This window comes from Paenibacillus sp. Root444D2 (assembly GCF_001426375.1).
Lineage (GTDB): Bacteria > Bacillota > Bacilli > Paenibacillales > NBRC-103111 > Paenibacillus_E.
In genome coordinates, this window is record NZ_LMEO01000021.1 from 1 (window position 1) to 57,671 (window position 57,671).

Below are 57,671 nucleotides of genomic sequence, written 5' to 3' on the forward strand. Positions count from 1 at the left end.
AGGGGACCCACGCGTTCCCATCTCGAACACGACCGTTAAGCCCTCCAGCGTCGATGGTACTTGAACCGCAGGGTTCTGGGAGAGTAGAACGTTGCCAAGCACACGAAAAAACCTTACAAGGAGAAATCCTAGTAAGGTTTTTTTCTATTTGTACCGATCGAGTAAGGCTAGAATAACTAAATCTCATTTGTCTAGCAAACTCCGGAATAGGAGTCCCTAAAGGCTTCTATTCCATTGCTTTTTGGCAAAATTAAGCAAATAGCATACGCTAAAGGCTTCTATTTTCAAAGAAATAGCGGGATTCAAACGGTTATCAACAAAATAGAAGCTCCTAAAGACCGCTATTCCACTATCGATCACTTTTTACAACAAATAAGAGCCCCTATAAGCTCTTATTCCATTTCAAGAACACTACTGCATGTAGCAAGACGTGTCCTTACCTGTGATCTTAATCAATCCAGCTTTGCGGTAAGGGCGAAATCGGAAAAGCATCCACAGCCGCGGCATGAGCATCCAAACATGAAAAATCGTAAGATGGATTAACCATTTGTCAGGTATCCAAGGGTAAAGAAGTGTAATCATAGCAAGGCCAATCCAAAATAAAGTCAGCTGTATTCTGGATACCAGTCGTATGGAGGCATTTCCCTCTGGTAAGAATCCACACCAAAAGAGCCCCCAACGGTAAGACCAGCCCCTCATAGCCATTCCAATTGTGAACTGAAAATAGATCCGGATGAGCAAAGAGTGAAAGATAAGAAGAAGCGGATAGCTGACTAAGAGCGGCAGCCAGTTTGTAGGGTCAAATTTGTAAAAAACCGCTAGTACCAGCAGCATAAAATAAACAATTATTTTATACAAGGAATGATATATTCGCTTCATTAGAGTATAGCTGTAAATGGTAGATTGTTTGGAAAGATTTGCTTCCTGTTTAGTAGACATGCTGATGACCTCCGTAAGGCGGTTAACCTGATATAAGTCTATATCGGCACATGACTTCCAAAATATGAGTGTTTAGCTAGTTTAGGAGAATTGCGATTCGGATATACTAATAGTAAAAGATCGTGGGGTGATCATATGGAGGAGAACCGAATAGGGGTATGTATGATTTGCGAGCAGCAGCGGGTTGGCGGAATTCATATTATTATGGCCTTTATCTGCGATGAGTGCAGCAGTGAAATGGTCAAAACGAATGTAAATGATCAGAAATATCCATTTTTCGTGAGGCAGATGAAGAAAGCTTTCTATATAGGCAATTCAAAACAATACATGAATTAATGGGAGAAGCTTCTTATGGAAGCTTTTTTTGTTTTTTTAGCGTCAATCCACTACTATAAGGGTATAAAATAGAAAGCTCAAGGAGCTCAAGGAGTCATGTCAACATGAGCAGCCAACATTCAAAACAGGCACGTGCGCCGCTTTTTGAAGCAATGGTCGCCCATCACGATAAGAACCCTGCAAGTTTTCATGTACCTGGTCATAAATCCGGACAAGGCTTGCTAGATGAAGGGACAGGCTTCCTTAAGACGGTGATGTCTGTCGATTTTACAGAAATTACAGGTCTAGATGATTTACATAATGCAGAGGGTGTTATTCGTGAGGCCGAGCAGCTAGCGGCAGATTGCTTTGGCGCAGAGGAAACGTATTTTCTGATTGGTGGGAGTACGGTTGGTAATTTGGCCATGATTTCAGCTGTATGTGAGAAAGATGATATCATCCTTGTGCAGAGGAATGTACATAAGTCGGTCATTCATGGGCTTATGCTGGCCGGTGCCAAGGCGGTGTTCATAGCTCCTGCTATACATCCGGAAACAGGTGTGGCCACAAGTCTATATATCGAAGATGTAAAGCAAGCGCTTGTGTTGTATCCAGAGGCTAAGGGGATTTTTCTAACAAACCCGAATTATTACGGCATAGGTGTTAATCTCAAGCCTTTCGCTGAATTGATGCATGAACATGGGAAGCTGCTGCTGGTGGATGAAGCGCACGGTGCGCACTATGGATTTCATCATGAGATGCCAGCTTCCGCTTTATCGCAAGGGGCTGATGCTGTGGTACAATCCACACACAAGATGCTTACTGCAATGACCATGGGGGCTATGCTGCACGTCCAAGGACCTCGGATAGACCGAAGGGCTATTCAACGGCTGCTTGCTATGCTGCAGAGCTCAAGTCCCTCTTATCCAATTATGGCGTCACTAGATTTGGCGAGAAAGCGAATGCATACGGAAGGCAGAGACTGGCTAGAACAGGGACTTGTTGTTGTAAAAGAGTTCAGGTCGCTGCTTGATGAACTTACCGCATTCGGTTATCACCCACGAGAGTTTTCGGGAAATCAGAGTCAAGAGGTTCAAACTGAAGATCCATTTAAAATAGCGATCTATGATGGGACGAATACGATTTCTGGAACCGAACTCAAAGAAAGGTTGGAAGCCCAAGGCTGCTTTGTCGAAATGACGGATGGGCGTCAAGTGCTTCTTGTATTCACACCAGCTTCCACCAGAGCGGATATGTTAAGAGTTGTCCAAGCGTTAACTAACATTTGTTTAGACGTTCCTATACAAAAGAAGGAACTTCAAGCGCCAATCTCGAATATACTTAAATTACCCTACTATACTCCAATCTCTTCTCCTGTTGCCTTTGATATGAGAGATATCTCCAAAGCATCACGAGACAGCGCGTTTAGTCAGGTAAGTGTTCAGGGAGCGGTCGGGAAGCGTTCTGCGGATATGGTAATCCCTTATCCACCGGGAATTCCCTATTTATACCCTGGCGAAATCATTTCGGCTTCTGTGGCCGAAGCCTTATTGCAATTGGCCGCAAACGGAATCAAGTTTCAAGGAACCGAATTTGGGCAGACACAAAAGCTAAAGATATACACATAAACCATTCTATGATCTGGTAAAGCAGCATGCAGGAGGAAGCGTGAACGGAATATTTATAACGTTTGAAGGGCCGGACGGCGCTGGGAAAACAACACAGCTGAAGAAATTGGCTGAGGAGCTTAAGAAACAAGGACATGACGTCCTCGTTACGAGAGAACCGGGCGGAACGGCAATCAGTGATCAAATCCGCAGTATTATTCTTGACCCTGTGAACAAGGAGATGGTGGATCAAGCGGAAGTTTTGCTTTACGCATCATCCAGAGCACAGCATGTGCATCAGTTAATTCTTCCGGCACTCGCAGCTGGCCGAATAGTGCTATGTGATCGCTTCATTGATGCAAGTGTTGCTTATCAAGCTTACGGGCTTGGCGTAGATGTAGATATGGTAAAAGCCATCTCGCGTTATGCCAGTTCAGGACTGCAAGCAACCCGGACATACATCTTAGATGTGCCAGTGGAAGTAAGCTTGGCAAGACTTCACCATAGAGCATCGGGCACGGGCGTGAATGCCCAACAGTTGGATCGCATTGAACAGAAAAACGTAGATTATCACAGCCGGGTACGGGAAGGTTTTCATCAGATTGCAGCTGATCATCCTGAACGGGTGCGAGTTGTTAATGCAAACCGTAGCGAAGATGAGATTGCAAAAGATATACGGACGGATTGTAATCAATTGCTGGAGGAACATATTTCCTGTTAAAGCAGAAAATCCATTCTTAGTTTATAATAAAAGGGAGGAATCACCCATGAAACTAGTCGTTGCCGTTGTACAAGATAAGGACAGTAACCGTCTCTCTAATGCTTTAATAAAAGAAGGGTTTCGCGCCACGAAGCTGGCAAGTACCGGTGGATTTTTACGTGCGGGAAACACGACTTTTATGATTGGTACGGAAGATGAGAGGGTGCAAGAGGTCATGCAGGTTATTCGCACCAATTGCAAAATTCGGGAACAGCTTGTTACACCGGTTTCTCCAATGGGAGGAACGACGGATTCCTATATTCCATTCCCTGTGGAAGTTCAAGTGGGTGGAGCCGCGGTTTTCGTATTGCCGGTAGAGCGCTTCGAGCATTACTAATCAGACATATACAAGGATGGATGCGTCTTGAAAATTAATCCGGGGTGGCAGCCCATCGGTAAGAACGTCAAAGTGAATGAGAACGTCCCGCCGCCACAGATGGCCCCCCGGAATTTCTCTGACATTATGCAGCAGCAGGATGAGAAATTTACGCAGGAGCAATTATCCAAGATGGTGCAGCAAATTACGCTGCAGGGCGATCGTCTGTCGCGGGCAATGACGGTGAGAGAGCTTCTGCAGTACAAACTGCTGATTAAACAGTTTCTAGAAGAAACCGCTCGCCGTGGTGTCAATTTAAGAGATACGAAGGGCTGGGATCGCCGCGGCCGTTCGAAGCGATATAAGCTTTTGGAAGAAATCGATCTAGAACTGCTTTCATTAGCAGATGAATTGCTGGAAAATGAGCAGGGTCGAATTGAAATTTTGCATAAAATCGGAGAAATCCGAGGGATGCTGATTAACTTGCTATTTTAAAATAAAAGAAAATAGTTGTTTAACGCTATATGATGTTAATATTTCTGGGTAAACACACTCGTCCTGGAAGGACAGTGTAACCGTTTATCCTCGGGATGGAGCGTATTTCTAATGTCCTTTCAAGCCATACCGGGGCAAGCAGCGGCTAAGCAGCTTCTGCAGAACGGGCTGCGGCAAGACAAGCTGTCTCATGCGTATATATTTAGTGGGCCTGTAGGAACTGGACGCTCGGAGATGGCCATAGCTTTGGCTAAAGCTATCTACTGCCAGCACGGGACAGAAGAGGCATGCGGTGAATGTTTGGAATGTCGTAAGGTTGAGCATCGTAATCATCCGGATCTACACATCGTTATACCAGATGGAGCTTCGATTAAGATCGAGCAGATTCGTGAGCTGCAAAAGGAGTTTGCTTACCGCGCTACAGCCTCCGGAGCCAAAATTTATATCCTGTATCATGCAGATAAAATGACGGTACAGGCTGCTAATAGTTTGTTGAAGTTTCTAGAAGAGCCGACCTCTCGTGTGGTCGCGATTCTCATAACTGAGAATGGCAATGCGCTGCTGCCGACGATTCAATCGCGGGCGCAGTGGATTAATTTCACGCCAATGCCGCGTGAGCAAATGGTCTTGACGCTTTTGCAAGAGGGTCATGCCGCATCGCTTGTTCAGCCCGCCGCACATTTAACGGCAGGATTACAAGCGGCTAGGGATTTAATAGCTGCGAATTGGTTTGCAGAAATGAGAACCGTAGTGTTACAATTAGCTAAGGAGACGCTCACACGTTTCCCTACTTCCATGATTACGGTACAGCAACGGATTGTGAAAACGGAGCTAGCGGATCATATGTCGAGTCTTTTCGACTTGTTGATTCTCTGGTTTAAAGATATGGTGCAGTTGCGCCTGGAGCGCAGAGATAAGCTTGTTTATAATGATCAGCTGGACTGGATGAGCTCCCTCGCGTTCAGCCGGGATGTCTCAGTATGGGTGCGTATGATGGAGCAAGCCGTAGATTTACAAAAACGACTGCGTTTCAACGCCAATTCTCAGCTGGTTATAGAGAAAATGCTCGTGGAGATGCAGGGGGTGTAAGATGTATTCGGTAGTTGGCGTCCGCTTTAAGAAGGCGGGTAAAATATATTATTTTGATCCGATTGATTTGCCAATTGAGAAAGAAAGTGCCGTTATTGTTGAAACCGCTCGCGGAGTGGAATACGGCAAAGTTGTCGTTGGAAAGAAGACTGTCAAAGAAAATGACGTCGTTCTTCCTCTCAAAAAAGTGATTCGCATTGCGGATGACTCGGATGCTGATTTGGTTGAAGAAAATAAGAAAGCGGCCAAAGATGCGTTTCAAACATGCCACGAGAAAATTAAAGACCATAGTCTTAAGATGAAGCTCGTGGACGTAGAGTATACCTTTGATCGCAATAAAATTATTTTTTATTTTACGGCAGAAGGGCGCGTTGATTTCCGGGAGCTCGTGAAGGATTTGGCGAGTATTTTCCGGACCAGAATCGAGCTGCGTCAAATTGGTGTACGGGATGAAGCGAAGATGCTTGGAGGTATAGGTCCGTGTGGGCGAATTCTATGCTGTTCCTCGTTCTTAGGTGATTTCGAACCCGTATCCATTAAGATGGCGAAAGACCAGAACTTATCGCTTAACCCAACCAAGATTTCGGGATTATGCGGACGGTTAATGTGTTGTTTGAAATATGAACATGATAACTACGAGAGCGCGAAGGATTCACTGCCAACCGTAGGTAGACAAGTAATCACTTCTTTTGGTAATGGTAAGGTACTCGGATTGAATATCAAAGAACGTACAGCAAAGGTTCAATTGTTTGACCTTGGAAAAGCACTTGATTTACCTTTCGATGATGTAGTTGAACAAGAATAGAGGCAAAGTATCCAAGGAGGCGCTGGCCAGTAAGCATGCAGGCACTAGAGGTGAAAGCGTGGATAAACAAGATATTTTTGGACAAATAGATGGGATCGAAGAACGAATGGGTGCCACTTATGCCGAGTTGGGTGCCTTAAAGAAACAAATTATTAACCTCATCGAAGAAAATAAGAGATTAAGCATAGAAAATCAGCAGCTCCGCAAACTGATCAGACAAGAGGAAACCATTGTCGAGCAGCCAGTTGGAGAGGCGGAGGAACCTCTTCCGTTACCTGGAGCAGGTTATGATAATTTGACTCGCTTGTATAATGAAGGTTTTCATATATGCAATGTATATTATGGACACCTTCGGACCGAGGGAGATTGTTTGTTTTGCTTATCCTTTTTAAATAAATAAGTGATTTTGACCGTAGGGGTGTATGCCTTACGGTTTTTTTCCATAATGTGCAGACTAGAGAGGAAATGACGGAGAATACGTATGAAGCAAGTACAGTTAAGACCTACCGAACGAATTGATGATTTATTGACGTATGATTTGAAAATTATACAGAGTGATGAAGTGTTCAGCTTTTCGCTAGATGCCGTCCTGTTAGGTCGGTTCTGCAGTGTGGCTCCCAAGGGGCGCATGATTGATTTATGTACGGGCAATGGGGTCATCCCTTTGCTCTTAACAACGCGGACACGAGCTGAGATTTGGGGCGTTGAAATTCAAGAACGGCTCGCGGATATGGCAGTTCGTAATAGCGAGATTAATGGATTGGAAGACCGGCTGCATATGCTTCAGGGAGATCTGAAAACCATTCACGAAACCTTAGGACATGGCCAATTTGATGTCGTTACGGTGAATCCTCCCTATCTGCCTGTGCCTAATGGTGAGCAGAACGCCAATGAGCATTTTGCTGCGGCTCGTCATGAAATATATTGCAACTTAGAAGATGTCATTGCGGCAAGCGCAAAGCTGGTGAAGGCTGGCGGTAAAGTAGCGATGGTCCACAGGGCTACTCGTTTAATTGATATCTGCTGCTTAATGAGGCAGTATCGACTTGAACCGAAGCGCATTCGCTATGTGCACGCACGTGCTGGTGAAGAGGCGATGATGGTGTTGGTCGAGGGAATGAAGGATGGAAAGCCAGAAATCCGTACTTTACCGCCGCTTATTGTTTATGACGACAATCAAGAGTACTGTAGAGAGCTGAAAGAAATTTACTACGGGGGCAGAAGCTCCTTAGAGTTTTCGTAAGAAAACTGACTTCGTAAGCATAATCATAAAAAAGTGAAGAGGGACATAACAGTGAGCTTGAATGTGCAAAAGAGCTATCGTGAGGATGGAAGCGGCGTAGGCACGCTGTACCTGGTTGCCACACCGATAGGCAACCTAGAAGATATGACCTTCCGTGCAATTCGCACCCTGAAGGAAGTGAGCATGATTGCCGCTGAGGACACGCGGCAAACGCGCAAGCTGCTGACGCACTTCGAGGTCGCTACGCGACTCGTCAGCTATCACGAACACAACAAGCAAGCAAGCGGACCCGAACTCGTCCGCTTGCTGCTTGAAGGGCAGAGCATCGCGCTGGTCAGCGATGCAGGGCTGCCGGCCATCTCCGATCCAGGTTACGACCTGGTGAGGATGGCCGTAGAGCAGAGCGTGCCGGTGGTGCCTATCCCCGGCGCGAATGCGGCTCTGTCGGCGCTGATTGCATCAGGCTTGCCGACAGAGCGTTTCTGCTTCGTCGGTTTTCTCCCCAGGGAGAAAAAGGATCAGACGAAGGTGCTTGAAGGGCTGCAGCATACGCAGGATACGCTGCTGTTCTATGAATCGCCGCACCGTGTAGAGAAAACACTTACCCGCATGGCGGAAGTGTGGGGGGCGGAGCGTCGGGTGTGTCTCGCCCGCGAGCTGACGAAGCGGTACGAAGAGTTCCTGCGGGGCACCATCGCAGAGTGCCTCGCGCATTTAGAGCAGTACCCGCCGCAGGGCGAGTACTGCGTGATCGCCGAAGGCACATCGGAGAAGGCAGCCCGCGAAGCAGCCGATGGCTGGTGGGAGGCGATGACACTGGGCGAGCATGTTGAGCACTACGAGCAAAGCGGGAGCGATCGCAAGGATGCACTGAAGTTGGTCGCGAGCGACCGCGGACTTTCCAAGCGTGATGTGTACAATGCACTACTCGAGCGCTAAAGCGCGCGGGAAGTGCGGCGTTCCCGCCGCACTCGCCGCTATATCGTTCTCCCGGACAAAAAAAGATCTCTAATCCGTGGCCGAAGCCAACAAATTAGAGATTAGAGGAGATATGAAAAAGGTTAGAATTACCAATAGGATAAGTGCTACTTCTATTATATACTACTTTTCTTATTTTGTCACAGGTGTTGGCATTTCTGCTAAACAAATATGACAAACAATTTTTCCTTTGAAGTAGGATACGTTTTCAGCGTTTCCACAGAAGATACAAGCAGGCTCATATTTCTTCAACATGATGCGCTCGCCGTCTACATAAATCTCCAAAGCGTCTTTCTCACCAATTCCCAGCGTGCGGCGCAACTCGATTGGAATAACAACGCGACCCAATTCGTCAACTTTTCTTACAATTCCCGTAGATTTCATCATATATATAAACCCCTTTCGATTTTATCAAAAATTTATCAATATCGTCATGTTTCGACATATCTTCTTGCCTAATGATACCAACGATTCCCAAAATAGTCAACCATATTTTCGTCTATTTGAGGTTATAATTCAAAAAAATTTTTAATATTGTTTCTGTTTAAAATATGATAAAAACCAAGTAGAATAAGGGAATGTAAGCCATATATTACGTGTGACCTCCTTAAAAAGCTCAAAATTAAGAAGATAAAGGGTCTCCAAGTAAGACAGAGAAATTGGAATAAGTATTTCGACATAATGCGACAATTGTGTCGAAGTGACAAAGAGAATTGTCGAAATTATTTAAATTTGCTAAAGAGAGGTTGTGAATGAATGAAGGAAGAGAAGGTTTTTAAAGATCCGGTTCATAAATATATTTACGTGCAGGATAATACGATTTGGGATTTAATTAATACGCGAGAGTTTCAGAGACTGCGCCGCATAAGGCAGTTAGGAACTTCTTATTTAACTTTTCATGGTGCTGAGCATAGTAGATTCTCTCATTCACTAGGTGTCTATGAAATCACTCGGAAAATTATTTCACAATTCGAACGCAATCACTATGAGGATTGGCCTCAAGAGGAACGTCTGCTCTGCCTTTGTGCGGCCTTGCTCCATGATCTGGGTCACGGACCCTTCTCGCACTCCATTGAAAAAGCTTTCGGAACGAGACATGAAGACTGGTCATGCAGAATTGTCCTTGGAGATACGGAAGTGAATAAAATCCTCAGTCGAGTGTCACCCGATTTTCCGAAAAAAGTGGCAGGGGTTATTTGTAAATCGTATAGTGAAGAAATTGTGGTTAGCCTTGTATCCAGCCAGTTGGATGCAGATCGCATGGACTATTTACTGCGCGACGCCTATTTCACTGGTGTAAATTATGGCACGTTTGATCTGGAGCGGATTCTTCGTGTTATTAGGCCCTATAAGGGGCATATTGTTGTTAAAGAAAGCGGAATGCATGCCGTAGAAGACTATTTAATGTCTCGCTATCAAATGTATTGGCAGGTGTATTTCCATCCCGTGACACGTAGTGCGGAAATTTTGCTGCACAAAGTTTTTGCGCGGGCTAAACATTTATACGAAGAAAATTATACGTTTGGTTTTATGGTTGAGCCTATTTTGCATCTGATTCAGAATAAAATTACGCTGGAAGATTATTTACTATTGGATGAGTCTGTTATGCAGACGATGCTAACTTTCTGGAGTAATGAGAAAGATCCTATTTTAGGTGATATGTGTAAACGGTTTTTGGATCGTAAGTTGTACAAATACAGCACCTTTGATGAATCTAATCAACGTCAGATTAAGCTGATGGAAAAAGTGATGGCCGAGGTCGGATTCGATCCTACCTATTACATGGAAATTGACTTTCCATCGAATCAATCCTATGACGTGTATAGACCGGGGGAAACGGACGATAACTTGCCGATTTTTCTGCTGGATCATAAGGAGACCTTAACGGAGATTACGCATCGATCTGAGATTGTTCAGTCCATCAGTGGATTCCAAATGGGTAAGCATCATGTGTATTATCCGGAGGAGCTGTTGGAACGGTTGAACGCAACCAATTATCCTGATTTATGGGCACTGCTTGGCGAGCAAGATTAACTAGAAAAATAAGTGAAGCAGAATATTACAACTTAAGGGAGAACGAAGATGCTAACGGATTCACACACACATTTAAATGCTGAACAATTTAATGAAGATCAAGATGAAGTGATTGGGCGAGCGCTGGACGCCGGAGTGACAAGAATAGTGAATGTAGGCTTCAACCGGGAGACCATACCCAGTTCGATTGCCCTCGCTGAGAGGTACGATTTCATTTATTCTACCGTAGGTTGGCATCCTGTTGATGCAATTGATATGATGCCTGGCGACTTAGAATGGATTGAAGAGCTGTGCAAGCATGAGAAAGTTGTTGCCATCGGAGAAATTGGACTAGATTACTATTGGGATAAGTCACCGAAGGATGTACAGCAGCGGGTATTCCGGGAGCAAATTCGTCTAGCGCGTAAATTAGGGATGCCCATTGTCGTACATAATCGAGATGCCCATCATGATATTTTGCACATTTTAAAAGAAGAGAAGGCCGAGGAAGTGGGGGGAATCATGCACTGCTTCTCTGGAAGCTGGGAGACAGCGAAGCAGTGTCTGGATATGAATTTTCATATTTCTTTTGGAGGTCCAGTTACATTTAAGAACGCTAGGCAATCGAAGGAAGTACTGGCGCAAGTTCCGCTAGATCGTATATTAATTGAGACCGATGCTCCTTACTTGACCCCCCATCCTTTCCGCGGCAAGCGAAATGAAACCGGTTATGTTCGCTTGGTAGCTGAGATGGCCGCGGAAATTCGAGGTATGACTTTGGAAGAGATTGCGGAAATAACAACAAACAATGCCATTCGATTGCTAGGTCTCAAGTAAGGCATTTTTCTCGAACCTACGGCGAAGTACAATACCGCAGCTGAAAGAAATGAAGATGAGACTGATGAGTGGAACGAGCAGATAGATGGGTGAAGAGCGAATCATAAGAGGAATCGTCAAGATACATAGCTCAAGCAACAAGACTGACCAAATGATAATGGCCAATGAGCCGGCCTTCGAATTCTGATTGAGTGGGTACATCTCGAGCCAGAACGTATAGCGGTGGGCGCGTTCGAGCGACGATAACTGAACAAGGGAAATCACAAGTGAAATCATGAAGATTAAACTCCTTGCAGTACCGCTGCTTGAAACGGCTATAGCGAGCACCCCTAACAAGGTGATACGCAGTACGATAGCGAACAGCTCCGTACGCTGCAATGTCTTCATATATAGATATAAATAGGAAGCATCTTGTCTAAAAGGTATGAACCGTGTAAGCCCGCTGATCCAACTTCGGCGGGCTATTCGCGTTCCCATTTGAGGCACATCCACGAACCAGCTGAAAAAGGCATAAAGCCGAGCTTGCTGCTGACTTTCCTTGGTGATCAAGTAGTCCCAGCCGATGACGTATTTAGATACGAAATGAACAGCTGCTAACCATACGAAAATGAGAAGCAGCGCCGCGCCGCTTGCCCATAAAATGCTGGTTAGAAATTGCAGCGATATGAGAGCAGTTGTTGCAATCCAGCGAAAGCTAACCGAAGCTAATCTGGCACGCTCGTGAGCAAATCGGCTCTCCTGCCAGCTAGCTAATAAATTAGCTAGCTTTAATAGAAGAAGTAGTGCAAGCATTAATAAGAAATGCTGCTCTGAAGCGCCCAGACAGTGATGATAAAGCGGCCATAAAATAACCCAAGCAATAAATGTCCAAAAAGCTTGCAATGTCAAACTGTACATGAATCCGCTTCGGAAATAAGCGCCCATTTGATGTTCGATCCGTAACAAAAACATGCGGTCTGCTTTCCTTACCAATGTACGAATGGGGCTTGAAGATAGAATCGGAACGAGCAGCAGAAGCACGATCCACAGATAAGGATAATCTGTCGGAAGACGCTGTAGTATTTTTGCATAATAATAGGAAGAAATGATGACAAGAAACAACACGAGACCGATGAAATTACTACGCGCTGCGTATTGCCAATAGCCCATGGATTCCTTCATATAATGTTCGAATCTTTGCTGCCATAAGGTATGGGTGTTGATGTCCATATTTCTCATAACGAATCCCCTTGTACGAGCTTATAGAAAATGTCGTCTAGTGACGCTCCCGGAAGTTCGGTTTGCCCGCGTAATTCGACTAAATCACCCTGCGCAACCATGCGACCTCGATGAAGGACAACGTAGTTATCGCAATATTTTTCAATGGTTGACAAAATATGCGATGAGATGAGGAATGATGCTCCTTTATGTTTCATTTTGACCATTAATTCTAATAAGGAACGGATCGCTAAAGGGTCAAGGCCGAGAAAGGGTTCATCGATAATATATAACGAGGGTTCGATCAGAAATGCGTTCATAATCATGACTTTCTGTTTCATTCCTTTGGATAAATGGCTGGCGAAGCTGTTCAGCTTGTCCTTCATTTGAAACTGCTCCAAAAGGGAGCTAGATCGAGCCAAATAGTCGTCCTTCGACAAACCGTAGGCCATAGCGGTTAGCTCAAGGTGTTCTCGGATCGTAAGCTCTTCGTAGAGCTCAGGACTTTCGGGTACATAAGCGTAAGTTGCGCGATAGGACAAAGGATTTTCAGCTAAAGTGAGTCCGTTGATTCGAATCGATCCTTTTTGCGGTTGAAGAAGGCCGAGAATGTTTTTGATTGTCGTACTTTTACCCGCACCATTAAGTCCGATGAGTCCCATCATTTCACCTTGACGGATAGAAAAGGTTAGGTCATGAAGAACAGGTTTTTTTGGTAAATATCCCCCGTATAAAGAGTCAACTTGTAGAATGGAGCCCATCTCATTGCCTCCCTGATTAGCAAATTATTGGTATTTATGAATCACTTTCCTATACGATCATTATAAACAAATTTGTAATTTAAGCCTAGTTTAGGGGTGGAAAGTTGAAAAGAGTTAGTATACGTACGTGAAAGTGAGATATAAGTAGATATAAAGCTGTTTTATTGTTCATTTAAGCGAATTTTAGTTGATTTAGCCCTTTTTAGTAGGTGTTAATCCCTTTACAGGTTAAGATTAACAGCGTAATATACTTTTCATAATAACTTAATAACCAATTTGCCATTTTTCCATTCGCTGAGTTCCATTTATGGGAACGGGGGAACCACTGTAAGCTGAAGAAGCATGCTTCTTGAGTGAACAGAGTGAGTAACAGGGGTGAATCTTTGAGTATATTTCGTATGCTCTTAGTAGGGCGACTCTCACGTCCGAATCCGTCAGCTAACCTCGTAAGCGTAAGAGAGGTAACGATTGTCGTGCGTGCTATTTGTGTATTTTATTATACCAACTAAGCCAGCGAGAAGAGTCCTCTTCTTGCTGGCTTTTTGTCTTCATAAAGGGCTATACACATTTCGGACGACTAAAAATTGCCCGGAATTCATATGAATGTTGAATAGGCAAACTGGTGTGGGACGACCAGAAGGCAGCGGTATAGCACCGTACTGCTGATGGCGAACACGTTAAGTTAAACTAAAAAACCTTAGTCGCGTCAAATCTAATCATGCTGTAACCTGGCGGCGAGGCTTTGAAGGAGGACCGAAGAAGTGGGCAGTATCTCTATTAGCGAGACCCATGTAAAACGATCATCCAGCATGTCCTTCGCATTGCGATGGAAGCATGAAAACTTGCGTTTGATTTTAAGTCTAGCCATAATTTCAATCGCAATGACTTTCATGTTTTTGGTGTTGTTGTACGGTACGGCTACCAAGAGCGTATCCGTGGTTGTGAATGGACAAGAAACTGTTGTGCAAACGAAGCAATGGGTCCTGCAACGCCTACTGGATGAACAAGCCATAAAGATTGGTGAACACGATGAAATTTCTACTGCACCAACGACAACAATCAAGGGTGGAGACAAAATTGTCATCGAACATGCCTCACCGATTCAATTGACTGCTGATGGAAAGACCACCACTGTTTACACAACTGCAAGAACGGTAGAAAGTGCATTGCAACGTTTACATATTGCACTTGGGGAGCACGATCGTTTATCTCCCGAACCGACAGCCGCTCTGAGCTCAGGCGATGAAATCAAAATCGTCCGTGTGAAAAAAGAGACGGAGGAAGTAACTGAGCCGATTGCGTTCGATACGGAAAAGAAGAGCGACGCATCGCTGCTCAAAGGCAAAGAGCAAGTCGTCCAAGAAGGTAAAGAGGGCGTACTCTTGAAGAAGAAAGAAAAGACTTTCGAAGATGGTGTTTTAGTCGCGGAAGCAGTTGTGGGTGAAGAAGTACAAACAGAAAGTATTAATAAAGTCGTGTCCGTGGGCACGAAAAACCCTGTTGTTGTTCTCTCGTCTTCATCACCTAGTGTGGATGAGGTTTCGAAGAATGGTGTAACATTTGGGTACAAACAAATCCTGAAGAATGTGAAGTTGACTGCCTATTCGGCAGACGTGGCATCTACAGGTAAATCCGAAGGAACTCCTGGTTTCGGTAAAACCTATACAGGAACTACCGTGACAGAAGGCAGAACAATAGCTGTTGATCCTAAAGTTATCCCCCTAGGATGGTGGGTTTACATCGAGGGCATTGGCTTCCGCCGGGCTGAAGACATTGGCAGCGGTGTGAAAGGTCAAATGATTGATGTCTTCTTTGAAGATCATGGTTATGCCAATAAATTCGGAACGAAGCAAGGGTACACCGTGTATGTGGTAGGACCGAAAAAGCCATCTGAAAATTAACGTGTAAACGTCAGTTTCAGCGGGAAGAATGTCATATATACGTTGCCAAGTAACAACTTGGGCGAAAGAAGAGGGGACCCCTCTTCTTTTTCTGCGTTGAATATGAAAGTATAAGCTCTATACTTTAGCTCAACCTTGACAAACGCGCTCGTCCCAGAAGGACGACGGAGTCGTTTATCCTTGGTACTGGGAAGGGAACTGCTTATGATCAAAGAAGTAATTGTCGTCGAAGGCAAGGACGATACAGCTGCTATTCGCCGAGCGGTAGAGGCGGATACGATTGAAACAGGCGGCTCTGCAATTGGACAAGCCGTACTAAAGCGTATTGCACTTGCGCAGCAGCGAAGAGGCGTTATTATATTCACGGATCCGGACCACGCAGGTGAACGGATTCGGAAGATTGTAGCAGCCAAGGTGCCTGGCTGCAAGCATGCCTTCATTACGCAGGAGCAGGCCGAGTACAAGGGGGATATCGGCGTCGAGAATGCGACGCCTGAAACGATCCGTCAGGCCCTACAGAGCCTTCGCACGGAATATGATGGTGCGGTTTCACAGCTGACCATGGAGGATCTCATGGCCGCAGGTTTGATTGTTCATGCTGAGGCAGCTTCTCGCCGGCTGATAGTGGGTAAAGCATTAGGAATTGGCTATTGCAACGGCAAGCAATTTTATAAGCGCTGTGCAATGTTTCAAATCTCGCGTGAGGAATTTGAGGCGGCTTTGGAACATTTGGAAGTTGATAAGTAAAGAGTTGAAAACAATGCTCAAGTATTCACTTGTCACCACGTATTAGGGTTTACAAAGGCGTTGATTAGAAAACGATAAATATCGTAGAGTCGTTTAGCAACTTTATGAACGTAGATGGACTTTAGTAGTTGCCATTGTTGTATTTTCTACAACTATTCACACGTACAAAGGCTATTTTCAACTTGAAGTTGTAATTTGTACAACATTTTGAACCCATTTGGTGCGATATGGCCTGTATAGGACCAAATTGTTGTACATGATACAACAACAAAGGGAGAAAGGCGAGATTAAGGCAACAATTGTTGCACTTTCTACAACATCATTCAACCGCCAATATGGATTTATTTGTCCAGCAACCTCAATTGAGCATAGATGACGAATGATCCCGATTTAAGAATGTAGAGCGAGTGAATTGACAGTCTCCTTCCTGCAACATTATCCAACTGAAAGTATGTATTTATCAGTAAACTCTCATGAGATTATATGACTATGCATACCGAACTTCCAGTAAGATTCCATTGTAGAAATAAATTTCATGAGATTTGGCGCAGGGTTTGAAGGCGCATATGAAAGATAATGAATATGAAATTCAGAACCTATAGATAATGAGGTCTATATCATGAATATACCCAACAATGAAGTGATTGTAACAGCAGATGACGTAGCTACACCGAGTAAAACGAAACAAATTATTAAGAGAAATGGTCTGGTGCTCAAAAAGAGCTTGGGTCAAAACTTTTTGATTGACCAAAATATCCTAAGCAAGATTGTCATGGCTGCTGAGCTCGGGCCAAACAAGGCTGCGCTTGAGATCGGCCCCGGCATTGGGGCGCTCACGCAGCAGCTGGCCAAGCTCGCTGGCCGTGTCTTGGCCGTCGAGATCGATCAGCGTCTGCTGCCCATTCTGGCCGAGACGCTGGAGCCCTATCCCCACGCTACAGTCGTCCATGGGGACATTTTGAAGACCGACCTGCCGGAATTGTTCCGGCAGCACTTCGAGGGCATGGACGGCGTCAGTGTCGTCGCCAACCTGCCCTACTACATCACGACACCGATCATCATGAAGCTTCTCGAAGAGAAGCTTCCCTTGGAGAACATCGTCGTGATGATTCAAAAAGAGGTGGCCGACCGCATGGCGGCTCGCCCGGGCACCAAAGATTACGGCAGCCTCAGCATTGCCGTGCAGTTCCACTGCGAGCCGGAGCTTGTCACAATCGTGCCGCGCACCGTCTTCGTGCCGCAGCCGAACGTCGACTCCGCCGTGATCCGGCTGCGTGTGCGCAAAACCCCGCCGGTCGAGGTGGCGGACGTGGACTTCTTCTTCGCCGTTGTTCAGGCGTCCTTCGTCCAGCGGCGCAAAACCCTTTACAACAACCTAGCAGCGCGGTTCTTCACCAAAGAAAATAAGCCTGAGCTGGAAGCTCTGCTGCTCGGCATTAACATAGAGCCTTCGCGTCGCGGCGAAACGCTCAGTATGGAAGAATTCGCGCGCTTGTCGTCGGCTCTTCTCGCGCACGGCTGCAAATAACCCGCACCAAATGCCTAGTCCCGCCATAGGATACCCCTAGGAGGGGATTGTGCTATGAGGCAAGGAGACTTTGTTACCCGTAAATCCTATGGCGGCGACGTCATGTTTAAGATTGAGCGCATAGAGCAGCTGAAGGCTATCCTGCGCGGTGTGGATTATAGGCTGCTCGCGGATGCGCCTTTAGTGGATTTGACCATTTCAAATCCGACGGATGTCATGGATCATCCGCGATCGAGTTCACCCGAATTTCGGGAGTCGCTCCGGCGTCTGGCGGTATCCCAGTTGCAGCTGCAAGAGAAAAACCAACTCTCAATAAACCATAAACAAAATACCGATAAAAGCTACTTCGAAGTGCCTGGCAAAGTGCTGCACCTTGATGGTGATCCTACTTACTTACGTAAAAGTATGCAAATCTATGGGGAATTGCGTGTGCCTGCCGAGGGGTTTTATATTCCTGAAGCACAAATGGCGGATGCTCTTCACAGGCTGCTTCCACAAATTAAGCCGGACATTGTTGTTATTACCGGTCATGACGGAATACTTAAGCAGCGCAAGGGTGGAGGTCCAAGCAACCTTTCCAGCTATAAGAATTCACAAAACTTCGTAAACGCTGTACAGATCGCCAGACAGTATGAGCGTAATCGGGACTCCATGATTATTGTGGCTGGTGCTTGTCAGTCTCATTTTGAGGCCTTACTGAGGGCTGGAGCTAATTTTGCGAGTTCTCCTGCTCGTATCCTCATTCATGCCTTAGATCCGCTTTGTATCGCGGCTAAACTGTCATATACTTCCGTGAAGGAAACCATTTCCATGCTTGATATCGTTGACTTGACGGTGACAGGCTTAGAAGGATTAGGTGGGGTTGAGACGAGAGGCAGCTATCGCATGGGGGTTCCGGGTATTCAACATACGGAAGATCATGCTTAAATATTCCTATGATACATGTAAAAAACAACATGGACCGACAAAACATAGGGTATACAATATCAACACTTACCTGTCATTCGACTCCTTGGAGAGGGCTGACTGGGTAAGTGTTCTTTTTTTAGTGGAAAAGTGTGAATAATTTGCGAACTTTGGAGACAACCTGTAAGAGGGAGATTTCGAAAATTCAGCAAAAATGCCGTTGACAACAGGAATGTGGTGCTGATATAATATTTGACCTCGTTTGACATGCCTGTCTGAATGGGTTATAATTAACTAGGAAAGAGGTGGTAGTTGACAATGGCAAAAAATGCGCTGTTGGAGATCAAACGCAGTTTGGAGCCCCACGTTGGGCAGAAGATCATGTTAAGAGCGAATGGTGGCCGTCGAAAGACTGTCGAGCGTTCTGGTGTTTTAGAAGAAACCTACCCTTCTGTGTTTATTGTGAAATTAGATCAAGAATCCCACGCCTTTAAACGAGTGTCGTACAGCTACGCCGATATCCTTACTGAATCCGTTGAAGTTACCGTGTGTAATGACGATGGACAGGTTCGTATCACCTACATCCAACATTAGCTTAATGCATTCCTATATGAGCAGACCCAGAGGGTCTGTTTTTGCATTTGAATGGACCTTATCGGGTTGGGCATACTATAGCAAAACTCCAAGGAGGTTCCAATTATGAGTCGCAGAAGAGGGATCATGTCCGAAAGCTTTAAATATGAATTAGCCAAAGATCTAGGGTTTTATGATGTGGTGCAGCGTGAGGGTTGGGAGGGCATCCGAACGAAGGATGCAGGGAACATGGTGAAGCGTGCGATCCAAATTGCTCAGGAACAGCTGGTGAAACAGTATAACCCTGCGGCTTCTACCGTCAACCAGACGCAATCAGCGAACAGTCAGCAAAGTAACATTCAACCTAACTATAGTCAGCCTACCTTCAATCAAACTAACTACAGTCAAACTAACTACAGTCAAACTTCTTCCAATCCGTCTAACTACAATCCGTCGAATTATAATCAGTCCAACTATCAATCTGTATCTTCCCAACAACCCTATTCGCAGCCTCAATCAAGCTTTAATCAGAACGTATACAGTGGAACGCAGCAAACGCAATCTTCCTATACACCTGCTGCCTACACACCGAATACGACCAATGTAAATACCTATAGATCTTCTAATCCAATACAACCTAATGCAGCGGTTTTCAATCAAATAATTACTGGATCGCAGGAAGAAACGCAAGCGGGACAGCGTCCCTTCTACAGCTAAAGCGAATGCTTTAGCTTTTTTTTTGCGCTTTTGTTATAATATTTTAACGGCAAACGAGCAAAAGAAGGTGATCTGATGAAGATTTTTGAAAAAGCACCGGCTAAAATCAATTTATCCCTTGATGTTTTACATAAAAGATCGGACGGTTACCATGAAGTTGAGATGGTCATGACAATGGTAGATCTAGCAGATCGGATCGAAATGCAGGAGCTTTCGCGGGACACCATCATCATTTCCAGTCAGGCGGGTTATATTCCGCTCGATGAGAAGAATTTAGCCTTTCAGGCGGCACGCCTTATTAAAGATCGATACGACGTCAAACAGGGTGTGTACATCCACTTGGACAAGCAGATCCCCGTAGCAGCGGGTCTAGCAGGGGGCAGCAGCGATGCGGCAGCTACACTTAGAGGTTTGAATCGGCTCTGGAACTTAAACATCCCTATGGAAGAGCTGCAGGTGCTTGGAGCGGAGCTTGGCTCGGATGTACCCTTTTGTGTAACGGGAGGGACGGCTGTCGCTAGAGGACGCGGAGAGAAGCTGGAAGCGATCGTCTCGCCGCCTCAGTGCTGGGTCGTACTTGCGAAGCCGCCTATCAATGTGTCCACATCGGAGATTTACGGGAAGCTGAATGCTCGGGAGATTAAGCATCATCCTTCGACGGAAGGTGTGCTAAACGCGATTCGGGAGAAGCGATTCGATCAGCTTTGCGGAAGCCTCGGCAATGTTCTTGAGGAAGTGACGCTGGACCTTTATCCTGAGGTGAGACATCTCAAAGAATGCATGCAGAGGCTTGGTGCGGATGGTGTGTTGATGTCGGGCAGCGGGCCGACGGTATTCGGTCTCGTATCCAAGGAAGCGAAGGTGCCCCGCATTTATAACGGACTGCGTGGATTTTGTAAGGACGTTTACGCAGTGCGGATGTTGACGTAGATGAAGTAGGACGGTTGCAGGGCCCGCGAAGGGCTCTTTTTCATTGAATAGAGGGTGAACTTAGATTTTAGCCACTCCATAAAACGTGTCAGATTGATGTTAAGTTGATGTTAATATAATTTTCATGAGAAGCTTGAATAAATACGTATAAAAATGGTATATTTTCATTATAATATTCGGATTTTTGGGGGTAGTGCGATGAAAAAGTTGAAAAGGAGCGCTAGGCTGGTGGAAATGACGCAATATTTGTTATTCCGCCCCCATTCGTTAATCCCTTTAACGACTTTTGCCGAGCGTTACAACTCTGCTAAATCCTCCATTAGTGAAGATTTAGCGATCATCAAGGAAGTATTTGAAGAAGAAGGACTAGGCGAGCTGAATACGCTTGCTGGGGCTGCTGGAGGTGTGAAGTTTTCACCAAAAGTGCCTAAGGAAGTATCACTGAAATTTATACAGAACCTTTGTTTACAACTGCAGCAGCCAGAGCGGATTCTTCCAGGCGGTTATTTGTATATGTCAGATATTATGGGGCAGCCCCAATATTTGAATGAAATTGGCAAGACGTTTGCATCCGCTTTCGCTGGTCGTGATATTGATGTAATTATGACCGTAGAAACGAAAGGCATTCCACTCGCTTATGCGACGGCAACTTATATGAATCTGCCTGTTGTGATTGTCCGCAGGGACAGTCGTGTGACGGAAGGGTCAGCGGTTAGCATCAACTATGTTTCAGGTTCCAACAAGCGGATCCAGACGATGTCACTCGCTAGGCGTGCTTTGAAAGAAGAGTCAAAGGTGCTTATCATTGATGATTTCATGCATGTTGGAGGTACCATCCACGGTATGATGGATTTGTTAGCGGAATTCAAAGCCTCGGTTCAAGGGGTTGGTGTATTCATGGAGTCTTGTGAGGTTGAAGAGCATTTGGTCGATCACTACGTATCGCTTGCTCGTTTATACGGCGTAGATTCCAAGACGAAACAAATCACGGTAGAGCCAGGCAACTATTTTGACAGTAAAAAAGGAGATTCGTAAAACGATGGAACTTATTTCAACAACAGCAGCACCTGCTGCTATCGGACCTTACTCGCAAGCGGTAAAGCTTGGTAACCTCCTCTTTACTTCCGGACAAATTCCACTTGGCTTGGATGGACAGATTGTACAGGGTGGAATCAAGGAACAGGCCCATCAAGTGTTCGCGAATTTGAAGGGTGTGCTTGAAGCAGCAGGTTCATCATTTGATCAAGTTGTGAAAGCGACGGTTTTTTTGAAGGATATGAATCAGTTTGCAGAGCTGAATGAAATTTATGGTTCGTACTTTGGTGACCACAAACCGGCTAGATCCACTGTCGAAGTGGCCAGATTACCCCGTGATGTTTTTGTCGAAATCGAGTTAATTGCTGTGATTTCTGTCGAAATTTAACAGTAACATTAAGATTGTATAAAATTATCGAAAATTTCAAAAAAAGAAGAAGGAATTTGCACGACGATGTGGAATATTACACCCAAGTCTCAGAGATGGAAAAAGGTGGTGAACACAAGTGCAAATTACAGATGTAAGACTCCGCCGGGTCAACTCCGAGGGGAGGATGAAGGCGATTGCTTCCATTACCATTGATAACGAGTTCGTCGTTCATGACATACGTGTCATCGACGGTAATAATGGGATGTTCGTGGCTATGCCAAGCAAACGAACACCGGATGGTGAATTCCGTGATATCGCTCATCCGATTTCTTCCACAACACGTGAGAAAATTCAAGCGGCAGTACTAGCTGAATACGATCGCGCGGCTGTAGAAGAAGAGGTAATTGAAGAAGGCGCATAATTCAGATTATTGAGAGAGCCCTTGGGCTCTCTTTTCTTTTGGGTGGTATTGATGCTATATTTGGTTGAAGAACTCATCAATTATACATATAGTAGTGTGTAACTATTTATATTAAAGGGGTTGAATGTTAGTTGAAACTCATGGGGATCGTACTGGCCGCAGGACAAGGTAAACGCATGAAATCGAAGCTATACAAGGTGCTTCATCCGGTTGTAGGTAAGCCAATGGTGGAACACGTTGTGGACACGCTGCAGCATATAGAAGTAACAAAAACACTCGTCATTGTTGGATTCGGGGCCGAAGCCGTGAAGGGACATCTGGGAGATCGAGTGGAGTACGCTTTACAGGAGCAGCAGTTGGGAACGGGTCATGCTGTTCTTCAAGCGAAAGATGCTCTTGGCGAAGAGGAAGGGATGACTGTTGTCATTTGCGGCGATACACCGTTGATTTCGGAAGCCACCTTGATGAGCACCATTGAGCTGCATGAGCTGTCTGGAGCGTCTGCGACAATTCTTACAGCCAAACTCGATGAGCCGCATGGTTATGGACGCATTATTCGCGGTGAAGACGGCCGAGTAGCACGGATTGTCGAGCAGAAGGACTGCAGCAGCGAGGAAGCAGCAGTTCAGGAGATCAACACAGGCACTTATATTTTCGATAATCGGAAACTGTTCAAGGCCTTAGCGTCGGTTACGAACAATAATACGCAAAATGAATACTATCTGACTGATGTCATTGGGATTATGACAGGCGGAGGAGAAGTTGTTCAAGGCTATTGCATGGAGGACAGCGCAGAATCGATCGGTGTGAACGATCGTGTGGCACTTGCTGAGGCCGAGCGGTTATTCAAAGCGCGTATTAACCGTGAGCACATGCTGAACGGGGTTACGATTGTAGATCCATTGAATACGTATATTGAGAAAGATGTTACCATCGGCATGGATACGGTACTGCTGCCGGGTACTATTTTACGGGGTCGTACGGTTATTGGGGAACAATGTACAATTGGACCGCAAACGGAAATTATCGACTCGACGATTAGGGATGAGGTTACGATTAAACAATCCGTCCTTCAGGATGCCTATGTGGATAATGAGGCCAGTGTGGGGCCGTTTGCTTATTTGAGACCTGGCGCTAATATTGGGAAGCAAGTGAAAATTGGCGACTTTGTTGAGATTAAGAACGCGACACTGGGTGAGGGATCGAAAGTTTCTCATTTAAGCTATGTAGGGGATGCTGTTGTTGGCACGAATGTAAACATCGGCTGCGGCGCCATTACCGTGAACTACGACGGATTCAATAAGAGTTTAACGGAAATTGGCGATGATGCCTTTGTGGGCAGTAATGTGAATTTGATTGCTCCTGTGAAAATCGGCAAGGGCGCATATGTTGTTGCAGGTTCAACAATTACACATTCCGTAGATGATGGGGATCTAGCAATTGCTCGCGAGAGACAATCGAACAAGTCTGGCTATGCTGATAAAATTAGAGCGCGGGCTAAAGCGAAGAAGGAAAATAAACAAAACAAAGAGTAATTCACAACATAGGAACGGTAAATCTCACTTTGTGAGGATGAAATTGGATGGAACTTCTTGAGGTTGGGTAGGCTATGAACTAGCTGTTATCCACTTGGCACTGCTTATTCAAGCGAGGTGCTGAGCAAAACCCTTAGGAGGTTCTTTTTCTTATGGCATTTTCATTAAAAGCGGAATCCCGCAAAGAAACAACGAAATCAGATATTAAACAACTGCGTATCCAAGGTAGAATACCTGCAGTTGTATATGGCCAAAAGGTGGGCTCTGCGGTCATTACGGTTGATCAAAAAGAATTACTAGCGCTGTTACGCCAAAATCCTCATGCTATTATTGATTTGGATATGCCAGACGGAAGTGGCAAGCAACCCGTGATGATCCACGAGATCCAGCGTGACAAACTTAAACGAGAGCGGCTGCTACATATCGATTTTCATCAAATTAATATGGATGAGCCTGTTAAAACGATTGTTAGCTTGGAATTCATTGGTGAGGCTGAAGGGGCCAAAGAAGGCGGCATTGTTCAAATTCAGATGCATGAGCTGGAGATTCGATGCTTGCCCAATCAGATCCCAAGTTCGATCAAGGTGGACATTTCGAACATCGGACTCGGAGATAACTTATTAGTAAACCAACTCACTATCCCTGCGGGGATTGAAGTGAAGTCTGAGTCTAACGATTTAATTCTCACGATTCTTGCGCCTCAGAAAGAGACTGCTGTAGAAGAGCCAGCAAATAATGAAGAGAAGGTTGGACAAGCGGAAACATCGAACGAGGCTGCGACTGAAGGCCAGCCGGTATAGATCAAACGAACGAGAAGGAACCCTCACATCTATGTAGAGGGTGTCCTTTATTACTGTGTTGTAAGCGCTTAATATCCGGGCCGCGAAAGAAAAACGTGAGTATTTCGGTTGTAGAATGTATTATTTACTTTGATAAAATACAAGGTGTAGATTTCAATGAAGCCTATATCCTTATGTACATTTTGATAGTATACTTGGACGGGAATACAGGATTCAGCATGATCTTGAAAATGAAGATCGGTTGTAAGCTGTTGACCATTTAAATACATATGACTGATTCACCCACAGCTTTAAATTTGATGGTTCGTTTTCATATAGGTAAACAATAACCTCTAGATGATGGTTCCGCAAAGGATTTTTTAGTTTAACTTTAGGAGGATTTAGAAGAAAATGAAATGTTTTATTGGACTAGGTAATCCGGGAAAACAATATGAGATGAATCGACACAATGTTGGTTTCATGGCCATTGACCGTTTTGCTGCCAAATGGGGTATTACTTCTTTTCAAAATAAAAGTAAGGGTCTTCTAGGCGAAGGTGTGGTCAATGGAACGAAGGTATATTTACTTAAACCGATGACTTATATGAATCTTTCGGGCGAATCCATGCGAGCGTTCTTGGACTTTTATAAAGCAAAACTGGAAGACGTTATGATTGTTTATGATGATATGGATACATCATTCGGTCAAATTCGACTCCGTTATCAAGGCAGCCCTGGTGGTCATAATGGAATTAAATCTATTATTCAGCATGCTGGTACGCAAAGCTTCAACCGAATTCGAGTGGGTGTGAACAGGCCAGCGCCCGGCTATAATATTGCCGATTATGTCTTATCTAACTTTTCCAAAGACGAGATGAAATCGATAGATGAGGTACTGGACCTCACTTGCGAAGCCATGCTGTTCAGTCTGAGTGAGTCATTCGAAAAGACGATGGCGAAGTTCAATAAATAAGTGAAGTCATCTGCTTCAGACTCATTGTATGCAAGTTCGCTATTCGAAAATGACAATGGCACATTCGGCTAATTTCTCTGAAGAATGGTCATACTAGGATGTAATCGAATAGTCGAAGGAGGCATACATATATGATTAAGTATATTTGCAGACATTGTCATACCTTTGTTGGGGAAATTAATCAGGAATCGATCACGGAGCAGCAGTTAGGCTTCCATTTCTTGACCCCCGATGAGCGTAGAGATATAATATCGTATAACACGAATGGAGATGTTACGGTAAGGGTCGTTTGTGACTACTGTCGTGAGGCGCTAGATGCAAACCCAGAACTGTCCCTGCTGGCAAGTCCGTTGCAGTAAAATTGATGAAGATAAAGAGTTAATAGCCGAGGCAAGTGTGCCGAGGCTTCTTTTTGTGAGGGGAGTGTACTTGTTTGCAAGCTTTAATTCAAGCTTTTTCTACGGATAGCGACTTTCAAACGATCGTGACAGGCCTCAGGTCCGAAATGAAAGAGCAGCTCGTTGCCGGACTCACCGGTTCCTCTAGGCAGGTAATGATTGCCACTCTTGCGCGAGAGTTAGCGCGCCCGCTGTTCATTGTTACTCACAATATGTTCGCCGCTCAGAAAATAGCGGAGGATTTACTAGAATGTCTATCACCAGATGAAGTGCTGCTCTACCCATCTCAAGAACTTCTGACGACAGAAGAGGCGGCTTCAAGCCCTGAGATGCTAGCGCAGCGTATTGACGTTCTCACCAAGTTAGCTGGCGGTTTCCGTGGAGTTGTGATTGCGCCTTTTGCTGGGGTGCGTCGATTGCTTCCGCTCAAGCAAGTATTCGAGGAATCCCGCGTTACGATCAACGTAGGGGATACCGTGCAATTGGATGAGCTCCTAGGCGCTTTATCCAGTCTGGGTTACGAGCGCGTGGAGCGGGTTGAGACCAAAGGTGAAATGAGCGTACGCGGCGGAATTCTGGATTTATTTCCGCTAACGTCGGAGAACGCCATTCGGATTGAGCTGTTCGATGTCGAAGTTGATTCTATTCGTACTTTTGATGTAAGTGACCAGCGTTCAATTGATAAATTAAACGCGATAACGATTCCCCCTTGCCGCGAGATTCAAGCGGATAGAAAGCGGTTACAATCGGCCGCGCAGCATGCTTATGAGCTGCTTCAAGCGCAGCTGGAGAAAATGACGGACCGATCAGCCAAAGACAAACTGCTCGAAGGCATCGGACATGATATTGAACTGCTTCGTGAAGGGCAGACGTTCCCTGGTATTTATAAATATATTTCGCTTTTATATACGGAAAGACAGACCCTCATGGACTACATGCCTAAGGATACTGTGCTTATCATCGACGAACCTGCCCGATTGCTGGAGACAGCAAAGCAGCTAGAACGTGACGAAGCAGAGTGGATGATGCATGCGCTGACAGAGGGGAAGAGCTTGCCGGCTTTTGTGCTGTCCAAATCGTATGAAACTCTGCTGCATCGCAGACCTTTCCCGACATTATATGTATCGCTATTCCTGCGCCAAGTGGCTGGGATTCAACCGCAAAATATCGTTAACTTCGTTTGCCGCGTCATGCAAAACTTCCATGGACAAATGAATCTCCTCAAAGCGGAGATGGAACGCTGGAAGAAAAATGGAAGCAATGTCATTTTACTGGCAAACGGGGAGGACCGTGCTGAACGTGTTCGGCGGGTGCTTCAGGACTACCAAATTGATGTCCCCGAAATTGTAGATGGGAATCTGCAGACAGGGTTTGAAATGCCCTCGATCCATTTGGTCGTCATCACGGAAGGCGAGATCTTCACACAGAAACAGCGTAAAGCACGTAAGGTCGAGAAGAAGCTGGAGAACGCTGAGCGTATCAAAAGCTATCAAGAGCTTAAGGTTGGCGATTATGTTGTTCACGTGAATCATGGGATCGGGAAGTATGTTGGGATCGGCACCTTGGAAGTTGGCGGTATCCACAAGGATTACCTCCACATCATGTATGCTGGCGGCGACAAGCTGTCCGTACCGATTGACCAGATTGATTTGATCCAGAAATATGTAGGTTCCGAAGAGAAGGAACCGAAGGTTTATAAGCTCGGAGGCGCTGACTGGGCTAGAGTGAAGAGCAAGGCGCGGGCATCCGTTAAGGATATTGCCGATGAGCTGATCAAGCTCTATGCAGAGCGCCAAGCGGCAACTGGCTACGGATTTAGTAAAGACAGCTCCTATCAAAACGAATTTGAAGCGATGTTCCCTTACGATGAAACGCGGGATCAGCTCCGCGCGATCGAAGAAATTAAGGGAGACATGGAGAAAGCGCGTCCGATGGATCGTTTGCTTTGCGGCGACGTGGGCTATGGGAAGACGGAAGTTGCGGTACGCGCGGCCTTCAAGGCAGCGATTGACGGCAAGCAAGTTGCTGTATTGGTGCCGACGACGATTTTGGCACAGCAGCATTACGAAACATTCCGTGAACGGTTCTCAGGCTATCCTTTTAACGTAAAAGTACTAAGTCGTTTCCGCTCCAAGAAGGAGCAGACCGAAGTTATGAAAGGCGTCAAGAAAGGGACGGTTGACGTCGTTATTGGTACTCACCGGCTATTGTCGCAGGATGTGCAGTTCAAAGATCTTGGTTTGCTGATCGTCGATGAGGAGCAGCGTTTTGGCGTGTCCCACAAAGAAAAGCTGAAACGTCTCAAGACGAATGTGGACGTGCTAACCCTGACGGCAACACCGATTCCGAGAACTTTACACATGTCCATGTTAGGTGTTCGTGATTTATCGGTCATCGAGACTCCGCCGGAAAATCGTTTCCCTGTCCAGACTTATGTGGTCGAGTACGGACCAACGTTGGTTCGAGAGGCGATTGAGCGGGAATTAGCGCGTGAAGGTCAAGTGTATTATTTATATAACCGTGTACAAGGTATTACCCAAATCGCTGATCAGATCTCCATGATGATTCCGGATGCCCGCGTTACTGTGGCACATGGACAAATGGGCGAGCAGGAGCTGGAGAAGACGATCCTTGATTTCCTCGATGGGGAATACGATGTGCTGGTAAGCACCAGTATTATCGAGACGGGTGTCGATATTCCGAATGTCAACACACTGATTGTTCACGATGCGGATAAAATGGGGCTGTCCCAGCTCTATCAGCTGCGTGGACGAGTAGGACGTTCTAATCGCGTAGCGTATGCTTATTTCACGTATCAGCGTGATAAAGTGCTTACGGAAGTGGCGGAGAAACGCCTTCAAGCGATTAAAGAGTTTACAGAACTTGGATCAGGCTTTAAAATTGCGATGAGGGATTTATCTATTCGTGGTGCTGGTAATTTGCTTGGCGCAGAGCAGCATGGTTTCATTGCATCTGTCGGATTTGATTTATACTCCCAAATGCTAGCAGAAGAAATTGCAAAGCTGAAACTAGAAATAGATGGGGAAGCGGTCATTCCGGAACCGGAGTGGAATACTTCCATCGATATACAATTGGATGCGTACCTACCATCCGACTACATCTACGACAGCATGCAAAAAATCGAAATCTACAAAAAAGTGGCCGCCATTCGAACGTTGGAAGAAGCCGCGGATCTGCATGATGAGCTTGTTGATCGTTTCGGCGATCTGCCGCAGGCCGTGTTCAACTTACTGTCAGTGGCTCGTTTGAAAGCATACGGTTCGGAGTACCGGATAGAAACGATCAGCCAAAAAGGGGATGATTACCTAATCAAGGTGCATATTGACCAGAATGGCAGGCTGGAAGGACAAAAGCTAATCGCATTGTCCAAAGGCTTTGATGGTCGAATCAAGTTGAACGCGGACCCGCAGCTTCATATCGTTATTCGATGTAAAGGCATGAAACCAGAAGCTTCCATCGAATTGGTGGAGAAGTTTCTGGTACAATATAAGGATGTTCTGAAAACGAAAGGGGAATTACAGGATGTTGCCAAATGATACTAGTAAACAACGACGTTTTTCGAAAAAATGGATTTTAAGCATGGTAGCATTGCTCCTTGCATTTTCAGTGCTAAGTGCATGTGGAAGTAAAAAGGAAGGTGCAGCAACAGCTTCACCTTCACCTGCCTCTACTGCAGCGGCTACAGGTAACCCGAGTGACGTGATTGCTACGTATAAAGAGGGCGGTAAAATTACACGCGGCGAGTTTAACTCTTTCATCAGTGTGAACAAAATGTTCTCACCGCAGCTGGCGCAATTCATGACAGACCCTGCTTTTCAACAAGATATGTTGAAGCAAATGGTTACTTTCCGTGTTCTGTCTGCCAAAGCGGATGATAAAGTGAAAGCTGATGCTGACAAACAAGTGACGGAGCAAATGAAAGCCATCACGGATTACTTCGGTAAGCAAGAAGGCGGAATGGACAAGCAGTTAAAAGACAATGGTATCGAGCTTAAGGATATCGAGTCATTAATGAAAATGAGCTTCTACACCATGGGCAGCATGGAGAGTAAAATAACAGATCAAGCTGTTCAGGATTCCTACAAAGAACAAGCAGCTACTCATGCCTTTGATATTGCAACAGTTAGCCATATTCTGATCTCTTTGAAGGATGCAGCTACACAAAAAGATTTGCGTACCAAAGATGAAGCTTTGGCAAGAGCCAAAGAGGTAAAAGGGAAACTGGATAAAGGCGGCGATTTTGCAGCACTTGCGAAAGAATATTCCGACGATCCAGGCTCCAAAGAGGCTGGCGGTACGTATAAAGATGCGGACATCAATCAATGGGTGCCTGAATTCAAACAAGCAGCTAGTACGCTTCCTTTGAACACGATCAGTGATCCTGTTGAATCCTCTTTCGGTTACCACGTCATGAAAGTAGAGTCCAGAAGCACAAAGCCACTGGATGATACGCTCAAAACACAAATCAAATCTCAGCTTGCGGAGAAATCCCTATCTGAATTTGCGGAGAAAGAATATCCGAACTTGATTCAAACCAACAATCTGCCGAAACCGGAAGCGAGCCCGGCTCCAGCTGCAAGTCCGGCAGCAAGTCCGGCTGCAAGCCCAGCGGCAAGTCCAGCTGCAAAGTAAGAACTTACCAGGATGTCCGATAACGGGCATCCTGTTTTTATTTGTTATTTTTGGACATGATAAGCGCAGCAGGATGCAAAGCTAAATAAAGTAAATTCCGTAGTAAAAGCGTCTGCATAGAAGAATGGGAAGTGAAGAATACTATGGATAGAATTCGAGTTCCCACCAAATCCCGATCTAGCATACAAGATTTCATGCTCCTGTCGTATCTAATTACTGAGCGGAAAGTGAGGCATCTAGAGGTATGAAAGCAACTGGAATTGTCCGTCGGATAGATGATTTAGGGAGAGTTGTTATTCCCAAGGAAATACGACGCACACTACGCATTCGCGAAGGTGACCCTTTGGAAATTTTCGTGGATCGAGATGGTGAAGTGATTCTTAAGAAGTATTCACCGATTGGTGAACTTGGTGATTTTGCCAAGGAGTATGCGGAATCGTTATTTGAAAGTACGAATCATGTCGCCCTGATCTCAGATCGAGATAACATTATTGCGATGGCTGGGGGGTCCAAAAAAGACTATTTCGAAAAGTCGGTTGGATCGATCGTTGAATCCTGTATGGAAAATCGCAAAGCGATTCTGGAAAGCGGAAGTGGTCAATTTGAGCTTATCAAAGATACAAATGAAACATTTTCTTCTTTCGTAGCCGCTCCGATTGTAGCCGGTGGCGACCCTATTGGGTGTGTCATTTTGCTCTCCAAAGATGAGAATGTGAAAATGGGGAATATGGAAGTTAAGATGGTAGAGACAGCGGCTGGATTTTTGGCAAAGCAGATGGAGCAATGAAAGAAAAATAAGACATAAAGGCTTCCTTACCGAGATGCCCCCGCATCTGTAAGTGAAGCTTTTTTTGTCTGCTATGACTGATTTCGTTATAATATGTCTATATGCGTGAAGTCAAGGTAGAGGAGAAGTAAGATGGGGGACACCGACAAGGGGCATCAAGGTTATAAAGAGGGGCTCCAGAGGAATGTCGGTAAACAAGGTGCCAAGCTGTTAAGAGGTGCCGCTCTACTTGGGGCTGCCGCTATTCTCTCTAAACTATTGGGAACTCTGCAGAAGATTCCGCTTCAAAATGTATCCGGTGATACGGCTTTTGGTATTTATAATGCGGTTTATCCGCTATATATTCTAATTTTGTTCGCGGCTACAGCCGGATTTCCGGTAGCTGTATCCAAGTTCGTAGCCGAACGAGCTATGGATGGTGATCATCAAGGGGCTAGACGTATTGTCCGTGTCTCAACAGCCATATTGTTGGGCTCCGGTTTTGTAGTGTTTGTTCTGTTGTACTTCGGAGCTAATGAGATTGCCAGTTGGATCGGTATTAGCCAGACAGAAAGGGCGATCCGAAGCGTATCCTTCGCACTGCTGCTATCCCCGATGCTCGCTGTCCTGCGCGGTTATTTCCAAGGGTATCAGAATATGGTGCCGACGGCTGTTTCACAAGTGATTGAACAGCTAATAAGGGTGATTACCATGGTTGCGCTGCTGCTCTATATGGTGGCATTAGCTTATGACGAGGAATGGATTGCTGCTGGGGCTACATTTGGCTCCGTGACAGGTGCTGCTGCTGGGTTGATCGTGATGTATGTTTATTGGCGGAAGGCGATGAGACAGGAGCGGGGATGGGAACGGGAGCAGGAGCAGGAGCAGGGAGTGAATGAAGAGGACTGGAGGCAGTCTGAGGATATAGAGGGACAGAGGCAGGATGTAATAAGTGAAGGTGACGGGCTGCTGTCGAAAGAACGGAATTGGCAGGAGTCAGATAATGGAAAGCGATTAGAGGACGGACTGTATCCTGACATGAACAGGCAATGGCCAAATGATGGAAAGCGAAAGGGAGGCATGATGCCGTCAAAGGAACTCTCCTCCTGGGAGTGGGCGAAACGCATTACGGCGTATGCGATTCCTGTTTGTTTGGGGGCTATCGTGGTTCCTTTGCTCACGCTTGTCGACACGTTTACCATGCCGCGACTTCTTGAGGCTGCGCAAGGAAGCGAGGGGGAGGCTATGCGGCAGTTCGGGCTGTATAACCGGGGGCTTCCTCTCGTTCAGCTCGTTGTCATGATCGCTTCCTCTATGTCCGCAGTACTTGTTCCAGCTCTTGCAGAAGCCAAGGCAAGAAGGCAGAACGAACTCATCCGCTTTAGGGCTGAGATGGCGATAAGGCTCTCTTGGCTTATTGGGCTTGGAGCCTCATTCGGCCTTGCCTTTGCAGCAGTGCCGATTAACGTGATGCTTTACAAAAGTAATGAGGCCAGCTGGACGATGGCTGTGCTGGCCTTCACGGCCTTGTTTAGTACGTTGAACGCTGTCTCAGCCAGCGTTCTCCAGGGTGCCGGCGCGATCCGCACGCCGGTGAAGGCCCTGCTCGTTGCCATCGTGCTGAAAGCACTCGGCAACGTGGTTTTGATGCCCCGCTGGGGCATCGACGGCGCCGCGCTGAGCGCGGTGATCGCCTATGCCGCTGCGGCGGGGCTGAATCTGGTGCAGCTGCGCCGCTGCACCGGGGCGCGCTTCGCGCTGCGGCCGTACGCCGTCAGTCCCACGCTTGCCGTGGGGCTGATGGGCGGCTGCCTCGCAGCGCTGCAGCTGCTGGCCATGCCCGCTGCGGCGGCATGGCACGTGCCTGAGCGATTGAGCGCTAGCGCAATCGCCTTGGTGTGTGTAGTCGGCGGCGCAGCCGTCTACGCGCTCGCGCTGCTGCGCAGCGGCAGCATCAGCCGCGAGGAGCTGCGGCTGATGCCGGAGCTGGACCGGAAGCTGGCGCCGGTCCTGGAGAAGCTATGGCCGGCGAAGGCATCCGCCGCCCCCCGCGACCGAGGCTAGAGATTGCCAATGGCCATGAGTGATTGCCAATCTTTTTCTATATTGAGGTGTCTTAAATCGAAAATCCATCGTCATATATGCTCACTTGAGGTTGCTGGATGAATTGAAGAATGAATTCATTCTCAGTTGAAGATGTTGTAGAAATTGCAACAATATCTGCCTAGATCCCGCCTCTTTCCCTCCGATGTTGCATAATGTACAACAATTTAGGACCTATACAGGCTATTTCGCAACAAATGGGTCCGAAATGTTGTACAAACTACAACTTGAACATGCCCAATGGCCTTTGGGAGTGGGAATTGTTGCAGAAAATACAACATTGGTAACCACGGATGCTCATTTACATGTACTAGCATGACTTTATAACCGAAAACTGGAGTTCACAACTTTGACTGACATGTAGAAGCCCCAGCAAACGGTTTAAGTGTCCTCATGCTTCCTCCCTGCAAATGTTCAAATAGTTTTTTCATACATATCGCAGTTAACCAACAATCAGGAGGTGTTTCCTAATGTCAACAACCAACCCGCAAATAACCGTCCTCGGACTCGGAACGGGAGACGAAGACCAGCTCACACTAGGTGTCTGGAAAAAGCTGCAGCTGGCCGCCAAGGAGCAAGCGGTGCTTTACCTGCGAACGAAAGATCATCCGATGGTTCAGATGCTGGATACGAATCAGATTCCTTACCAAACGTTCGACGAGAATTACTTAGCGCACCAAAGATTCGAACAAGTGTACGAATCGATCGCAGAGGCGCTCATTCAGTCAGCCAAGACGCAAGCTTTCGAGGTTATTTATGCAGTGCCAGGCCATCCGATGGTGGCGGAATACACGGTGCAGCTTCTGAAACAACGCTGTCCGTCCGAGGGCATCTCGCTCCAAATTATCGGTGGGGAGAGCTTTCTGGATCAAGCGTTTCTACGTTTCGGTTTTGATCCGATTGATGGATTTCAATTGCTTGACGCGACCAGCCTGAGCCGTTATACTCTTAATCCGCAGCTTCATACGGTTATTGGGCAAGTGTATGATAGTCTTACGGCATCAGATCTTAAGATTAGCCTCATGGATGCTTATTCGGATGATTACCGTGTTGTCGTTGGTCATTCCTTGGGTGTGGCAGGTGAGGAACAGGTTATCGAGGTCCCCCTGCATGAGCTCGATCATGTAAAGGGGTACGGCAATCTTTCCCTTGTCTGGGTGCCGAAGAGTGAAAAGGATGAAGATTATTACCGCACTTTTGGCCGATTGCATGAAATTGTTCAAATCCTGCGCAGCCCAGAAGGCTGCCCATGGGATCGTGAGCAGACGCATGCCAGCCTGCGCAAAAATCTCATCGAAGAAGCGTACGAGGTTCTTGAAACAATTGACGAGGACGATCCCGAGCACATGTGTGAGGAACTCGGCGATCTCCTTTTACAAGTGATGCTGCATGCGCAGATGGAAGAGGAAATTGGCACGTTCACCGTTTATGATGTCATCGCTACGTTGAATGAGAAACTCATCCGCCGTCACCCTCATGTATTCGGTGAGAACAAGGCTGAGGATGCCGACGAAGCTCTTGTGAACTGGAATGCCATGAAGGCGGAGGAGAAGCGTAAGAAGGGCATTGATGTCACGAAGCAATCTGTACTTGACGGGGTGCCGCGCGAGCTGCCAGGCCTCATGAAGGCGCTGAAGCTTCAGAAGAAGGCAGCGACAGTTGGTTTTGACTGGTCAGAGCTAGAAGATGTCCTGAATAAGGTGGAAGAAGAGCTAACCGAGCTTCGCGAAGCCATCGCTGATTCATCCGAAGCAGGGGCTCAAGATCGGCTCGAGGAGCTGGGCGACGTCCTTTTCTCCATCGTCAATGTCGCTAGATTCCTGAAGGTTGATCCGGAAGAGGCGATCGCACAGACGAACCGCAAATTCGTCCAAAGATTTTCATATATCGAAGATCAACTACGTTTAAGAGGGCTTTCTTTTGAACAAACTGAATTATCAGAGATGGAAAGTTTATGGCAGGAAGCAAAAAAAGTTGCAAAACTTCGGCAGGGATAGAAGGATTTTGCCGAAAAAAGCAGAATACTAAATTTGGTGTAAGGTTGAATATGGAAATATAAGATAGGGATCTTTGAACAAAGTTCAAAGTCTCTCAGCTTTGCAAAATGGCTACATAGTAGAAGACTAGATCTTCAAACATTTTTGGGAGGTAAAGAAACCACATGAACAAAACAGATTTGATCAACAACATTGCAGAAAAAAGCGGACTTACTAAGAAAGACGTTGAAGTTGTACTTAACGGATTCCTTGGTGAAGTAACGGACGCTCTTTCATCCGGAGATAAAGTTCAATTAATCGGTTTCGGAACTTTCGAAACTCGCAAACGTTCTGGTCGTACAGGCCGTAACCCGCAAACAGGCAACCCAATCGTGATCGCGGAATCCAATGTTCCTGCTTTCAAAGCAGGCAACAAGCTTAAAGACGCTGTAAAATAATGCGTATCGATAAGTTTCTCAAAGTATCTCGTCTCATCAAACGTCGTACCGTAGCGAAGGATGTGTCCGATCAAGGGCGTGTCTGGATTAACGGTAGAGATGCCAAAGCGAGTACACACGTGAAAGTCGGAGATGAGCTCTCTATTCAATTCGGTCAGAAAAAAGTGACGATTCGAGTGGAAGTTCTATCAGAGTCAACCCGCAAGGAAGACGCTGCTCAGATGTACACGCTGCTTAAGGAAGAAGCTTTTCAATCCGAATAATCCTGCAAGTTGTGAAATAGCCTGAGATTCCTGAATAGGGGTCTTGGGTTATTTTTTATATTTAAATAACGGGTTTTGCATGGTTCTAAAAGAGGACATCCTCCCATATCGTAGTGGTAGATGAAGGAGGGGTACAGGCCATGATTGAACCCGTGAAAAACACGAATAAGCGGCAAGAAATTAAAATGCTGAATCGCAAGCTCTTGGAGATCTCCGGAGTTTTGAACGTAGAAAGCTTTGACAGTGAAGAGTTCCTCCTTGAAACGGAAATGGGCTACTTGATGATTAAAGGACAGAATTTGCACATCAAGAACTTAAGTTTGGAACAAGGGTTGGTCGCCATAGAAGGAATCATTCACGAATTAGCTTATGTGGATGGAAATACCCAGGAGAAATCCAAGGGGTTCCTTGGTAAGTTATTCAAGTGACCCTAAATGTTCAGTTCCACACGATCTTCATGATGTTCCTGAGCGGAATCGCCATAGGTGCGATCTTCGATGTGTTTCGTGTGCTCTCTGGCAAGCTGAGACTGCCGCGATGGACGATTCCGTTCATTGATATGGTTTATTGGATTGTGGCGACAATCCTCGTGTTCCGTCTGCTCATTTACAGTAATGAAGGACAAGTTCGTGTATTTATTTTTCTAGGGATGGGGATCGGTATATGTTTTTATTTCGCATTCCTCAGCACTTGGGTCATCCGGATTACGCTGCTTCTCATTCGAATTACGATTGCTATCTACCGTTTCATTGCTAAAACTGTCGAAATTATCCTGATTAAACCGATTATTGGCTTATATCGTCTAACTGTGATTATTTTGGGCTTTTTACTAGCTGTAGCTATATTCCTTTATAGAATTGTGCTACAATTGCTTTATCCTGTGTGGAGATTACTCCTTTGGATGACTCGGCCTGTGCATAAATATTTTGTTATCCCTGTTTGGTTGAAGAAACTTAAGGGTAATATCATATTGATCTTACGCAGGTTATTCTCAAAGTAGGAGGCATTCCTATTCATGCATGCTAAAGCAACCGTTCCATCCAAGCGCAGCAACAGTGTAGGCTCGAAACGAAGACTGCGTTTTCTCATGATTTTTGTCCTATGTTTTATGAGCTGGGCTGCTGTGAACATCTGGGGGCAGTTCGCTAAGCTGCAAGAGAAGAGTAGTGTCGTAGCGAATATGGAGCAACAGCTTGTTGAGGCCAAGAAACTCAAAGAGCAAACAACGAAAGAAATCGCTCGACTTCATAATGACGAGTATTTGGATCAAATTATTCGTCGAGATTTTCATTATAGTAAAACCGGAGAGACGCCACTAAGTGTCTCAAAGTCGCAATAAAAATCAACAAGAAGAAGAGGCTGTTGCCGTGTTGACCGTGGTTTCTGCATCGGTTATAATCGGCGTAGCCAGTGTTTTCAACATTTTAAGGGAGGAACATTTTACTTTATGGCAATTGAAGTTGGCACCAAGTTAGAGGGTAGAGTGACGGGGATTACTCACTTTGGAGCATTCGTCGAGCTTGCTGAAGGAGTTACCGGTCTTGTTCACATTTCGGAGATCGCGGACAACTATGTGAAAGACGTTAATGACCATTTAAAGCTGGATGACAAAGTATTGGTCAAAGTGATTAACGTGGACAAGGATGGCAAGATCGGACTGTCGATCAAGCAGACGGTTGACAAGCCAGTTGAGGAAAGACCAGCTCGTCCTGAACGTACAGGTGGCAGCAGCTATCAAGGACGTCCAAGTGGAGATCGTCCAGGAGGCTACCAAGGTGGTCGTCCAAGTAGCGGCGGAGAACGTAGTGGTCCTCCAAGCGGTGGTCCCGGTGGTGGTGGCGGTCGTCCAGGTGGCGGCGGTGGCTTCAATCGAGGCGGTGGCGGTGGTGGTCGCGGCGGCTTTAACAAGCAGCAAGGCGGAGCTAGACCGTTTTCGTTCGAAGATAAAGTATCTCGGTTCCTTAAAGATAGTGAAGAGCGGATTTCGTCTTTGAAAAAGAACACCGAGTCCAAACGCGGTGGCCGAGGCGGAAGAAGAGATTAATAGATGCAGTAACGAACCACATTCGCTTAGGCGGGTGTGGTTTTTTTTTATCCAAGCGTCAAATCCTTAAAATAACGTAAAGAACAATCGACATGGAATTACGGGTATCTCCCCCATACGCAGGGCGAAAGTTCGAGGCAATCAGACTTTTGGAAACGTTTTCGATACGGTAAACCGAGACTAGGCAAGGGCTGAGGCGTGGTGACAAGGCGAACGCGGCTTGTCGGAAATTTCTTTTAATCTATCAACTCATTCTGACAAACTTTCTGCTAGATTGTCTCTATACTAGAGAAACAAATAAGGAATGAATGGATGGTGTTCGAAAACATGCAGAGAAGAAGCTTAGGCACAGTGATTGGTGGCGGTTGGTCGGGATTGTGGCAGAAAGCGAAAACAGGCGCACATAGCGCTGCCGTGGAAAATCGATTCGTACAAGCCTTTGTAGCTAAGAAGTGGTCTTTACTGCTCATCGTGATGGCTTTCTTACTCGGTCGTGCGATGATTTTGGAACAGCTATCTCCGTTTGCGCTTGCGTTCATTGCTGTCATTTATTTTACAAGGAGAGATATTTTACACTGGGTAGGTGTCGCTGCATTTGCTGGAAGCCTATTCTCGCTGAGTTCGAATACCGGTTATCTAGTTACGGAGATCATCGTTTTCTTACTTATCCAAAAAGCTTTGGAGAAATTTGAACGCTCCGATATTTCCTTAGCACCGCTTCTTGTATTCAGCTCGACCTTGCTGGTTCAGCTCTTTGCAGAGCTTGTAGTCTCAAACTTAAGCTGGTATACGCTAATGATGGTTTCCGTTGAGGCACTGCTAAGCCTAGTGCTGACGCTAATTTTTATTCAAGCAATTCCTGTATTTACGCTTACCCGCAAGAACTACCATTTGAAGCATGAGGAAATTATATGTCTGATTATCTTGTTAGCTTCTGTGATGACAGGGACGGTGAGCTGGGTTGTGGGTCCAATCACCGTAGAACATGTGCTTTCTCGTTATTTAATACTATTATTTGCGCTGGTGGGAGGAGCGCCTTTCGGAGCCTCGGTAGGTGTCATAACAGGATTAATCCTAAGTCTTGCGAATAGCAATGCGGTTTATCAAATGAGTTTACTGGCTTTCTCGGGGATGTTAGCAGGGCTTCTCAAGGATGGTAATCGATTGGCTGTTGCATTCGGAATGCTGCTCGGGTCATCGATACTTGCTTTCTATATGGGATCCGGGGCAGATGTGATCAACTCAACATGGGAGTCGCTTGCAGCTGTTGCACTCTTTCTGTTAACACCGCGGAGTTTGATTCTGACTCTTGCTAAATATGTGCCCGGCACGCAGGAGAATCTGAAATCCCAACAGGACTATGCGAAGCGGGTTCGGGATGTTACAGCAGGACGTGTGGAACAGTTCTCTGAAGTGTTCCGCCAGTTGGCACGCAGCTTTAAGCAGTTGACGACGGATGATGCGGTGAGCCGCAAGGAGGAGGATGTTGGTCATTTCATGAATGCAGTTGCGCAGAAGGCTTGTGATTCCTGCTGGAAAAAGAGCCAGTGCTGGGATCAAAAATTTTATCAAACCTATACGTATATGACCGATATGATGACCCAAATTGAGATGAAGGAGAGTATGACGAAGAAGAATATTCCACCAGAGTGGAGGAAGGTATGTATACGTACGGATCAAGTGCTGGATGTGATGAAGCAGCAGTATAGCTTGTACAAGAATGATTTGCATTGGAAAAAGCAGATTATGGATAGCCGACATCTCGTAGCGGATCAGCTTTCGGGCGTGTCCCAAGTCATGGAGGACTTGGCCAAGGAGATTAAACGGGAAGGACAGGAGCTGTTCCTTCAAGAAGAACAAATTCGTAATGCCCTGGAGGAGCTGGGCTTATCCATCCATACCATCGATATCATTTCCTTGGATGAAGGAAATATCGAGATTGAGATCATTCATCAATACACGAAGGGCTTCGATGAATGTAGGAAAATCATTGCGCCGCTCTTGAGCGAAATTATCGGTGAGAACGTCGCCGTCATGCGCGAGGAAATGCATGAGCGCGGCGAGGGCTACAGCACGGTCGTATTCGGCTCCGCCAAGGAATACGAGGTTGAGACCGGGGTCGCCGGCGCAGCCAAAGGCGGCGACCTCTTCTCGGGCGACAGCTTCTCCACGGTGGAGCTGGGCAATGGCAAGTATGCCGTGGCGCTAAGCGACGGCATGGGCAACGGCGAGCGAGCGCGTGCGGAGAGCCAGACGGCTCTGAGTATCCTGCAGCAGCTGCTGCAGTCAGGGATGGACGAGAAGCTGGCGATCAAGTCGCTGAACTCGGTGTTGATGCTGCGCTCTTCGGACGAGATGTACGCGACCGTAGATATGGCCTTGATCGACATGTACAGTGCAAACACAACGTTCATGAAGATTGGCTCTACCCCTAGCTTCATTAAGCGCGGGACGGAAGTGATTTCAATATCGGCGAATAATCTGCCAGTCGGCATCCTGAGTGAGATTGATGTTGATTTGGTCTCGATTCCGCTCCAATCGGGTGATATCCTTGTTATGATGACAGATGGGATCTACGATGCACCGGGACATGCGGTAAATAAAGAGATGTGGATGAAGCGGATGATACAGGAAATTGATACGACGATGCCGCAGGATTTTGCGGACTGCTTATTAGAAAGGATTTTCCGCCACCATCATGGCGAAATTCAAGATGATATGACCGTCGTTGTGGCGCGTGTCGAGAAGAGGCAGCCGGAGTGGGCCACATTCCGCTGGCCAGGAATTACGCGAATGGAGCGTCCTAAGACGGTTAGTTAATGGAGAAATAGAAGCCATAACAGCTCATTTGCTGTTATGGCTTTTTGTGCGCTGTTATTCCCTTAGGAGCATAGCGAGTGATGCATATTTCGAAACTAGTAAATTAATGATCTATAAAGGTTGCGCTCAGAATTAGAAGCATGCTTAACTTATTAATATGTCTGTTGGCTAATGCTAAGCTTCCCTGGAGTGTCATTGAGAACCAAGAGAAAGGTGGTACCACTGGTGATTAGAAAAAAGCTATCACTGTTATTTATCGTTCTTGGGATTATCATTTTTCTCTATCCAACGTTAAACGATCGTTATGAGAGCTATCAGCAGAACAAAATTTTGAAACAATGGCAGGAAAATCTGCAGGATATGGATCAAACAGGCTCTGTCCTTGAGGAGGAGATAGATGCGGGGTTGGTCGTGCCTTCTTCCAGTCCCGCAGTGGAAGCTCTGCCAACAAGCAGCCAGCCGAGCAGCCAACCAAGCCCCTTGGCCGTGAAAACGACACCGAAGCCTGTAACATTGCCGCAGAAGAATATAGAGGGTGTCCTCACTATCGATAAAATTGATCTGAAGCTTCCTATTCTGACAGACGCTACCGTGAATAATTTGAAGATTTCCGTTGCAAGCATAGCTAATACAGGCAAAGCAGGCGCTATTGGTAATTATGCCATTGCGGGTCATCGAAATCTGACCTACGGGAAAAATTTTAATAGATTAGATGAAGTCACCGAAGGGGATTTCATTGAAGTGAATACAGGGAGCAAAACGTATATCTACAAAGTAGTGGACAAACAGTATGTCCTCCCAGAGGATGTTTGGGTGCTGAAGGGCAACGGCAAAGATCGGGAGATTACACTAATAACTTGCCATCCAATGGAAAATCCGACTCATCGTATTGCGATTAAGGGAATCATGGTGCAGTCGAAGGAATAAAATGTAATATTTTGTCTATTCAGAGAGACAAGCCTATGTTAAGATTGCACTATAGTGATTATAGGGAGTCGGTGCGTTCCTCCGATAAAGGCAAATCTAGCGAAAACTAGAGACGCAAAACTAAAGGGCCTTCCTTAGCCGAACTAAGTTGGCAGCCAGTTACCGAAAGGGGATTTTTTTTGTGTTTAAAAAGCCAATTATACGAACGATTATGGCAACTTTTCTGTTTGCTCTTGCTCCGCAAGGGATAATTGCAGCTTCCAATCCGTCCGTGATTGATAAAGATGCTCTGAATAAAGGGATTATCTCGGTTCATTATTCAAACGATAAGAACTCCAAAGTTCTCGTGCGAATCATGAGAGAAAATGTTAAATATGATTACACCTTCGTAGAAGGGGATCAGTACCCTTTGCAGCTTGGAAACGGCCAGTATAAAGTGCTGATTGGTGAGTCCATTGGGGCTAATAAATATAAAGTTGTAGCGCAAGAACAAATCGATTTAGAAATGGAAGACGAGAATGCCGTATTTCTGCAGTCCATTCCGTTGATCGATTGGAACGATGAATCGAAGGCGGTCGTTGAGGCTAAGCAATTAGTTGGAGATAAAGAAAAAGATATCGACAAAATAAAAGCCATTTATGGATATATAACCACACATTTTCAGTATGATTATGAGAAGGCCCAAACTGTAGCAGATAGTTATATACCTAATCTGGATACGGTCTATGCAGAGTCCAAAGGAATTTGTTATGACTTTGCAGCTACTTTTGCGGCTATGGCAAGAAGTGAGGGGATTCCAACCCGTCTGGTTATGGGATATGAAAGTCATGCGCCAGATACTTATCATGCGTGGAATCAAGTTTTCCTGAAGGAAAGTAAGGAATGGGTGACGATCGATACCACGTATGACGCTGTTCATATACAAGCTGGTGAAACGATAGATCTTATAAAAAATGATTCTAATTATCAAATTTCCAAAATATATTAGAGGAAATGAAGAAACCTGATCTCATAACTGAGAACAGGTTTTTTTGTGCTTTCCATGTTGAAAAACAATAAATTCCAATATTTACAATACATCTTGTATCATATATCATTGATAATGATACATTTTGTTTCAAAGACATAAGAGGCGGCACACATAAATAATCTCTATAAAAAATTGATCCATGAATGGAGGTATGAAATGATGTTGAAGAAAAAGACGAGTGCGCTGCTGATTACTTTATTAATTTTTATGCAAAGTATTTACGGGATTGGCTTTATTACTAAGGCCAGTGCGAACACGATTTCAAACAATATTCTTGACAGCGTGACGATGGCTGTATATGACAGCGCAGGTCAAGTCGTGACCGGCAATGTTTACGAGCCAAACTCCACAATACAGCTTGACTATACGTGGTCTCTGCCTAACGGTCATGGGTACAAAGGTGGTGATACGTATACATTCACACTGCCGCAGCAATTTTTACTATTCAACGATATTCCTGGTGTTTTGGTCATGGGGCAGGACCAGATAGGAACTTTCCATGTTGATCAAGCTAGTCATCAAGTGGTGATCACTTTTAACAACTACATCGAAAGCCATGACAATGTACATGGCACGCTCACGTTCAGAACACATTTAGATACAAGTAAACTTACTGAAAGCACGACGGTAACGATTACCATTCCGATTCAATCTGGCGAACAGATTTTCACCCTTCATCTTAGACCTTCGGTCACTTCCACAATCGAAAAAAGAGGCGTACCCACTGGTTTTAACCCGAAAGATATTCATTGGACCGTGGATGTGAATAAGACGCTGGATTCTGTTCAGAACGCAGTGATGACGGATCCTATTCCTCCAGGTCTATCTGTTCCAGTTACTGTAGCAGTCTATGATCTAGGGGTTCACTTAGATGGAACTGTCGTACAAGGAGCATTAGTGGATGCCAGCAAGTATACAGTAACTAGAACAGGAGCAGATCTTTCTATTCGATTCGCGGAATCTCCTATTCACACGGCTTACCGCATTCAATATACGACGCCAATAACCGATTTTGACAAAGCAACCTTTGTGAATACGGCAACCTTCGGGGGAAGTAATAAAAACCCAGCTCAGACCTCTGCGACAGTCCATGTAACGCGTGGCAGCTCTTTGGATAAAATTGCGGAAAGCTATAGTCCCATTACGCAGATTATTAATTGGGGAATCAAATATAATTATAATGAAAGGACTATTGCCCAATCAGCAGCATTCCTAAAAGATTTATTCAATGATACACAAGAAATAGTTGCAGGATCCCTTCATATCTATCCAGTAACGTTCAATCCAAGTGGCAATGAGACACTGGGAAGTGAATTGCCGAGTGGGGAGTACACCATTACAACGGAAGCAGCTGCTGGCAAGAAAGGATTTAAACTGCAATTTAATCATAATATTTCATCGGCATATAAAATTAATTATCAGACCAAGGCAAGTAGTCCAGTTTTGAAAAATATGATCATAACGAATAGCGTTACGTCCGGCAGCGGAGAAAGTGATTCAGCATCTCGGCCTGTTGAACAGGGGGCTGTTTACAAGTATCCTGGAACCGCAGATTACAACGCCAAAACCGTAGCTTGGAATATTATCATCAATAGAGACAGTCAAGTAATGAAAAATATGGTTGTGACCGATACTTTTTCAAATAAAGGACTGCGTTTTATACCCAGTTCAATAGTCATTAAAAAAGGAAATGTGGTCTTGCCGTCGACGGATTATATCCTCAATAGTGTCGAAGATGAAGGGTTCACAGTGAAATTCAAGAATACGATCTCAGAACCTCTTTCGATTACTTACACAACATATTTTAATATAGATTTGATTAGCCCACCGTGGAATGCAAATTTTATTAATTCAGCTAAGGTGGATTGGGTCGATAGCGCTAATGCAGGAAAGTCGCAAACGGCAATAGCAACATTTATCCCAAGAGATGAAGTGAAGAACAATGGGTTTAAATACGGTGCTTACAACGCTGTTACTAAAGAACTCACATGGACAGTGGGAGTCAACTATAACGGAAAAACTATTACAAATGCTAGTGTTCAAGATACGTTAGAGTCCAATCAAAAGTTTACCAACGATTCGTTAAAAGTATATAAGATGAACATCCCGCCAAATGGTATCCCTTTAGCCCCAACTCCAGCAGATGAAATAGACCTTTCGAAATATAAATACACAGTGGATAGCCAAAACAAGCTAGTTATTCTTTTTCAACAAGCCATTTCAGAACCTTATTACATCGTTTTTAAAACGAGTCTGCAAGGTCAACTGATTAACAGCACGGTTACTAATACGGCTAGAGCATTCAACGGAACTGAGCCAGTTACAAACAATCTCAGCGCGACCCTGCCCATTCCTAAAGGTGGAGAATATGTGACTAAAAGCGGAGGGCAAAGCGGAGATAAAATAAACTGGACAGTCCAAATTAATTATGGTCAATCTACGTTGAACGATGCAAAAATCATCGATATACCGTCAATAAATCAACAATTATTGCCAAATTCATTCCATTTATTTGCAACAACCGTGACTAGTAACGGGAATGTCATGAAGGGATCAGAATTAACGAAGGACGTGGTCTACACACTAGTTATTAAAACGGATACTCAAGGTAAACAAACCTTTGAGCTGAGTTTTGTCAATCCGATAACAACTGCGTACATTTTGGAATATCAATCGTTAATTAGGGCCAGCGATCACGAAACGGTTACCAATAGAATTACACTTAGCGGCACGAACGTGACCACTATTATGAAAGAAACGACCAAGGAAATCGTAGTAGGTGTTTCGGACGGATCTGGCACCGGTAGCGGTGTTCGAGGGTCATTGACGGTTAACAAAATTGACTCTGCAAATAACACCTTAATGCTCAGCGGCGCAATCTTTGAACTGTATCGCAAATCAGGTGATAAGAAGACTTTAATCAACACGTTAACAACAGATGAAACAGGTTCGGTTGTCTTTAATAATCTGCTTGCAGGTGATTATGTAGTGAGTGAAATAACAGCTCCTCTGGGGTACGTATTAAATAGAGAGGATAATCCGATAACCCTTCATCCAGGAGATGAACTTCATATCAATGTGATCAACACGAAGACAACTGAAACACCACCGCCAACGACACCAACACCACCGCCAACGACACCAACACCACCGCCAACGACACCAACACCACCGCCACCAACGTCAACACCAAGTGCAACGCCACCACCACCAACGTCAACACCAAGTGCAACGCCACCACCACCAACGTCAACACCAAGCCCGACACCAAGTGCACCGCCAACGCCGGCTATAACACCAACACCCAGCGTAACGCCACCACCGCCAACGGTTCCTACACCTTCGACGAATCCGGACATACCGATTGATACTGATAATGATATACCCTTAGGGGGAATCCCTCCTATTACTAAACCAGAGACCCTCCCAACGACAGGAGAATCTAGCCATCTATACGTGGAAATTGCAGGTATCACTCTAATCCTTCTAGGTCTTATCCTAAGAAGGAGATTCACTAAATAAAACTTCAATATTGAGACAGTCTGCCATTACCATGGGGCGGGCTGTCTTTTTATTTCGCTTAGTTTACTCGTGATTAGACTCTCTCTTAAATGGAAAAACTAGGAGGAGAACTACTAGAGAGCTAATCTTTTCTTAAGCCAGGGAGGCAGATATCATGATGAAGCAAATTCTTTTAATTACAGATGGATGTTCCAATGTAGGGGTAAGTCCGGTAATAGCAGCAGCACAAGCACATACCGAAGGCGTTACTGTGAATGTCATCGGCGTGATTGACCATGGTGAGCTAGGGGTGCTAGGCACCGAGGAGATTCAAGAGATTGCTGCGGCAGGCGGCGGGATGAGTCGAATCGTGAATTCAGGCCAACTTTCCCAGACGGTTCAGATGATGACGCGCAAAACGGTAACCACAACGATTCAGCATGCAGTAGGCAAGGAGTTACAAAGTATTCTAGGCTTTAATCAATTAGAGCAGTTACCTCCAGATAAGCGCGCGGAAGTGGTTCAAGTGATCGATACCATGAGTGAAACTACTTCACTCCGCGTAGCTCTTTTAATAGATGCCAGTGCTAGTATGAAGCCTAAACATGCAGCTGTGCGTGAAGCGATTCATGATCTGTTGCTTAGTCTTAGAGCCCGCAGCGGCAAGAGTGAGCTGGCTGTTTTCCACTTTCCTTCGACCAAAACGAGAGATCAGGAACTAGAAATGGATCTCAGTTGGACGAATCAACTTGCAAATTTAGACAAGATGTTCTATAAAATAAACATGAAGGGTACAACTCCGACAGGTCCAGCGTTGCTGCAAACTTTACAGTTTATTACGGAGAAGCCTATCTTACCAAAGACCGAGGATGGGATGCTGAGTGACTACGTGGTATGATGACGCCTTCCGTCCAGGGGCAGAAATCCAAGGGAAATGGAACGGCCGGACGTATTTGGTCGAACGTTTATTAGGTGCTGGTTCCAACGGTGTAGTGGCTCTCGTACGAAGAGGAACAGCTAGATTTGCGCTTAAGGCAGGTCATGAGACGGTTGATCACCAATCGGAGATTAATTCGTTGCTTGCTATTTCGCTGACAGAAACCTCGTTCAAGAATTTTTTAATAGATGCCGATGATATGTCAATAAAGGGGAAAGAAGTTTCCTTCTATGTCATGCGATATATTGAGGGAATGACGATTTCTAATTTTATACATAAACGTGGTCAGGATTGGATTTATGTGATTGGTTCTAACCTGCTTCGAAAGTTAACGGAAGTTCATAAGAGCGGCTACGTTTTTGGTGATCTGAAGGTCGAGAATATGATCGTTTCTAATTATGGCGATGTGGATCTCATTGATTTTGGGGGTGTGACTCCTAAAGGCAGAGCAATTAAACAGCTAACTGAAGTGTATGACCGCGGCTTTTGGAATATGGGGGAGCGGGTTGCGGAAGAAAGCTATGATTTATTTTCATTTGCCATTTTACTATTAAAATCGCTCGATCAACGCAAACGCTTCACTGGTTTAGCCAAGACGCTTCCTCAAAACCGAGATCTAGATCAACTCACAGCCATTATGCATGAAAATTCAGTTGCCGCCCATATCGCGCCATTTCTTCATAAAGCCTTGAATAGTGAGTTTAGTTCTTCGCAAGAAGCCTATCAGTACTGGAGAACGTTGGTCTCTGGTAAGAAGATTACGCAGTCAACACTCCAAATGCCATGGCTGAAAATATGCTTCGCCGCTTCCATTTTTATTTTTGGGGCAACACTCTATATGTACTGGTAGCATGATGGGAAGTGCAGGAATAGAAAGGAATACCCGATGGAAATCGATCTTGTTGCCAAGGTAGAACAACGTATTATCGAAGAAAAACTCGTCGAACCAGGAGATGTGGTGGTCGTTGCGGTTTCAGGAGGGCCTGATTCCGTGGGGCTGCTTCATGTCCTTTTTGCCCTTGCTGAGCGTTATAGCTGGAAACTCGTTGTTGCGCATGTGAATCATCAATTCCGCGGTGCGGAATCGGATGCGGAAGCCACTTTCGTAGGGAAGCTTGCAGATGACTTAGGGCTTCCATGCGAAATCGGCGTCATTGATGTGCCAGCATTTATAGAGGAAACATCACTCAATGGGCAAGCCGCGGCACGTGAGAAGCGCTACGAATTTCTACATCAGATCGCAGCGAAATACGGCGCTATACGTATAGCCTTCGCTCATCATGCGGATGATCAAGCCGAAACCGTCTTGATGCGGATTCTGAGAGGGACAGGCCCTTCAGGCCTGGTTGGCATGCCGGAACGCAGGCGCGAAAAAAAAGTGGAACTGATTCGTCCGTTTTTACGTATATACAAAGCAGATATTGTGAATTATTGCGCTCAGCATGAAATGACGTATTGTAAGGATAGCAGCAATGAGCTGCGGAAGTATTTTCGCAATCAGATTCGGCTTGATGTGATGCCGATGCTGAAGCAGTATAATGAACAACTTCCAGAGTCACTGAATCGATTAACAGACTTGATGCGAGCTGAGGATGATTATTTGGCCAAAGAAGCCGAGCAGGTTTTTCACCGAATAACAACTTTCAAGCAAGCTTGCTGCCGCATCGAAAGACGTGATTTCACTGAGCTGCACGTTGCTTTACAAAGGCGTTTGATTAAATTAATATTAAACTGTCTTTGTTTGGAAAGAGATCGGTTGGATTTTACACGAATTGAAAGTATGCGTGAGTTGATTTTACAGGATCAGGTTTCTAATCAAGTCCTTCAGGTGGATGAACAGGTTTATATTGTGAGAGAATATGAATCTATTCAATTTCAGACCTTCGCTCCTTCTCCGAAGCCTTATGCTTATGAGGTTGGAGTAGATACAAGCGAGCTGAGCCTGCCGGAAGTGGAAGCCAAACTGATCTGCTCATGGGTGCCGACTAATTCGAAGGAGACAGCTGCTAATTTCTCATCTGCAACGGACGTGTTTTTGGATCTGGATCAACTTAACTTGCCGCTAGTTGTAAGGAGCCGCAGGTCAGGAGATCGGTTTGAGCCGCATGGTTTAAACGGATCCAAAAAAGTAAAGGATATGTTCATTGATGCCAAAATGCCGCTAAGCCGGCGTGATGTCATTCCACTGCTGGTCGATGCTTCCGGGCAAATTCTTTGGATTGCTGGCTTTCGTAGGTCCAAGCACGCTCTGGTTGGACCAGATACAGTACGTGTACTTCATATGAAGCTAGTGCTGAAGTAATATGCGTAAATTTCGTTCTTCTAGAATGTAAATTTATAAGGATTCATAATATAAAACTAGGGGGTTCATCCTTGTACAGCGACATTCAAGAAGTTCTTTACAGTGAAGAACAGATTCAAGGCAAGATCAAAGAATTAGGGGAGAAACTCTCCATTGATTACGAAGGTAAGAACCCATTGGTTATCTGTGTGCTTAAGGGAGCTTTCATTTTCATGGCTGATCTTGTGAAGCAAATCAGAGTACCATTGGAACTCGATTTCATGGCTGTATCCAGCTATGGTCAATCCACGAAATCTTCTGGTGTTGTCAAGATTATTAAAGATCTTGATGTTCCCGTAGAAGGACGTCATATTCTTATCGTGGAGGACATTATCGATAGCGGTTTAACGCTGAGTTATCTGATAGATGTGCTAGAGCGACGCAATGCTAAGACGATTTCGGTCGTTGCGCTGTTTAATAAACCGGCACGCAGAACTGTGGATCTCGAACCTGAATATGCAGGTTATGTGCTTCCAGATGAGTTCGTAGTCGGATATGGTCTGGATTATGCAGAGAAGTATCGCAACCTTCCATTTATCGGCATATTGAAACCAGAGATCTACAGTAGCTAATGTCACTTCCCGCAGACTCATCAGCGCTGTTATGTTGTAGTGCTTTACCGGGATGTGGTAAAATAATAAACGTGTGCCGTTTGAGAGGAGGCTCGGGATGAATCGAATTATCCGGAATACCGGCTTTTATTTACTTATATTTTTGGTTACTGTAGGTATCGTCCATTTCATTAGTACCCAAAACGAGCAAAAGGAGTTAATTACTTACGATAAATTCCGCCAAGCGGTGGTTAACAAAAATGTGGAATCCGTGACCTTGAAGTTTGATGGATACACATATTTGATTAAAGGTAAGTACATTAACCCACCAAGTGGTGCTGATAAGAAGAGCTTCGAGACCCATGCTCCGTTCGAGCCTATGGTCGTTCAGCTGATCGAAGCGAATGGCGTTCCATCGGAAACGTACGAGACTATGGAACGGGATAGCGTTTGGATTAGCTTCCTAACTTCCATCATCCCATTCGTCATTATCTTCATCTTGTTTTTCTTCCTGTTAAATCAGGCTCAAGGTGGCGGCGGCAAAGTGATGAACTTCGGCAAAAGCCGTGCCCGCTTATATAATGAGGAGAAAAAACGCGTCACATTTGAAGACGTGGCAGGTGCAGACGAAGAGAAGCAAGAATTGATCGAAGTTGTGGAATTCCTCAAAGATCCACGGAAATTCGCAGCAGTCGGTGCTAGAATTCCCAAAGGGGTTCTGCTCAATGGTCCTCCGGGAACCGGTAAAACCCTTCTTGCGCGAGCTGTCGCTGGTGAAGCAGGCGTACCATTCTTCAGTATTTCAGGTTCTGACTTCGTTGAGATGTTCGTCGGTGTCGGTGCTTCCCGTGTTCGTGACTTGTTCGAGAACGCGAAGAAAAACTCACCTTGTATCATTTTTATCGATGAGATTGATGCTGTAGGTCGTCAACGTGGCGCTGGTTTAGGCGGCGGACATGACGAGCGTGAACAAACGCTCAATCAATTGTTAGTAGAAATGGACGGCTTTGGCGCGAACGAAGGTATCATTATCGTTGCAGCGACTAACCGCCCAGATATCCTTGACCCAGCCTTGTTGCGTCCAGGTCGTTTCGACCGTCAAATCACGGTAGATCGTCCAGACATCAAAGGCCGCGAAGCTGTACTGAAAGTACATGCCCGCAACAAACCACTTGCCAAAGACGTGAAGCTTGACGCCCTGTCTCGTTACACAACTGGATTCACAGGTGCTGATCTCGAGAATCTATTGAACGAAGCAGCTTTAATTGCTGCCCGTCGTAACCGTAAAGATATTTCGATGGCTGAAGTCGAAGAAGCCTTTGACCGTATTATTGTAGGTACGCAGAAGAAAAGCCGGATTATCAGCGAAGCTGAGAAACGCATTGTTGCTTATCATGAAGCCGGACACGCGATCATTGGTTATTACGCCGAGAATGCTGATATGGTGCACAAAGTTACGATCGTTCCGCGCGGACGCGCTGGCGGTTATGTCATGATGCTGCCCAAAGAAGGCGAAGATCGCATGATGCAGACGAAGAATGAATTGCTGGATAAAGTAACAGGACTCCTAGGAGGCCGTGTTTCCGAAGAACTATTTATCGGAGAAATAGGCACTGGGGCTTATAGTGACTTCCAGAAAGCAACCGGTATTGTTCGTCGCATGATTATGGAATATGGTATGAGCGATAAGCTTGGACCAATGCAGTTCGGCAGCTCGCAAGGCCAAGTGTTCTTAGGCCGCGATATCGGGCATGAGCAAAACTACAGTGATGCGATTGCTTATGAGATTGATCAAGAGATGCAAAACTTTATTCGCACTTGTTATGATCGTGCTCGTGCGATGCTTACGGAGCATGCGGATCAGATTCATCTCGTAGCCAAAACACTGCTTGAGAAAGAAACACTCGATAAAGACGAAATCATCGAGCTTCTAGAGAAAGGCAAATTGAATGCAAGCGCGGATGACGAAGAGGTCAAAGTGAACATTCAAGGGCAAAGCCAATCTAGCGAAAGCAATAAATTGGAGTTAAACAAAGATAAAGATTCCAATTCGGATCATTCCGAAGAGTAACAAGCATTAGCAACTCGTAAATCCGGTGTACACGTCAGGTGTACCCGGATTTTCTGGTTTTTTCGGCATATTTGCGCATTGACAGGGGATGTGAGAATGTGTAAATTAGTTGTAAATCTCTAATTTTATTACGATTAGAACATACTATTGTTAATCCTATTTTTAGATAGACAAGAAGTACATTTTACGTCCCAGACAGGGGAGGAAGCACCATGGAAGCTCTAGCATTAGAACGCAAAGCGGAGCAGAACCGCGAACTCAAGGAACGGTTGCTGCAGCTAAAGAAAGAACGGAATGCTATTATTCTTGCTCATTATTATCAACGTGACGAAGTTCAAGAGGTTGCCGATTTCCGGGGGGATTCCTTTCTGCTTGCGCAGAAGGCAGCGCAAACCGATGCTGATGTGATTGTTTTCTGTGGCGTACATTTCATGGGGGAAAGTGCTAAGATTCTTGCTCCTAACAAAACAGTCATTATTCCTGACGAGCGTGCAGGCTGCCCGATGGCGGATATGGTGAATGTAGAGGGTCTACGCGCTTTGAAACGCCAGCATCCTAATGCTAAAGTTGTTGCTTACATTAATACATCTGCTGATGTGAAATCAGAAACAGATATTTGCTGTACTTCGGCAAATGCCATCAATGTTATTAATTCCGTCGATTCAGATGAGATCATCTGGGTGCCGGATAAAAATTTGGGCGACTATGTATCAAAATTCACAAGCAAAAAAGTGATCATCTGGGAAGGCTATTGCAATACGCATGATATGCTAACTGTTAAAGATGTGGAAGAAATGAGAGCCCAATACCCGAATGCTCAGTTTGTTGTTCATCCAGAATGTCGTCCAGAAGTTGTTAAACTGGGAGATTTCGTAGGTAGTACGACAGCGATTATCAAATATTGCAAAGAGTCTGATTGCAAAGAGTTTATCGTTGGAACGGAAGATGGAACGGGCTATCAGCTTCGTCTGGACAGTCCTGATAAACAGTTCCATTTTGCAACCAAATACTTGGTATGCCCGAATATGAAAGTAAACAATTTGAAGAAAATTGTGAAATGTCTTGAAACGATGCAACCAGAGATTTATGTGCCAGAAGATGTAGCCAATAAAGCAAGATTGTCCTTAGAGCGCATGTTACAAGTAAAGTAGCATGCGCTACTCTCTTGTTTAATAGGCAGGGTACCCTCGCGAAGCATTCCTATATTCGAGTAATCCATCGGATCCCGTTTGCTTTGCGAGTAATTAATGGTGAAGAACAGGTGAAACGGCATGATTCCTAGATACCTCGTAGATGTAGATTTAGATTCCATTCCTCATGTACATACAGATGTTATTGTGATTGGCGCGGGCATTGCAGGTTTATTCACTGCTCTTCGCGCTAGTGAAAATAAGAAAGTGCTGATGATTACGAAGAAATCGCTCCTCGACAGTAACACGCGCTATGCGCAAGGCGGAATTGCTGCTGTTATATCGGACGAGGATTCGCCGGAATATCATATGCAGGATACCCTAATAGCAGGTGCTGGTTTATGTTCGCCTGAGGCTGTTGACGTTCTCGTTCATGAAGGCCCCAACGGCGTTCAGGATCTCATTCGGATGGGTACCCAGTTCGATCTCGAGAACGGGGAGTTTGCTTTGACCAAAGAGGGGGCGCATAGCCAACGCCGCATTTTGCATGCGCATGGCGACGCCACAGGCGCTGAAATTGTACGAGCTCTTTCGGAACGCACGAAGCAAGATCCGAACATTGAGATCTGGGACGATCACTTCGTGATCGACCTGATCACCCAGGATGGCGAATGCTACGGCGCTCTTGTGCAGAAACCAAGCGGTCAGCGCGTATTTGTGCGTGGAAATGCTACGATCCTTTGCTCCGGTGGTGCGGGACAGCTGTTCCGCTACACAACGAATCCTGACATCGCCACAGGCGATGGAATAGCGATTGCTCACCGCGCCGGTGCGCAAATTCAAGACGTGGAATTCATTCAATTCCACCCTACGGCGCTTTGCTACCCTGGTGCTCCGCGCTTCCTGATCTCGGAAGCGGTTCGCGGCGAGGGGGCTTATCTGCGTAACATTAAGGGGGAACGCTTCATGGAGCGTTACCACCCCCAGCTTGAGCTAGCGCCTAGGGATGTCGTGGCCCGTGCCATCGTCGACGAGATGGAGAATTGCAAATCGACCTTCGTCTATATCGATATTACGCACGAATCCGAAGAGTTAATTAAACATCGATTCCCGACGATATATGAATATTGCCTCAATTACGGCCTAGATATGAGCACCGACTGGATTCCGGTTGCTCCCGCAGCTCATTATATGATGGGCGGTGTCAAGACAGATCTACACGGAGAAACGATCGTCCGCCGTCTTTTCGCTTGCGGGGAAGTGTCCTCTACAGGTGTACATGGCGCTAATCGATTAGCCAGTAACTCCTTATCTGAAGCTATTGTGTTCGGTAGAAGAATCATCGAACGGATACAGGAGCTCGCGCCTTTGGAAGGTAACATTCAAATACGCGCTGAATCCAAAGCGTCAAGAACGGAAATTCCGAATCAAGCCGTTGTCGAGAAAAAGCTTAAGCTGCAAAAGGTTATGCTGCGTTACGCGGGACTGAAACGTTCAGCCAAAGGCTTGCAAAAAGGGTATGACGAATTGGCAAGACAACTCTCTATCTTCGGTTCTTTGATGACGAAACGTGAAGATTATGAGTTTGCAAATTTACTTAACTGTGCGCTTCTAACGACAACAGCGGCTCTAGCGCGGGAGGAAAGTCGTGGCGGTCATTACCGGGAAGATTTCCCTGAACGGGATGATCAAGCATGGAAGAAGCATATTGTTTTTAAGCGCGGGGAAGATAGCATTGAGGAGTGGATTTAATATGCTGGATTTAAATATGGAACTCATTCGTAAACATATTCGGCTTTGGCTGGAAGAGGATATTGGAACCGGCGATGTCACAACTCTGACAACGATCCCTTTGGAACATGCGTCCAAAGGGATTATCCACGTCAAAGAAGACGGAATAGTCTGTGGACTCCGAATCGCCCAGGAAGTTTTTGCTGTGGTCGATGCTTCTCTTCGTTTTGAAACTAAAGTAGTTGAAGGATCGTCTGTTTATAAAGGGACCATACTAGCTGAAGTGGAAGGCAATACGCGCAGTATTCTGCTAGGTGAAAGATTAAGCCTTAATTTGATGCAGCGATTATCTGGAATTGCAACCAAGACGCGTGAGTTTGTCGATGCTTTAGAAGGTGTGCCGACTAGGCTTGTCGATACACGGAAGACGACTCCGGGACACAGACTGCTTGAGAAGTATGCTGTACGCGTTGGTGGAGGTCATAATCACCGATTTGGACTCTACGATGCTGTAATGATTAAAGATAATCATATTAAAGGTTCAGGCGGCATTACACAAGCTATACAAGCGGCTCGACAACAGATCCCCCACACGATGAAGATTGAGGTGGAGGTCGAGAATTTTGACCAGTTGCACGAAGCATTAGCGGCTGGTGCGGATATCATCATGCTCGATAATATGATTCCTGCGAAGATGAAAGAAGCAGTTTCCATAATTAAAAGTAAAGCACCGCATATTGTAGTAGAGGGCTCAGGTTCTGTGACACCTCAGACTATTAAAGCGATGGCGGAAACGGGCGTTGATGTGATTTCTGTTGGGCGCTTAACGTATTCGGTTGCAGCGCTGGATATCTCATTAGATCTGAATGAGCAGAAGGAGACGGCACTATGATTCTCGTTATCGATGTTGGGAATACGAACATTGTGCTCGGTCTTTATCAAGAGCGAACGCTCCTTCATCACTGGCGGGTTAGTACGAACCGTTCAGCGACAGTCGATGAGTATGGGATGCAGCTGCATAGCCTGTTTCAACACTCGGGCATCTCATTTACGCAGGTGGAAGGTGTCATTGTCTCCTCCGTTGTTCCTCCGCTTATGAATGTAATGGAAAACCTTTGCTTACACTATTTGAAAAGGACGCCATTCATCGTTGGTCCTGGCATTAAGACAGGCTTGAACGTGCGTGTAGACAATCCCAAAGAGGTCGGTGCTGATCGCATTGTAAATGCTGTCGCGGCTCTTGAGTTGTACGGGGCGCCTTGTATCATTGTTGATTTCGGGACGGCTACCACATACGACTACATCGATCCTTCCCAGCAGCTTGTTGGCTGCGCGATTGCACCAGGAATCGGGATATCAACGGAAGCCTTATATCAGAAGGCGGCGAAGCTGCCGCGCATCGAGCTGGTTAAACCGAAGAGCGTCGTCGGTCGTAATACCGTAGCGGCGATGCAGGCAGGGATTATTTTCGGCTATGTAGGCCAAGTTGATGGGATTGTCGAACGTGTTATTCAAGAATTTAATGTCAATCCAACAGTAATTGCTACGGGTGGTCTTGCGGAGTTGATTTCCAGTGAGTCTCGTACCATTCAGATCGTCAATCCACTGCTTACTTTGCAAGGTCTACAAATGATTTATGAGAAAAATGCATAAGCTGTTTAAGGAAAGGATTTAACATGGGCGATTATTTGATTCGAGGAACGGCGCTGGGCGGAAAAGTTCGTGCTTTCGCTGTAGAAACGACTGTCCTCACAGAAGAACTTAGCCGAAGACACCAAACCACACCAACAGCCACGGCAGCATTAGGAAGAACGGCAGCTGCGGGACTTCTCATTGCAGCCATGCTCAAGGGTGAAGAGCATCTGATTGTTCAAGTTAAAGGCGATGGACCCATCGGTCAAATTGTGGTCGATGCTAATGCGAAGGGCGAGGCACGCGGTTATGTCGATAATCCGTTAGTCGATCCTCCCCTTAAGGAGAATGGCAAGCTAGATGTTGCTGCTGCAGTGGGAACGGATGGATTTTTGTACATAACGAAAGATTTAGGTATGAAAGAGCCCTATAAAGGCAGCGTTCCTCTCATTTCAGGAGAATTGGCTGAAGATTTCACGTATTATTTTGCCATGTCTGAACAAACGCCTTCAGCTGTTGCGCTAGGGGTATTGGTTAATACGGATCACTCCATTCTGGCTTCAGGCGGAT

54 protein-coding genes, 1 rRNA gene, 1 pseudogene and 2 riboswitches (1 of these 58 running past the window's edge) are annotated in these 57,671 nt (G+C 45.6%); of the genes and pseudogenes, 52 read left to right on the forward strand and 4 right to left on the reverse strand.

Annotated elements, in window-relative coordinates; all coding sequences use genetic code 11:
• Positions 1-100: ribosomal RNA gene (rrf, locus tag ASD40_RS13570) — 5S ribosomal RNA — on the forward strand; the annotation flags it as partial.
• Between the two features lie 311 nt (positions 101-411).
• On the opposite strand, the gene ASD40_RS13575 is transcribed toward rrf, so the two are convergent.
• Positions 412-939 (reverse strand): hypothetical protein, encoded by a 528-nt coding sequence (locus tag ASD40_RS13575; protein ID WP_057303803.1) that lies wholly within the window; start codon positions 937-939, stop codon positions 412-414.
• A gap of 135 nt (positions 940-1,074) precedes the next feature.
• Between ASD40_RS13575 and ASD40_RS13580 the strand changes: the two genes are divergently transcribed.
• The 10 genes from ASD40_RS13580 to rsmI all read left to right on the forward strand — a co-directional run bounded on the left by ASD40_RS13580 (position 1,075) and on the right by rsmI (position 8,508).
• Positions 1,075-1,275: a sigma factor G inhibitor Gin gene (locus ASD40_RS13580; protein WP_057303804.1), complete on the forward strand. Its 201-nt coding sequence runs from the start codon at positions 1,075-1,077 to the stop codon at positions 1,273-1,275.
• Between the two features lie 104 nt (positions 1,276-1,379).
• On the forward strand, positions 1,380-2,882 hold the full coding sequence (locus tag ASD40_RS13585) for an aminotransferase class I/II-fold pyridoxal phosphate-dependent enzyme (RefSeq protein ID WP_057303805.1): 1,503 nt from the start codon (positions 1,380-1,382) through the stop codon (positions 2,880-2,882).
• A 40-nt stretch (positions 2,883-2,922) separates the two neighbouring features.
• The gene (gene tmk, locus ASD40_RS13590) at positions 2,923-3,582 is read left to right on the forward strand and encodes a dTMP kinase (RefSeq protein WP_057303806.1); all 660 of its coding nucleotides are present in this window, start codon (positions 2,923-2,925) and stop codon (positions 3,580-3,582) included.
• A gap of 46 nt (positions 3,583-3,628) precedes the next feature.
• The gene (locus ASD40_RS13595) at positions 3,629-3,958 is read left to right on the forward strand and encodes a cyclic-di-AMP receptor (RefSeq protein ID WP_029198490.1); all 330 of its coding nucleotides are present in this window, start codon (positions 3,629-3,631) and stop codon (positions 3,956-3,958) included.
• Positions 3,959-3,985: 27 nt separating this feature from the next.
• Positions 3,986-4,432: a YaaR family protein gene (locus ASD40_RS13600; RefSeq protein ID WP_029198491.1), complete on the forward strand. Its 447-nt coding sequence runs from the start codon at positions 3,986-3,988 to the stop codon at positions 4,430-4,432.
• Positions 4,433-4,543: 111 nt separating this feature from the next.
• A complete protein-coding gene (holB, locus tag ASD40_RS13605) occupies positions 4,544-5,521 on the forward strand; it encodes a DNA polymerase III subunit delta' (protein WP_057303807.1) in 978 nt (325 codons plus the stop codon).
• A gap of 1 nt (position 5,522) precedes the next feature.
• Positions 5,523-6,326: a PSP1 domain-containing protein gene (locus ASD40_RS13610; RefSeq protein WP_029198493.1), complete on the forward strand. Its 804-nt coding sequence runs from the start codon at positions 5,523-5,525 to the stop codon at positions 6,324-6,326.
• Between the two features lie 58 nt (positions 6,327-6,384).
• Entirely contained in the window at positions 6,385-6,726 is a 342-nt protein-coding gene (gene yabA / locus ASD40_RS13615; RefSeq protein ID WP_029198494.1) for a DNA replication initiation control protein YabA, read from the forward strand.
• Between the two features lie 81 nt (positions 6,727-6,807).
• Positions 6,808-7,569 (forward strand): tRNA1(Val) (adenine(37)-N6)-methyltransferase, encoded by a 762-nt coding sequence (locus tag ASD40_RS13620; RefSeq protein ID WP_057303808.1) that lies wholly within the window; start codon positions 6,808-6,810, stop codon positions 7,567-7,569.
• 51 nt (positions 7,570-7,620) lie between these two features.
• A complete protein-coding gene (rsmI, locus tag ASD40_RS13625) occupies positions 7,621-8,508 on the forward strand; it encodes a 16S rRNA (cytidine(1402)-2'-O)-methyltransferase (protein WP_057303809.1) in 888 nt (295 codons plus the stop codon).
• 171 nt (positions 8,509-8,679) lie between these two features.
• Here the strand turns inward: rsmI and ASD40_RS13630 are convergent, their stop codons facing one another.
• Complete coding sequence (locus ASD40_RS13630; RefSeq protein ID WP_028557356.1) at positions 8,680-8,934, reverse strand: AbrB/MazE/SpoVT family DNA-binding domain-containing protein; 255 nt, start codon at positions 8,932-8,934, stop codon at positions 8,680-8,682.
• Positions 8,935-9,303: 369 nt separating this feature from the next.
• On the opposite strand from ASD40_RS13630, the gene ASD40_RS13635 reads away from it, so the two are divergent.
• Positions 9,304-10,581, forward strand: coding sequence for an HD domain-containing protein (locus tag ASD40_RS13635; RefSeq protein WP_057303810.1), 1,278 nt, complete (start codon positions 9,304-9,306; stop codon positions 10,579-10,581).
• A gap of 48 nt (positions 10,582-10,629) precedes the next feature.
• Positions 10,630-11,397, forward strand: a complete 768-nt coding sequence (locus tag ASD40_RS13640; protein ID WP_057303811.1) for a TatD family hydrolase — start codon at positions 10,630-10,632, stop codon at positions 11,395-11,397.
• On the opposite strand, the gene ASD40_RS13645 is transcribed toward ASD40_RS13640, so the two are convergent.
• Together ASD40_RS13645 and ASD40_RS13650 are read right to left on the reverse strand one after the other, a co-directional pair.
• A complete protein-coding gene (locus ASD40_RS13645) occupies positions 11,383-12,615 on the reverse strand; it encodes an ABC transporter permease (RefSeq protein WP_057303812.1) in 1,233 nt (410 codons plus the stop codon). The two genes, ASD40_RS13640 and ASD40_RS13645, sit on opposite strands and share 15 nt — an antisense overlap.
• On the reverse strand, positions 12,612-13,355 hold the full coding sequence (locus ASD40_RS13650; RefSeq protein ID WP_057303813.1) for an ABC transporter ATP-binding protein: 744 nt from the start codon (positions 13,353-13,355) through the stop codon (positions 12,612-12,614). The genes ASD40_RS13645 and ASD40_RS13650 overlap by 4 nt, the downstream gene beginning before the upstream one ends.
• A gap of 282 nt (positions 13,356-13,637) precedes the next feature.
• Positions 13,638-13,823, forward strand: a riboswitch (cyclic di-AMP (ydaO/yuaA leader).
• A gap of 293 nt (positions 13,824-14,116) precedes the next feature.
• Between ASD40_RS13650 and ASD40_RS13655 the strand changes: the two genes are divergently transcribed.
• The 39 genes and pseudogenes from ASD40_RS13655 to hslO all read left to right on the forward strand — a co-directional run.
• A complete protein-coding gene (locus ASD40_RS13655; RefSeq protein ID WP_057303814.1) occupies positions 14,117-15,256 on the forward strand; it encodes a 3D domain-containing protein in 1,140 nt (379 codons plus the stop codon).
• 204 nt (positions 15,257-15,460) lie between these two features.
• Entirely contained in the window at positions 15,461-16,003 is a 543-nt protein-coding gene (gene rnmV, locus ASD40_RS13660) for a ribonuclease M5 (RefSeq protein ID WP_057303815.1), read from the forward strand.
• A 619-nt stretch (positions 16,004-16,622) separates the two neighbouring features.
• On the forward strand, positions 16,623-17,531 hold the full coding sequence (gene rsmA, locus ASD40_RS13665; protein ID WP_057303816.1) for a 16S rRNA (adenine(1518)-N(6)/adenine(1519)-N(6))-dimethyltransferase RsmA: 909 nt from the start codon (positions 16,623-16,625) through the stop codon (positions 17,529-17,531).
• A gap of 54 nt (positions 17,532-17,585) precedes the next feature.
• Positions 17,586-18,458 (forward strand): sporulation peptidase YabG, encoded by an 873-nt coding sequence (gene yabG / locus ASD40_RS13670; protein ID WP_057303817.1) that lies wholly within the window; start codon positions 17,586-17,588, stop codon positions 18,456-18,458.
• A gap of 297 nt (positions 18,459-18,755) precedes the next feature.
• A complete protein-coding gene (veg, locus tag ASD40_RS13675) occupies positions 18,756-19,031 on the forward strand; it encodes a biofilm formation stimulator Veg (protein ID WP_028557365.1) in 276 nt (91 codons plus the stop codon).
• 105 nt (positions 19,032-19,136) lie between these two features.
• A pseudogene (locus ASD40_RS36100) lies at positions 19,137-19,307 on the forward strand (small, acid-soluble spore protein, alpha/beta type); the annotation flags it as partial.
• Positions 19,308-19,802: 495 nt separating this feature from the next.
• Positions 19,803-20,657 carry a 4-(cytidine 5'-diphospho)-2-C-methyl-D-erythritol kinase gene (gene ispE, locus ASD40_RS13685; RefSeq protein ID WP_057303819.1) on the forward strand — a complete coding sequence of 285 codons (855 nt, stop codon included), beginning with the start codon at positions 19,803-19,805 and terminating at the stop codon, positions 20,655-20,657.
• 198 nt (positions 20,658-20,855) lie between these two features.
• Positions 20,856-21,692, forward strand: a complete 837-nt coding sequence (purR, locus tag ASD40_RS13690) for a pur operon repressor (RefSeq protein ID WP_029198001.1) — start codon at positions 20,856-20,858, stop codon at positions 21,690-21,692.
• A gap of 4 nt (positions 21,693-21,696) precedes the next feature.
• Positions 21,697-22,080, forward strand: a complete 384-nt coding sequence (locus ASD40_RS13695) for a RidA family protein (RefSeq protein WP_047683005.1) — start codon at positions 21,697-21,699, stop codon at positions 22,078-22,080.
• A gap of 118 nt (positions 22,081-22,198) precedes the next feature.
• On the forward strand, positions 22,199-22,483 hold the full coding sequence (spoVG, locus tag ASD40_RS13700) for a septation regulator SpoVG (protein WP_028557369.1): 285 nt from the start codon (positions 22,199-22,201) through the stop codon (positions 22,481-22,483).
• Between the two features lie 131 nt (positions 22,484-22,614).
• Complete coding sequence (gene glmU / locus ASD40_RS13705) at positions 22,615-24,018, forward strand: bifunctional UDP-N-acetylglucosamine diphosphorylase/glucosamine-1-phosphate N-acetyltransferase GlmU (RefSeq protein ID WP_057303820.1); 1,404 nt, start codon at positions 22,615-22,617, stop codon at positions 24,016-24,018.
• Positions 24,019-24,170: 152 nt separating this feature from the next.
• A complete protein-coding gene (locus ASD40_RS13710) occupies positions 24,171-24,818 on the forward strand; it encodes a 50S ribosomal protein L25 (protein WP_057303821.1) in 648 nt (215 codons plus the stop codon).
• Positions 24,819-25,208: 390 nt separating this feature from the next.
• Positions 25,209-25,769 carry an aminoacyl-tRNA hydrolase gene (pth, locus tag ASD40_RS13720; protein ID WP_057303823.1) on the forward strand — a complete coding sequence of 187 codons (561 nt, stop codon included), beginning with the start codon at positions 25,209-25,211 and terminating at the stop codon, positions 25,767-25,769.
• A gap of 131 nt (positions 25,770-25,900) precedes the next feature.
• The gene (locus ASD40_RS13725; RefSeq protein ID WP_057303824.1) at positions 25,901-26,128 is read left to right on the forward strand and encodes an anti-sigma-F factor Fin family protein; all 228 of its coding nucleotides are present in this window, start codon (positions 25,901-25,903) and stop codon (positions 26,126-26,128) included.
• 74 nt (positions 26,129-26,202) lie between these two features.
• On the forward strand, positions 26,203-29,724 hold the full coding sequence (gene mfd, locus ASD40_RS13730) for a transcription-repair coupling factor (RefSeq protein ID WP_057303825.1): 3,522 nt from the start codon (positions 26,203-26,205) through the stop codon (positions 29,722-29,724).
• Positions 29,711-30,820 carry a peptidylprolyl isomerase gene (locus tag ASD40_RS13735; protein WP_057303826.1) on the forward strand — a complete coding sequence of 370 codons (1,110 nt, stop codon included), beginning with the start codon at positions 29,711-29,713 and terminating at the stop codon, positions 30,818-30,820. The genes mfd and ASD40_RS13735 overlap by 14 nt, the downstream gene beginning before the upstream one ends.
• Before the next feature lie 244 nt (positions 30,821-31,064).
• Entirely contained in the window at positions 31,065-31,607 is a 543-nt protein-coding gene (gene spoVT, locus ASD40_RS13740; protein ID WP_057303827.1) for a stage V sporulation protein T, read from the forward strand.
• Between the two features lie 132 nt (positions 31,608-31,739).
• Complete coding sequence (locus ASD40_RS37830) at positions 31,740-33,650, forward strand: putative polysaccharide biosynthesis protein (protein WP_057303828.1); 1,911 nt, start codon at positions 31,740-31,742, stop codon at positions 33,648-33,650.
• Between the two features lie 509 nt (positions 33,651-34,159).
• Positions 34,160-35,686 carry a nucleoside triphosphate pyrophosphohydrolase gene (mazG, locus tag ASD40_RS13750; RefSeq protein ID WP_057303829.1) on the forward strand — a complete coding sequence of 509 codons (1,527 nt, stop codon included), beginning with the start codon at positions 34,160-34,162 and terminating at the stop codon, positions 35,684-35,686.
• Between the two features lie 164 nt (positions 35,687-35,850).
• A complete protein-coding gene (locus tag ASD40_RS13755; RefSeq protein WP_029197991.1) occupies positions 35,851-36,123 on the forward strand; it encodes an HU family DNA-binding protein in 273 nt (90 codons plus the stop codon).
• On the forward strand, positions 36,123-36,386 hold the full coding sequence (locus tag ASD40_RS13760; RefSeq protein WP_029197990.1) for an RNA-binding S4 domain-containing protein: 264 nt from the start codon (positions 36,123-36,125) through the stop codon (positions 36,384-36,386). Before ASD40_RS13755 ends, ASD40_RS13760 begins: the two co-directional genes overlap by 1 nt.
• Positions 36,387-36,526: 140 nt before the next feature.
• On the forward strand, positions 36,527-36,814 hold the full coding sequence (gene yabP, locus ASD40_RS13765) for a sporulation protein YabP (RefSeq protein WP_029197777.1): 288 nt from the start codon (positions 36,527-36,529) through the stop codon (positions 36,812-36,814).
• Entirely contained in the window at positions 36,811-37,386 is a 576-nt protein-coding gene (gene yabQ, locus ASD40_RS13770) for a spore cortex biosynthesis protein YabQ (protein ID WP_057303830.1), read from the forward strand. The genes yabP and yabQ overlap by 4 nt, the downstream gene beginning before the upstream one ends.
• Positions 37,387-37,401: 15 nt before the next feature.
• Entirely contained in the window at positions 37,402-37,725 is a 324-nt protein-coding gene (locus ASD40_RS13775) for an FtsB family cell division protein (RefSeq protein WP_057303831.1), read from the forward strand.
• A gap of 108 nt (positions 37,726-37,833) precedes the next feature.
• A complete protein-coding gene (locus tag ASD40_RS13780) occupies positions 37,834-38,430 on the forward strand; it encodes a S1 domain-containing RNA-binding protein (RefSeq protein ID WP_056833811.1) in 597 nt (198 codons plus the stop codon).
• Positions 38,431-38,757: 327 nt separating this feature from the next.
• The gene (gene spoIIE / locus ASD40_RS13785; protein ID WP_057303852.1) at positions 38,758-41,250 is read left to right on the forward strand and encodes a stage II sporulation protein E; all 2,493 of its coding nucleotides are present in this window, start codon (positions 38,758-38,760) and stop codon (positions 41,248-41,250) included.
• A gap of 225 nt (positions 41,251-41,475) precedes the next feature.
• A complete protein-coding gene (locus ASD40_RS13790) occupies positions 41,476-42,177 on the forward strand; it encodes a class D sortase (protein ID WP_057303832.1) in 702 nt (233 codons plus the stop codon).
• A 79-nt stretch (positions 42,178-42,256) separates the two neighbouring features.
• A riboswitch (cyclic di-GMP riboswitch) is annotated at positions 42,257-42,344 on the forward strand.
• Between the two features lie 14 nt (positions 42,345-42,358).
• A complete protein-coding gene (locus tag ASD40_RS13795; protein ID WP_057303833.1) occupies positions 42,359-43,165 on the forward strand; it encodes a transglutaminase-like domain-containing protein in 807 nt (268 codons plus the stop codon).
• Between the two features lie 198 nt (positions 43,166-43,363).
• Complete coding sequence (locus ASD40_RS13800; protein ID WP_235549255.1) at positions 43,364-46,729, forward strand: collagen binding domain-containing protein; 3,366 nt, start codon at positions 43,364-43,366, stop codon at positions 46,727-46,729.
• Between the two features lie 157 nt (positions 46,730-46,886).
• Complete coding sequence (locus ASD40_RS13805) at positions 46,887-47,606, forward strand: vWA domain-containing protein (RefSeq protein ID WP_057303853.1); 720 nt, start codon at positions 46,887-46,889, stop codon at positions 47,604-47,606.
• Positions 47,590-48,495 carry a protein kinase domain-containing protein gene (locus ASD40_RS13810; RefSeq protein WP_057303835.1) on the forward strand — a complete coding sequence of 302 codons (906 nt, stop codon included), beginning with the start codon at positions 47,590-47,592 and terminating at the stop codon, positions 48,493-48,495. Before ASD40_RS13805 ends, ASD40_RS13810 begins: the two co-directional genes overlap by 17 nt.
• Positions 48,496-48,531: 36 nt before the next feature.
• The gene (gene tilS, locus ASD40_RS13815; protein ID WP_057303836.1) at positions 48,532-49,947 is read left to right on the forward strand and encodes a tRNA lysidine(34) synthetase TilS; all 1,416 of its coding nucleotides are present in this window, start codon (positions 48,532-48,534) and stop codon (positions 49,945-49,947) included.
• A 71-nt stretch (positions 49,948-50,018) separates the two neighbouring features.
• On the forward strand, positions 50,019-50,558 hold the full coding sequence (hpt, locus tag ASD40_RS13820; protein WP_029197788.1) for a hypoxanthine phosphoribosyltransferase: 540 nt from the start codon (positions 50,019-50,021) through the stop codon (positions 50,556-50,558).
• Between the two features lie 97 nt (positions 50,559-50,655).
• Positions 50,656-52,608: an ATP-dependent zinc metalloprotease FtsH gene (gene ftsH, locus ASD40_RS13825; protein WP_057303837.1), complete on the forward strand. Its 1,953-nt coding sequence runs from the start codon at positions 50,656-50,658 to the stop codon at positions 52,606-52,608.
• 212 nt (positions 52,609-52,820) lie between these two features.
• Positions 52,821-53,759, forward strand: coding sequence for a quinolinate synthase NadA (gene nadA / locus ASD40_RS13830; protein ID WP_057303838.1), 939 nt, complete (start codon positions 52,821-52,823; stop codon positions 53,757-53,759).
• A gap of 120 nt (positions 53,760-53,879) precedes the next feature.
• Complete coding sequence (nadB, locus tag ASD40_RS13835; RefSeq protein WP_057303839.1) at positions 53,880-55,490, forward strand: L-aspartate oxidase; 1,611 nt, start codon at positions 53,880-53,882, stop codon at positions 55,488-55,490.
• 1 nt (position 55,491) lies between these two features.
• Positions 55,492-56,361, forward strand: a complete 870-nt coding sequence (nadC, locus tag ASD40_RS13840) for a carboxylating nicotinate-nucleotide diphosphorylase (protein ID WP_057303840.1) — start codon at positions 55,492-55,494, stop codon at positions 56,359-56,361.
• Complete coding sequence (locus ASD40_RS13845; RefSeq protein WP_047682965.1) at positions 56,358-57,122, forward strand: type III pantothenate kinase; 765 nt, start codon at positions 56,358-56,360, stop codon at positions 57,120-57,122. Before nadC ends, ASD40_RS13845 begins: the two co-directional genes overlap by 4 nt.
• Positions 57,123-57,145: 23 nt before the next feature.
• Positions 57,146-57,671 carry the 5' portion of an Hsp33 family molecular chaperone HslO gene (gene hslO / locus ASD40_RS13850; protein ID WP_057303841.1) on the forward strand. The gene runs 341 nt beyond the window's last position, so 526 of the gene's 867 nt are visible here — the first part of the coding sequence; its start codon is at positions 57,146-57,148; its stop codon lies beyond the right edge, outside the window.

Bases quoted from the DNA above. Each gene is read 5' to 3' on its own strand.
- ASD40_RS13575 (WP_057303803.1), bottom strand. From the start codon at position 939: ATGTCTACTAAACAGGAAGCAAATCTTTCCAAACAATCTACCATTTAC.
- ASD40_RS13580 (WP_057303804.1), top strand. From the start codon at position 1,075: ATGGAGGAGAACCGAATAGGGGTATGTATGATTTGCGAGCAGCAGCGG.
- ASD40_RS13585 (WP_057303805.1), top strand. From the start codon at position 1,380: ATGAGCAGCCAACATTCAAAACAGGCACGTGCGCCGCTTTTTGAAGCA.
- ASD40_RS13595 (WP_029198490.1), top strand. From the start codon at position 3,629: ATGAAACTAGTCGTTGCCGTTGTACAAGATAAGGACAGTAACCGTCTC.
- holB (WP_057303807.1), top strand. From the start codon at position 4,544: ATGTCCTTTCAAGCCATACCGGGGCAAGCAGCGGCTAAGCAGCTTCTG.
- ASD40_RS13610 (WP_029198493.1), top strand. From the start codon at position 5,523: ATGTATTCGGTAGTTGGCGTCCGCTTTAAGAAGGCGGGTAAAATATAT.
- ASD40_RS13620 (WP_057303808.1), top strand. From the start codon at position 6,808: ATGAAGCAAGTACAGTTAAGACCTACCGAACGAATTGATGATTTATTG.
- ASD40_RS13630 (WP_028557356.1), bottom strand. From the start codon at position 8,934: ATGATGAAATCTACGGGAATTGTAAGAAAAGTTGACGAATTGGGTCGC.
- ASD40_RS13635 (WP_057303810.1), top strand. From the start codon at position 9,304: ATGAAGGAAGAGAAGGTTTTTAAAGATCCGGTTCATAAATATATTTAC.
- ASD40_RS13640 (WP_057303811.1), top strand. From the start codon at position 10,630: ATGCTAACGGATTCACACACACATTTAAATGCTGAACAATTTAATGAA.
- ASD40_RS13645 (WP_057303812.1), bottom strand. From the start codon at position 12,615: ATGAGAAATATGGACATCAACACCCATACCTTATGGCAGCAAAGATTC.
- ASD40_RS13650 (WP_057303813.1), bottom strand. From the start codon at position 13,355: ATGGGCTCCATTCTACAAGTTGACTCTTTATACGGGGGATATTTACCA.
- rnmV (WP_057303815.1), top strand. From the start codon at position 15,461: ATGATCAAAGAAGTAATTGTCGTCGAAGGCAAGGACGATACAGCTGCT.
- rsmA (WP_057303816.1), top strand. From the start codon at position 16,623: ATGAATATACCCAACAATGAAGTGATTGTAACAGCAGATGACGTAGCT.
- yabG (WP_057303817.1), top strand. From the start codon at position 17,586: ATGAGGCAAGGAGACTTTGTTACCCGTAAATCCTATGGCGGCGACGTC.
- veg (WP_028557365.1), top strand. From the start codon at position 18,756: ATGGCAAAAAATGCGCTGTTGGAGATCAAACGCAGTTTGGAGCCCCAC.
- ispE (WP_057303819.1), top strand. From the start codon at position 19,803: ATGAAGATTTTTGAAAAAGCACCGGCTAAAATCAATTTATCCCTTGAT.
- purR (WP_029198001.1), top strand. From the start codon at position 20,856: ATGAAAAAGTTGAAAAGGAGCGCTAGGCTGGTGGAAATGACGCAATAT.
- ASD40_RS13695 (WP_047683005.1), top strand. From the start codon at position 21,697: ATGGAACTTATTTCAACAACAGCAGCACCTGCTGCTATCGGACCTTAC.
- ASD40_RS13710 (WP_057303821.1), top strand. From the start codon at position 24,171: ATGGCATTTTCATTAAAAGCGGAATCCCGCAAAGAAACAACGAAATCA.
- pth (WP_057303823.1), top strand. From the start codon at position 25,209: ATGAAATGTTTTATTGGACTAGGTAATCCGGGAAAACAATATGAGATG.
- ASD40_RS13725 (WP_057303824.1), top strand. From the start codon at position 25,901: ATGATTAAGTATATTTGCAGACATTGTCATACCTTTGTTGGGGAAATT.
- ASD40_RS13735 (WP_057303826.1), top strand. From the start codon at position 29,711: ATGTTGCCAAATGATACTAGTAAACAACGACGTTTTTCGAAAAAATGG.
- spoVT (WP_057303827.1), top strand. From the start codon at position 31,065: ATGAAAGCAACTGGAATTGTCCGTCGGATAGATGATTTAGGGAGAGTT.
- ASD40_RS37830 (WP_057303828.1), top strand. From the start codon at position 31,740: ATGGGGGACACCGACAAGGGGCATCAAGGTTATAAAGAGGGGCTCCAG.
- mazG (WP_057303829.1), top strand. From the start codon at position 34,160: ATGTCAACAACCAACCCGCAAATAACCGTCCTCGGACTCGGAACGGGA.
- ASD40_RS13755 (WP_029197991.1), top strand. From the start codon at position 35,851: ATGAACAAAACAGATTTGATCAACAACATTGCAGAAAAAAGCGGACTT.
- ASD40_RS13760 (WP_029197990.1), top strand. From the start codon at position 36,123: ATGCGTATCGATAAGTTTCTCAAAGTATCTCGTCTCATCAAACGTCGT.
- yabP (WP_029197777.1), top strand. From the start codon at position 36,527: ATGATTGAACCCGTGAAAAACACGAATAAGCGGCAAGAAATTAAAATG.
- ASD40_RS13775 (WP_057303831.1), top strand. From the start codon at position 37,402: ATGCATGCTAAAGCAACCGTTCCATCCAAGCGCAGCAACAGTGTAGGC.
- ASD40_RS13780 (WP_056833811.1), top strand. From the start codon at position 37,834: ATGGCAATTGAAGTTGGCACCAAGTTAGAGGGTAGAGTGACGGGGATT.
- spoIIE (WP_057303852.1), top strand. From the start codon at position 38,758: ATGCAGAGAAGAAGCTTAGGCACAGTGATTGGTGGCGGTTGGTCGGGA.
- ASD40_RS13800 (WP_235549255.1), top strand. From the start codon at position 43,364: ATGATGTTGAAGAAAAAGACGAGTGCGCTGCTGATTACTTTATTAATT.
- ASD40_RS13805 (WP_057303853.1), top strand. From the start codon at position 46,887: ATGAAGCAAATTCTTTTAATTACAGATGGATGTTCCAATGTAGGGGTA.
- tilS (WP_057303836.1), top strand. From the start codon at position 48,532: ATGGAAATCGATCTTGTTGCCAAGGTAGAACAACGTATTATCGAAGAA.
- ftsH (WP_057303837.1), top strand. From the start codon at position 50,656: ATGAATCGAATTATCCGGAATACCGGCTTTTATTTACTTATATTTTTG.
- nadA (WP_057303838.1), top strand. From the start codon at position 52,821: ATGGAAGCTCTAGCATTAGAACGCAAAGCGGAGCAGAACCGCGAACTC.
- nadB (WP_057303839.1), top strand. From the start codon at position 53,880: ATGATTCCTAGATACCTCGTAGATGTAGATTTAGATTCCATTCCTCAT.
- nadC (WP_057303840.1), top strand. From the start codon at position 55,492: ATGCTGGATTTAAATATGGAACTCATTCGTAAACATATTCGGCTTTGG.
- ASD40_RS13845 (WP_047682965.1), top strand. From the start codon at position 56,358: ATGATTCTCGTTATCGATGTTGGGAATACGAACATTGTGCTCGGTCTT.